Here is a 57,671-nt window from a genome sequence, read left to right as displayed (position 1 = left end):
CCACCATTGCCGCTGCCTGCTCTGACTTTTCTGGAAATTCTGACTCTCGCGTTTTCTATCGGCAAACGTGTTTTGCTCGAGTAAACATATCCTGTGATACCGCCGCTGGCGTACGTACATTTTTCAACGCGGACTCCATTTTCCTTATGCATTTTTATTCTCAAGTTGTTGTTTTCATCATTTTGAAGCGGTTTGAATTCCAGATCAAAATCGAAATATTTCTTCAATACATCTCCAAGCAGGGAATCTGTATCGAGTCCATTTGTTGAGTATGGATATACCTTGATATCCTCGCATGCGAGACTTCCATTTTCTAAATCATGGTATGCAAATTCTGCCTCAACGCCTAAGCCTAAATCTGCATAATAGCCTGCTAAATCAAAAACACTGTACAAAGTCAACAGACCTTTTATGCCAATACCGCCTTCCATATTTCCCTTTACCTCAAGGGTATCAACACCATGATGAAAATCGAAAATGCCTCTCCATGTTCCATCTTTATATTCAAATCCCTGTGTTGATTCAACGCTATATGAAATATGTAAGGATCCATCTGTTTTGTATGAACAGAAAAGTACAACATCAAAGGTAAAACCGGTAGCCCCTATTGTAATTGGAAAACGCATTAATTCTACCTGACCACTGTCAGCAAATTCTTTTTCCGCCGTAATATCTTCATTTGCATTTTCCGTGGCAGCAAGTTTAAGTTCATTTACCGAAACACCATTTACTCCAACGTCAACATTTACAACGCACAGAATTTCAGGAATTTCAAAATCAATTTTTCCTTTTCCTTCATCATTCGAACCAATATTAAATTCAAAATTCTTTTCGTAGCCAACATCAATAACACCACCTGCTCCTATATTAGCCTGTGTTGCAATTCCGTATTCATCCGTGTCAGCAGCTCCTCCGATAAGTGCTGTACCGCCTCCGACAAAATCAATTTTGCTGACCACTTCCCATAATTCTGGCTTTATGCATGTCAGAATCAGTTTCTCGCCGTCCTCTGTTACCGTAGTTGCTTTGAGCGCGATACCTGAAATATAACTTCATTCGCAGGAAGGATCATAACACTTCCTTCTCCGATTTTTTCTGTCTCGGTTGTTTTCGGAAGTGTAACTGTATAGGTTCCATCCGCATTCTCTACAACTGTATAATCTGTGATATTTTCCAGTTCTTTTTTCAATACACCATCTACGTACTGTGTATTATCATGCGGCTCTTCACCAATTGTTGTGTCTTCCTGTCTGATTTCATCAATTTCACAGAAAATCGATTTAACATCTTTCTTGGAAAGCAACGCATGCGGCTGGAACTGGTTTTCTGTATTTAATTCCAGAAATCCTTTCCCTACTGCAATTGCTGCTTCATTTTGATATGTAATACTATCCCAATCTGTCCAACTGTTCGTATCATACGAATGTATTCCATTGAATCCCATTGCATGTACTGCCGTATAAGCCGCAAATTCGCGTGTTGCCGGTTCATCTGGATAGAAAAACGGGATATCCTGCTCCAGATCTTCGATATCCGGTGGCGGCAGGATTCCATATTTCTCTGCGATTTCGATTGCTGCTTCATACGCATTTCCTGCCGTATCCGCATAATAATGGTTTAAGGAATCCGGATCTGTATCCAGGTTCATTTCAACCTTTTCAGCGAGCATCTGTACCCACTCACCGCGTGTATATGTTTTGGTGTCGTCCGATGGATCATCTGACTTCACGTAGGTATATTCAACTTTTGCTTTCAGCTCCACGGTAGTCTGATCCACAAGAATATTCTTGGAAAGCTCCATGACCTTTCCTATGTTTACACTTTGTGCTTCTGCTCTTGCCCGTTCCGGAAATACGCCTGCAACGGTGCTTCCCGTCATAATCAGGCACAGAAACCACGCCAACATTTTATTTCTTCTGTTTTTTTTCTTTAGTGCAACAACAACGGCTGCTCCTGCCAGCACCAGCAGTACAACCCAAACAATAATTTTGGTGTTGTCACCCATTTTCGGTGCAGATTTCAGTTTCTCAGCCTTTAAGGACTGGCCATTTTGCTTTGCGTTTCCAGTTCCCTGATCTTTTGTTAATGTCGTTCCGGAATCCTTGCTGCCCGTTGTCGTACCAGGATTCTTCGTGTCATTTGCTACGTTTCCATTTCCTGGCTTTTCATTATCTGTCGGATTCTTTTTGTCATCTCCAGAAGGATTTTCCTTATTTTCATCATCCTTCTTGTCATCTGATGCTTTTACCGTACAAACCGTTGTCAACGTAACGGTTTCTCCAGCCTGCAGAGATTCCATCTTTTTTGTTGTCTCCGCATTTTCGGCCAGCACAAAATTTTCCGGCAAAATATTTTCCAGTGACAGATTCGTTACTGCTGTATCATTTGTATTGGTTACAGTTAAAGTAACTTTGATTTCTTCACCCTGCTGGTAAGTTTCTTTGTCTGTTGTCAAGGCTGCTTCGATTCCATCCTGAAGCAGCGATGCTGCAAGAGCAGGCTGTGTCATCATTCCGGTGCATAAAAGCAGTGCCAGAAAGACAACTTGTAATTTCTTCCACACTTTCATACGTCTTCTCCCTCGTAAATGTAAAATTTCGATCCTTTTTCTCTGAATATCTGCCGCTTATGCTGTCTTCAGGATCCCTGGTGCCTTCCGTCAATGGAAAGGCGGCTTTTCTTGCTCTGCATCTCAATCATTAGCCGAGCAGAGCAACGAACATTTCATTTTCCTCCTTCTTCTGTTGTATTTCTTTTAGTGTAATACATCCTCCCTTTATTTGCAATATATTTTGTCATGCATTTTGCAATGCATATTTCATCATTATTATGCAATACAATAAAACAGACTGGGCTTCCAGTACTCTTTAAAATCAGAATACAGCCAGAAAAAAGCGCACTGAAATAAGCTGTCCCCAAAACAGCTTTTTCTTCATTTTTCGATTTCGCAGATTCGAAAAATTTATTTTTTGTCGAACTTTTTTTGAAACACCTTTGTTATGTTTTATGCTGCCCGTAGTTTCCACATAAGATCCGGAAGCATGCTCCGTTCTTATATTCTCCGGCAGCAGAATGGAGTTTGATATGGCATTTCAGTTAAAAGGCAACCGCAAGGAAACGGAAAACAAAACCATCCGTTTCCCCATTCACCTGATCGATCAGATCGAACAGGCAATTTCCGATTCTGACCAGGACATTACCTTTTCCAGTTTTGTGATTCAGGCGTGTGAGTATGCGCTGGATCACATGGACGCCCCGTCAGAAGAACACAATTAACTTTTATTTTTTTCAAAGCAGATTTTTATGGTTCGATGTGCATTTTCTGGCTGTTCTCTGCTTCTATTTTATCTTACCATGCTTCTTATTTTTTTCAGGACAAGATCCTGTCCTAACTCAACTCCACAACCTCATCATACAGACACACAAACACCTCTTCCACTTCCGCATCTTCATGAAAGTGTCCGAAATACCATTTCTGAAACTCTGTCTCATCCGCCACGCGCTGCAGGTACTGGCGGAGTTCCACCTCATCGTCAGACAGCTCTCCATACCCCATTGCCGCGGCCACATCTCTTGGGGCGGTGTGGGTCAGTATGTAGTCCACCTGGAAATCTTCTTTTTCCAGATTTTTCCATCCTTCTTCGTACTCTTCCCGTGACGGAATTTCTTCCGGGAACCACGAAATTCCCTCCGCGCGGGACATTTTGTCGATGCTGTAAGCACCTCCGAAGGTAAAGAATTTCAGCCCGTCAATCGTAAAGATCTGGCCGCGCATCAGATGGATCATATTGTCCGCAATGATATGCACCTTTCCGCCGTTCCACTGCTCCACAGCGTAGGAGTTCAGCTGTTCGAAGTTCTCATGATTTCCGTCGATAAACAGTGTCGTCACCGGCAGACTTCGGAAAACGGCTCTCGTATTCGCTTCGTATGCTGCAGAAAAGCCGCAGATGCCGACATCTCCGCAGATGATCAGATAGTCATCCCGGGTGTACTCGTCTTCATGCTCGTTAAAATAGCGTACAACTTTTCCAATATCAAAGGTGCCATGGGTATCGCCTGTAATGACAATGCTCATTCTCAGCGTCTCCTCTCGTGTTCTCTGTTTCTGTTCTCTAAAGTATCGCAAAACATCATCCGCAAATTCTGTCCGCTGCTATCGTTTCTTGCAGAGGCACAGACTACGCCGCACTATTCCCGAAAATAAAACACTTCTCCCCGTGCCCGGAACGGCAGCCGGTTTCCTCTCGGAAGCAGAAATGCATGCTCTCGTCTTACCTTCAGGTCATTCTCAATCTCCCCGTCCGTAATAATCAGAATCGGCCCGTCCTTTGGAAAATCGTTCGCCTGTTCCAGACAATCCACGCCCGGCTGCAGTATGGTTCCTCCTCGTCCCGTGACTTTTACCCGGCCGGCAATATCTTCCGGTGCCAGATATCCCGCATCCGTCGCTTTGGCATCGCAGAAAATGATTCTCACGAACGGAACATCTTTCGCTGCGGCATAGCTGGCGATGGAGCCGAGTGCCATACCGATCTGTTTTGCACTCATGGAACCGGACGTGTCCACGACCACACCGAAGGTCCGGCTCTCCAGATCCTGCTCGTAATACGCATATCCTGGCCTTGGAATATCCGGCGTGGCACCCTGCCGTCTGCTCGGCCGCGCATAGGTGCGGTGTTTTTCCAGCGGTGGAAACTGTACATCAAACCACTTCGCCAGCGCGGCATCCCAGGGAATGACCGGCATCGCAAGCGCCCTGATTTCCTGCACCAGCCCGGCCGGCAGGAAACCACGATTGTGCTCCTGATGGTAATCCAATCCCTCCCGCAGTGCGTTTTTCAACAGTTCATCCAGGCTGACCCCGTTTTCTCTTCCAGTAAAATGCGGTCTGTTTCCGTTAAACATATCACCTCTGCCAAAGCCCCGGAAGGTGTTTAGTTTTTTGTACTTCCGGATCTCTTTCACGATCAGATCATAGATACTTTCTGCCGATTTGTTGTGAAGTGTTTCATCATACAACAGCCCATCCGGCGGCATTCTGCCGATCTCCATTTCGTGCAGCCAGTCGTTGATGACGTAGTCGCAGGCGATGTTCCACAAAAAGAAGTCACGCCCATTGCACCGTTTCTGGTGCTGCAGTCCGGCATGGAGATATTCATGCGCGAGAACAAAAATCCACTCTTCCTCCGAAAATCCGCACGACGGATTGGCATAAATGATTCCCTGCTCTGCGTCAACCGCTGCAATATGGATTTCATACCGATGGCACATTTCAATGTCCTCCACAATTTTAAATGCAGCCGCAAGACCTCCAAGCAGCGGATAATGGGACAGGAACCATTCTGCTGCTCTGGAAATGACGGTATTCTTTTTCGTTTTAAGATCGTATCCTCCCGCATCGCAGAGTGCAGATTTGATGGAATGAGTGACTGCATAGGAAAATTTTTCAGCATATGCATTTCTTTCTCCCTTTTTATAAACGATCGGCCGCTCTACCCCGATCATATCCTTTAATTTTTCAGAGTTTGTCCCACAGATCTGCGCACCATTATCCTGGTGCTTCAACAGATATTCATAAATTTTCTGCTCGCTGTTCAGTTTGATCGGATATGCTTCCGCCGGATCTGCGCAGATCGGCTCGCCGAGGCGGATGTCATAAAGGAATCTGGTGATGTAGATATCACAGGCTTTGTTCCAGAGTGCCGGGACAAATTCGCAGTCGGAAGGGATGCTCGCTTTGTCAAAGTGGCCGAACGCCAGGTGCAGAAGGTTGTGTGCCATCACATAGCACCATTGTTCCGGCGACAGGTTCGCCCGCATGTTGACGTAGATATTTCCATCTTTCATAACACAGGCCAGACTTCCTTTTGCATTCAGATGGGAGGGCTTTGCAGTGATGTACCCATCCAGTTGATGGAACAGTGTATTTTTTTCCAGCAAACCAAAGCCGGCCTCCACTCTGCGGTACCCGGCCGGCTTTTCTTCTTCGCGGTAATACCGGCTTCGAACGTATGGCATCCTTTTCTCCTTCCTTTTTTCATCCGACGAGCCGCGGCAGATCACGGATGATTTCCATCATAAACCAGTCCGGCAGTGCCTCCGCTCCATCAGCTGCGACGGTCATCTGGGCGATTTCGAAATTGATGACTGCGAGTTCTTTGATCATGCCCTTGGCGCGGTACGCAAAGGAAAGCATGCCGCCGGAAATTCCCTGTTTGCTTTTCGGCAGTTCTGCAAGCAGTCTGGCGCGGAAGGACTGTGCGAGAAAGTACAGCACATCCCGGTTTTCCGGCTTGTCCGGCCATTTTGCTTTCTGCGCGATAATGTCATCCAGGAGATGTGTGTTGCGCAGTGTTTTTGTGTAAGCAAGAAACATCCCCGCATGCTGTTCCAAGAGGCAGGCGTACGCCATCATTTTTAATGTTTCCTGCGAAATATCCTGCTCCCCGGCCCGGTATTCCTTCAACGCATCGCTCAGCATGTGCCAGGAACGCGGGGTGGAAAACGGTTCTTCGGTTTTCGGCGGTTCGGAAAAGAGGTGATCCGGCCGCTGGATGATATAGTCAATGACCCACGGATGGAGTCCTTCTGCCTGCGCCCACTTGATCCACTGTCCCACATCCGCTTTCAGCTGCACATGGAACATACGGTTTAAAAGGGCGGACGACATCGTTTTTACGATCGCGCTGTCCTCAGCACGGTTTCCTGCTCCGATCACAATGCTTCCCTCCGGAAGATGGTATTCTCCGATCCGCCGCTCATGGATCAGGGAATAGAAGGCTTTCTGCACTTCCTGCGTACAGGCGTTGAGTTCGTCCAGAAACAGGACATACGGCTCTTTTCTGGCGATCATCTTCGGCGGAAGGAATTCCGATGTCTCGCCCCGGATCTGCGGAATGCCGATAATGTCCTCCGGCGCGAGCTGGCTTCCAAGGAGCGACACACACGGCAGGCCGACTTCGTCTGCGAATTTTTCCACTAACGCGGATTTTCCGATGCCGGGCGCACCCCAGATAAAAACCGGCCGCACCGGCGCAACCTGAAGCAATACTTCTAATAATTCATCCTGTGTTACACTGATTGGTAAATGCATCTGATGTACTCCCTTCTGTTTCGATCCTGTGTCTTTTCAAAGCGGATATTCGCAATCCACTTTACCACTTGCTTAATTTGACTAAATCACTTTTTCTGCCCTGCCGTGATCTTACTGTGCTGCATTACAACGTGTCTCACCATATTTCTCTGTATTTTCCAGTTTCACTGTCATATTCCAGCACCGGAATTTTTCCGCTCCGCCAGGTGGTTCCATCGAGATAATAGTGGCTCTGACCGTCGTGCCAGATACCGTCATATGTCCTGTTTCCGCTGATTTTTGCCGTGGAAATGTGGCCTGCAATCACATCCTTATAGAATGCTCCGCGGCTTACCGTTCTTTTCCCCACCATCAGCTCCCTGCTGGTCACGCACAGCCAGTCTTTACCGCCCCATTCGGCAATTCCGGCGTGCACCAGAATCTGGCGTTCTGTTTCATAAAAGTAAGGAAAATGACGCATCCAGGTGATCAGATCCCCCGCATCTTCGAGCATCAGCCGTACTGCTTCTGCATTTCTGGAATCCTCTGAGAGGTGTGCTTCTTTTTCCAGAAACTCTTGAAAATGTTCTTCTTTCAGAAAGCTGTGCAGCGTTTCATAGTCTCCATCTGCATCCGATGCCAGCCATTCCCGGCTGCGATATCGCTCCACACTGCCGATATGCCGGTTGACATCCGCATATTCTTCCAGCCAGTCCAGCAGTGCTTTTTCATGATTTCCCATCAGGGCAATGACTTTTTCCGAACCATATTTTTCCTGCAATGCCCTGACTTTTTCCAGCACCGCCCGGCCATCTGGCCCATAATCTATGTAATCGCCCAACAGAATCAGCTGGTTTTTCCCCGAAAGATCTGTTTTTTTCAGAGCTGCCTCGAATGCCTCCAGAAATCCGTGAATATCCGACATCATATATCGCTTCATTGCTTTTCCTCTGTTTGTTTATACGTAGAAAGTTTCCTTCGTTTCCAGGCAAAGGCATCCCAGTCTTCCATTCTCAAAGCCGCAGCCGCAGTCACACAGATAGACGTTTTCTTTTTTATTCTTCCAGATGGATCCATTTCCCATGTTCTGATGGCCGCAGACGGAAATATATCCATGCACTCCCTCATGAAGAAAAACCTTGTACCACAAATCCCCCATCAGATAATAGTTGTCCAGTTTCCATTTCCCCGGTTCTGCCGTACAGGCATGGGCAAGCAGATACGGCTGACCATCTACCTCGATTTCCACCTGTACCGGCCAGGAAAGGATGCGCTCTGCGAGCTGCTTTAAATCAACTTCCGTCAGGCGTTCCTGTAAAAGATGGAAGGAATTGTACGGATACGGCTGCAGGAGGGCGCGGTCTCTCTCATCCATCCCGTAATAGTGGAAAATGTAATTGGCAAGCCAATGATCGTGGTTGCCGCGGATCACAGTACATTTTTTCCCCAGCTTCAATACCTGAAAATACACGCCCGCCGGGTCTGGATGATCCATGCAGCGGTCAAACAAATCACCAAGCAGATACAGGTGGTCGTCCTCTTTGAGATCAATTTTTTCCAGCAATTTCATGAACCGCCAGCTGTCGTTATGTATATCGGTAATAATATAGTGCATCCAAAATCTCCTTTTCTTTCGCAGCTTTCGTGTCAGCTCCTGCAATCTTCAAAGCTTTTGTTATCCGCTCATTTTTCCCAAAACGGCTTTCCTGCTTGTGTTTTGGCATGTCCTGTTTCAAAAATCTTCCCGCTTGTTCTGCTGGTTCCGAATCCCGGTCTTCTGATACTGGCATCATGGAACGTCTAAAATCGTTCACCCATTGTTGTCCGAACTGTAAAACTCTTCCCCCGTTTCCAGACAGATTGCCGCCAGCCGCCCTCCCGGGAAGCATGCGCCGCAGTCGATCGCAATGTGGTGATATTTTTTATAAATATACCCGGGATTATCATTTTCCGGAATCGTCTGCGTCGGTGTATGTCCTGTTACCAGATTTGTATCCGCAAAGTATTCCTTCTGATAATCTGGTCTGGCCCATACAAGATCGTGCAGGGAATATTCCTCGATCCTCTTTTCCGGTGTGAATCCACCCAGCCCTCCATGCACCAGCAGATACTGTTTTTCTCCCACTGTAAGCTCCTCATACAGACTGAAATCCTCCAGAAAATTCAGTACTTCCTCCCGCATCTCCGAATCCAGCGCCCGAAATTCCCGGATCGTAGCATCACCGCCGTTATACTTCCAGAGAACCAGATTGTCCAGCAGTTCAGCATCCACTTCCTCGATGGCAAGATCTGTGATTTCCTGACAGAGAAACCGCAGACATTCCAGCGCCATCACCTCATGGTTCCCCACGATACAGAACGCATTCGGCATTTCCATCAGTTTCAATATCACCTTAATCGGATGCTCACCCCGGTCTAAAACATCACCAAGAACATAGAGTGTATCTGTATCTTTCAATTCAATTTCTTCCAGCAGCTCCATAAATCTCTCATACTCACCGTGAATATCAGAAATAACGTAAGTAGCCATAAACAGAATCCTCCCTTTTTCATCCATACGAATCTGCATACGTTCTCCATTACCAGCTTATCTTACCATACTTCCTGTTTTTTACCGGACAAACTCTTGTCCCTCCTTTTTTTGCATAATGTACACTCTAGAGCGTGTCTGAAAAAGGCTTTTCGCAAGCTGCGAGTCCCAGTTTGTGGAAATGATTTTTCAGACACGCTCTAATACATCTTCTATTGAACTTTCCTTCATGCGAAATCCCTTTTTCTTGATACTATACCACATCTATTTTTTTCTTCATTGAACTACAAGTTTAATCCTCTTTTTCTTGCTGTTTTCTCGCATTCTATCAGCATTACGCGCTGTTTATACAGCGCCTTTTATTTCTGTACAATTTATTCTCTATATGCAAAAAAGGAACGTTCTATCCAAATCGTTCCTTTTTGTTTGTAGATTATTTTATTTTTCAAATTTCTCAATCACGCACGTATGCGTCTTCGTTTTCTTATCATAAACGCGTATTTGCCGAGTGTACAGTAATGCCCGCGTCCCCCCTTCGTCATCCCACCGTCAGGCGCAAAAAATCTCCCGCCGCACAGAGCCTCTTGCCCTCCGAAACAGTGCCTGTCCGGGGACTTGTGCTCTGTGGGCGGGAGGCCTTTTACACCGTCCGTCCCCTATTTACTTAATACCCCGTCGACCGCCGCTTTCCATCCGGCATATTTTTTCTCCCGGATTTCATCGTCCATCTTCGGTTCATACACACTTCGTTTCATATTTCCCGCGAGCTTCTCCAGATCATACACACCTGCCGAAATACCCGCCATATAAGCCGCTCCAATCCCGGAAAGCTCCTCCGCGTCCGGAATATTTACGCGTTTATTCGTAATATCGCTCTGGAACTGCATCAGATATCCGTTTCGTGTCGGGCCGCCGTCTACACGGAGTTCCTCGATCCGCATGCCGGTATCCTGCTCCATCGCACGGGCAAGGTCGGTGATCTGGTAGGCGATACAGTCGAGAGCCGCTTTTACCACCTCGGCTTTTCCTGTGGTGCGGGTAATTCCGCTGATCGATGCCGTTGCTTTCTCATCCCAGTACGGCGCGCCAAGCCCGGTAAACGCCGGAACCAGATACGTGCGGTCTGCCGGATTTGCCTCCCTTGCCAGTCCTTCCGTCTCTTTTGCCGAAGAAATCAGCTTCAGGTCATCCTTCAGCCAGGTAATCACAGCTCCGGTGTAGTTCAGGTTGCCTTCCAGCACATAGTCCACCTTGCCGCCTCTTCCCCACGCAAGCGAAGTCACAACGCCGTGACTGCTTTTAATCGGCTTGTCTCCAATGTTCATCATCAGCGAAGAACCCGTTCCGTACGTCGCCTTGATCATGCCCGGTTTTAAACAGCCCTGTCCGAACAGAGCCGCATGAGAGTCGCCTAATACACCACAGATCGGAACCGGCTCGGAAAACAATCCTTCCATCGTCGTGGTTCCATACACCGCATCGGAATCGCACACCCTGGCCAGCGCACAAGCCGGAATCCCGAACATCTCGCAGATCTTCTCATCCCACGCCAGTGTTTTCAGATTAAACAACTGCGTTCTCGACGCATTTGAAAAATCCGTCTTAAATGCATGATCTCCCGTCAGCTTGTAAACCAGCCAGCTGTCGATGGTGCCAAGGCAGAGCTCCCCGTCTGCAGCACGTTTCTGTCTTTCTTCTCCGCCGTTTCGAAGCAGCCACGCCATCTTTGCAGCAGGAAAATAAGCCGAAAGCTGCAGACCCGTCGCCTCGCGGATCTCCTCTGCGTGCCCCTGCTCCGCAATCTCCTGCGTAATCCCGCTTGCGCGTCCGCACTGCCATACAATGGCCTCTTCCAGTGGTTCCCCGGTCGCCTTATCCCAGATCGCCGTCGTCTCACGCTGATTGCTGATGCCGATTCCGGCGATTGTTTCCGGTGCAACACCGGACTCTGTCACCAGCGTTTTTACCGTCTGTACTGTATTTCGGTAAATCTCATTCAGATCATGGGACACCCATCCCTTTTCATTGACGATCTGCCGATGCGGCAGGTCGGTACGGCGGAGTAAATGTCCCTCCCCATCAAAGAGCAGCGCTTTCGTTCCCTGCGTGCTCTGGTCAATTCCGATGATATACCTTTTCTCCATTTTTTCAGCTCCATTCCTAAAATTTTATAAATATCCAGATTCCCATCTCGAATAACGCTGAATGCACCCTGTTTTTCAACACACCATGCGTCATTTTCTATTGTCGCAGCATTCACCCTGCCCCTATAGGCAAGATCTTTGGCGATTACCACACATTCCAACATCTTCCGCAGAACGATTTATTCCTGATTATATAGAAAAAGTTCCTGCGTTCCCGGATTTTCTTCCGCCCGGGCACGCAGGAACATGGCATACGCAGACCTGCGGCAGTTTACAGTTCCCTGCGGGCTATCACATTCACCGCTGATTCCATTTCTGATTAAGCCAGTAATTCTTTCGCTTTTTTTGCAATGCCCTCGGCATTCAATCCATAATAGTCAAATACTTCTTTGGAAGTTCCCGTAATCACCGGCGCATCCGGCAGAGACATAGGAATGACTTTGCGCGGGCATTCCGCACCGACCACCTGACTCACCATCGATCCAAGACCGCCGAATGGAGCGTGCTCTTCGATCGAAATGACAACTTTTGCCTTCTTTGCAGCTTCTACCAGGCCCTCTTTGTCCAGCGGTTTCACACAGTACATATCGAGCAGTCCTGCGCTGATTCCCTCTTCTTTCAGCATAGCAGCCGCATCGAGCGCCGGGCGGACCATCTCACCGCAGGCTACCAGTAAAACATCGGTGCCTTCCGAGAGAGCCGTTGCCCTATCCATCTCAAACGGGGTATTTTCTTCGCTGTAAATATCCGCAACGGCATTTCTTCCCACTCGGATATAAGCCGGTTTTTCATCGGTAAGGAGCGCCTCAACCAGTTTTGCTGTCTGGAAGCGGTCGCTCGGCAGATAAACGCGCATGTTCGGAATAGCTGCCATTGCTGCGATGTCCTGTGCAGAATGATGGCTCATGCCGAGTGCACCGTAGCTCACACCGCCGCTGATGCCGATCAGCTTTACATTGGTGTTGGAGTATGCACAGTCAATTTTCGCCTGCTCATAGCTTCTTGTAGAAAGGAAGCACGCCGGAGATGCCGCAAATGCTTTCTTGCCGCATTTTGCAAGACCGGCAGAAACGCTGACCAGATCCTGCTCCGCGATACCCATCTCCACAAACTGCTCCGGATACGCATTTGCAAACGGTGTTAGGGAAGCACTTCCCCTGGAATCGCTGCAGAGCACCACGATATCTTTATCCGTCTTGGCATGTTTCATTAAAACCTCGCAAATGGCCTGTCTGTTTGGAATCTTATTCATGACAATGCCTCCTTTCTCTCATCCAGATCCTTCATGATCTGTTCTACTTCCTCCGGTGTCGGCACTTTATGATGCCACTCCGCCTTATTTTCCATCACAGAAGAACCACAGCCCTTCGTTGTATTTGCAATAATAACCGTCGGTTTTCCCTTGCAGTGTTTCGCCAGCTCAAACGCATGAACGAGCGCGTCCATATCGTTGCCCGGTACGGAAAGAACATTCCATCCGAACGCTGCCCATCTCTCCTCCTGGCTGTCCTGTTTCATGACATCCTCGGTATTTCCGGAGATCTGCAGACGGTTGCGGTCTACGATCGCACAGAGGTTGTCCAGCTTGTAGTTTCCTGCGGACATTGCGCCCTCCCAGATAGATCCTTCTGCCAGCTCGCCGTCACCCATAACGGTGTAAACACGGTAATCTTTTTTATCCATTTTTCCTGCCAGCGCCATTCCCACGCAGACCGGAAGTCCGTGGCCGAGAGAACCGGAGTTCATCTCGATGCCCGGCAGTTTATTATTCGGATGGCCGATGTACGGGCTGCCGAATTTGGAGAATTTTTCGATGACCTCTTCCATCGGGAAGAATCCCTTTGCCGCAAGTACTGCATAATATGCCTCAACGGAATGACCTTTACTCATTACAAAACGGTCGCGGTCCGGGTCGTCCATGTTCTTAGGGCTGATGTTCATCTCTTTAAAATACAGCGCTACAAGCACATCAATGACACTCATGTCACCGCCGATGTGGCCGCCCTTGCCGGAAACTACCATTTCCACTACTTTCTTCCGCAGATCATACGCCAGACAACTCAATTCCTTGTATTCACTCATGATTTTCATTCTCCTCTTAAATATGCTTTGACATCTTCCTCGATCGGATCATATAAATCCGGGGCAATGCCGATGTATTTGCATGCTTCATACAGAACCGGCACAACGTTCTCGTGGATACCGACACAGTGGTGGATGTACGGTCCTTCCACGATTTTTGCCTCGAGGCGTTTCAGGTTCTGTACCTCAACCCATACGTAGGTTCCCTTCGTGTAAGGTCCCTCGACACCTTTTGCATTTCCAAGCAGCAGGGAGTACTCTCCGTTGTCTCCGTCGAAACGCGCCAGTGTCATTTCGCCTAATTTTGCCTGTGCCTCTACAGCTCCCGGATGACTGAATGCCAGAGGATAACCGATCGTCGGTTTTTCCTGTGCAACAGAGATCGGCCACGGTCCGCAGTGCTGCAGCAGCTCGCCGTTCTCGTTGTCCGGGTGGCGTACGGTCCAGTCAGCAAAGAAGCTTCTCTTGTCGTTTCTGCCGGCAGCCTCTACCATCAGAGCGGTGATGGCGCCATGGATATCGGTCTCACAGACAACCGGAATTCCCTCTTCGTTCAGCAGGGAGTTTGCCGCACACGGCATGATGCCGATCTCACCCTGCAGCGCGTTCCAGCACTGGATCGCGATGGCATTGCAGGAATATTTTGCAGCCAGATTTTTCATCGCAACCTTCAGAGCTGCTACATTTTCCAGTTCTTCCGGTTTGATCTTTACACACATATTGGTATTGCAGTATGCAACAACTTTTTCTACCTCGCTGCCCTCTGCTTTTACTTTTTTCATCTCCGCAGTCAGTTCCGGGAGCGGAATCGGGGAAAGCTGAATGTTGAATTTTTCCAGCAGCTCGCCCTCATTGCACATGGTGGACCAGAAATCGAACGGACGCGGTCCGATCTGAAGGATTCTGGTGTGGCGGAAGGTATCTACCACATTACATACAGCAAGGAAATCCTTGATGCCGCGCTCAAATTCCGGATCGGTCAGACGGCAGTTCGTCATATAGGTGAACGGAACACCAAAACGGCGCAGCACTTTTCCGGTTGCGAACAGGCCGCACTGGCTGTCGCGGAGACGCACACCGTTCTCATCCGGTCTCTCATCGCGCGGTCCCCAGAGGAGTACCGGAAGCTCCATTTCCTTTGCCAGTCTTGCACAGACATATTCCGTTCCGAAGTTTCCGTGCGGGAAGAAAATTCCCTTTACGTTTTCACGGCGGAATTTCTCCTGGATTTTCTCACGGTCCGCCTCATCGTAAAACAGACCCTCCTCGTTGATATCTATGATGTCGACAAATTCAACACCGAGCTCTTTTAAATGCTCTCTCGTCAGGTTGGCGTATTTTACGGCATCCGGGGCACTGAAAATGCTTCTTCTCGTAGGTGCAAATCCGATCTTAATTGATTTCATATTCATTTCCTCCACTTAATTTTCTTTAAATTCCGCTAAATTATGTCTTGAATTCCCCTGCTCTTTATGGCTCTTATATTACTAAATTCTTTTGAACTTGTCAACATCTATTCAGCTTTATTAAATCTTTTTTAGTAATTTATACAAAAAAGAATGGATGTTTTTATGCATTTCTTCATATTTCATTTTTTTACAGTTCAGAAGTTGACTTCTTTTTTAATTCATATTAAAATCAATGCATAAGTTTAATATTTTTCAAATAAATACTGAAATAAATTTCAACACCCCGCATGCGCAAAACGCCTGAAAGCACCGTGCGGGCTGATTTTATCGAACAGGAGCTGAACTCTTATGAATATTTCTGCGAAAGAACTGGCAAAGCTGATCAACGTATCGCCTGCCACGGTTTCTATGGTTTTCAATAACAAACCCGGCATCAGTGATGCCACAAGAGAGCTGGTTTTAAAAACTGCAGCCGAGTATGGCTATGCGCCGAAAAAAAATGAAGCCTCCGGCGCTTCCTCCCGCATTATTCAGCTGGTCAATTATAAGAAGCACGGAAAGGTTGCTGCCGACACGCCGTTTTTCTCCCAGCTGACCGAAGGAATCTCCACCGAATGCACCCGCCAGGGCTGTGCGCTTCATATCTCCTATTTTTATGAGACCATGGATATTGACAGCCAGCTCGATGCACTCCGCGCTGTGGACTGTGAGGGCATTCTTCTTCTTGCAACCGAAATGGCTCCGTCCGATTTCCGCAAGTTCCGCGATTTTTCTGTTCCGATCGTTGTCGTGGACTGCTATTACGATGAGCTCGATTACGACTGCGTTCTGATCAACAACATCCAGGGGGCGTTCAACGCCACGAATTATCTGATTCAGTGCGGACACAAAAACGTGGGCTACTTTCACTCGAGCCTCGACATCAGCAACTTCTCCGAACGCGCCGACGGCTACTACAAAGCGCTCCGTGCAAACGGTATCAGCACCTCACATCCATATGTCCACCCGGTTTCCCCGACCTCGGACGAAGGCTACCGCGACATGCTGCGCCTTCTCGAGTCGAAAGCGCCGATCGCGGATGCTTACTTTGCCGATAATGACATCATCGCGGCGGCCGCCATGCGTGCACTGCGTGAAAACGGCTACCGCATCCCGGAGGATGTCTCCATCATCGGCTTTGATGACGTTCCGATGTGCGATATGATGGTTCCGCCGCTTTCCACCATGAAGGTCAGAAAACGCGAGCTTGGCGCCACTGCCGTCCAGCGCCTGCTTGACCGCGTGGCCGATCCGAAACGCGAATGTCTGAAAATGTGCATGGCAACCAAACTGGTGAAGCGCCAGAGTGTTTCCAGACGTTAAAGCTTTTTGGATGAGGCTGTCGTCCAGCGCGTGTCTGAAAAATCATTTCCGCAAGCTGCAAGCCCCACTTTGTGGGAGATTTTGCCCTCATTCGGTTGCCGTAGCGGGTTTAATCCGCCCTCATTCGGACAAAATCTCCCACCACCTGGAACTCGCAGCTTGCGAAAAGCCATTTTCAGACATGCTCTGTACGGCAGCCTCACCTTTTTTATTTTGAAAGGAGTTTTTTTCATGCAATCTGCAAATGACCTGAAACAGCTTTTATTCAGTATCAATCACAAAAGCTATCCCGCCTATAAATCTACCCGCGGTGCCTATCAGTTTCCGCGCTACACACTCTCCATCGACCACGTGCAGGGCGATCCGTTCGCCGCTCCATCGCGCGTCAGCGTTCATATCAGCGGCAAAACCGCTGCGTTTCCGGCTTTTCTCTACGACACATATGAAAAGCGCGTCGCCCTCCAGGATTACCTGCTGCGCCAGTTTGCGCGCGCCATCGCACCGTATTCGTTCCGCGCAAAGGGTTCCGGCAAAAGTGGTCTGCTGGGGATAAGCCGCTGCGGACAGGAAATTCTTGAGCGTACTGCCTATGTTCTGAATCCTTCCGACGGCAGTCTTATCGTCAACATGGAAATCGGCTTTCCGGCTAACGGCCGCACCATCGCCTCGCAGGAGCTGATCCGCATTCTTTTCGACTTTCTTCCCGGCTGCGTAGAAAAATCACTGTTCTACCGTGCTCTGGATCCAAAAGCATGTGCCAATGTCGCCTATCTCTGTGAGGATCAGCAGGCGATCCGTTCCGCATTAAAAGAAAAAGGGCTTACTGCCTTCATCGCCGACGGCTCCATTCTCCCGCGCGAGACCGGTGTTTCCGATCTGCCGATGAAGCACGCCGTTCCGTTTACCTCACCGGAATCCCTGCGCGTTACCCTCGATCTTCCAAACCGCGGACCTGTTTCCGGCATGGGAATTCCACTCGGTGTCACACTGATCGTAGGCGGAGGCTTCCACGGAAAATCTACCCTTCTGCAGGCTCTTGAGCGCGGCGTATACAACCACATCGCCGGGGACGGCCGTGAATATGTCATCACCGATGCAAGCGCCGGAAAGCTCCGCTCCGAGGACTCCAGAAGCATCAGCAACGTCGATATCTCCCTCTTCATCCACAATCTTCCCGGAAAGAGTGATACGACTTCATTCTCGACCGCCGATGCCAGCGGAAGCACCTCGCAGGCTGCCAACGTGATCGAGGGCATCGAATCCGGCACGAGCCTCTTTCTGATCGACGAGGACACGTCCGCCACCAACTTTATGGTGCGCGATGAGCTGATGCAGCGCGTCGTTGCCGACAGCGAGGAACCGATCACACCGTTTATCAGCCGCGTGCGGGATCTGTATGAGAAGCTCGGCATCTCGTCGATTCTCGTTGCCGGAAGCTCCGGTTCTTACTTCCACGTGGCAGACACTGTCATTCAGATGAAAGAATACGTTCCTTATGACATTACGGATCGCGCAAAAACCACAGCCGCGGAATTTCCGCCGTTTACTGCCTCCGTACGCCCTTTTTCCGTTCCAGCCTTCCATCGCTGCCCGCAGCCGGGCAAAGGCCTGACGGGAAGTGACCGCACGAAAGTCAAAGTGATGGGACGGGAATCCATCCTCATCAACAAATCTCTGACGGATCTGCGCGCCGTGGAACAGCTCACGGACAGTGAACAGCTGAACGGGCTGGCTGCGCTTCTTTTAGAAGCAGCGGAGCACAAGATGGACGGTAAGAAAACACTGGTGCAGGTAGTGGATCTGCTGGAAAAACAGATGGATGAAAAAGGCCTCTCTTCGCTTCTCGCCCCGGGAAGGCCAGGCGACCTGGCACGGCCAAGACGGCAGGAAATCTTTGCATTCCTGAACCGGTGCAGGGAACTGCGGTTCTGAGAAAATTTGTAACAATTCAGAGCCATAAAAAATCTTCAGGCAAACCTTGTTCTTTTCAGAATCTATCGGTTTGGCTGAAGATCTTTTTTATCTTTTATTTTTCAATTATTTATTCCCCGCAGATCCGCAGAATCGCCTCCGCGAAGATCACAACGCATTCTTTCAGGCATTCGATTTCCACGAACTCGTCTGCTCCGTGCATACGGTTGTCGACTTCAAGGTCTGCGCATCCAAATGCAACACCGTTTTTCAGATGATGCACATACGTTCCGCCGCCGATCGCAAATGGTTTGCCTGGTTTTCCAGTGACATCCGTGTAGCACTGCAGCAGGGTCTGGACAAACGGGCTGTCGGCCGGGACGTGGTGTGGTGGGAACATTCCGCTGCCTTCCATGGAGAAGCCGCCTTTTTTCATGTTCTGCCCGGCGGTATCGTACAGGTTTTCTTTTGTCGCGCAGATCGGGGCGCGGCAGTCGTAGGAACCGGTCAAGGTTTTACCGTCGTAGTTCATAAGGTCGAGGCTTAAGGTGAGCTCGCCGGACTCTTCATCTGACATGGCGACACCGAGGCCTGCGCCTTTGCCGTCGCCGTGCGGGTAAACTTTTGCAAGGAAACTGATGTCGTTTTTCAGTTCACTCTCTTCCATTCCAACGGATGCGAGAAGCTGCAGCAGTGCGGTCAGTGCGTTGTTACCCATTTCCGGGGTGGATGCGTGGGCGAAGGCACCGCAGGCGGTGATTTTTATATTGCCGTTTTCGGTGTCTTCCAGAACGAAGGAAACGCCGGTCTTCTGCTCAGTCTCGTCAGCGCAGGTTTTCAGGTCTTCTTTTGCCATGCCGGCAAGCTCTGCATATGCTTTGCCTGGTACAACGTTCAGTTTGGTGCCGGCCTGTAAGGATACGAGGCGCACGCCTGTCGTTCCGGCATCGGATGTTTTTTCGAAGTGGCCGCGCATGCCGCCTTTTTCAATGTTGATGACCGGGAATTCGGCATCCGGTGAGAAGGTGCATGGTGCTTCCACTTCTTTCTTATAATAATATTCGAGGTCAGAGCTTCCACACTCCTCGTCGGAACCGAGGACAAGACGGACATTTTTCTTTAATGGGTAACCGAGTTCTTTGACAGCGCGCATTGCGTAGATAGCTGCGATCGCCGGTCCTTTGTCGTCTGCGGTTCCGCGGCCGAACATTTTTCCTTCTTTGATGAGCGGGGTGAATGGATCGGTCTCCTGCCAGCCTTCGCCTGCCGGTACGACATCGAGATGGGCGAGAATATCAAGGCCCTTTTCTTCCTGATTAAAGTCAGCTGCAATCGCGTAGTTGTCGTAGTTGGTTACGGCAAAGCCGTATTTTTCCAGAATTTCGATTCCCTGCGCCAGTGCTTCTGCCGCCGGTGCGCCGAATGGTTTGCCTGGCTCTACCGCCTGTTTTTCGCTTGGAATCCGGATCAGGCTTTTCAGGTCTTCGATCATTTCGGATTCGTGGTTTTCAATATATGTTCTTAATTCTTCTTTCCGCATCGTAACTTCTCCTTTTCTCTTCTCTGGCACCGTCGCAGTGCCGTTCTTTTCCTATCATAGCGCAAAAAGAGCAGAAAATCCACATTTTCTGCTCTTTTTCCAAATAATCATTTGTTTTTGTCCAAATTGACTGTAATTTCATAATAATCACACGGATGCGCCGTAAGCCCCGTCACGCCCTCGCCGGATACCATCGACATTTTGAGGTGTGATGCGAAGAAAAACATGTGGTCATCCAGCAGCGTCTGCGTCATCTCGATGGCCAGTTCGGTTCGTTTTTCGGTATCAAACTCGCCGCTTAACTGCTGCTCCAGCATCTCGAGTGTCTCACTGTAATAACCGCCGCGGTTCTTGGAGGAATCCTGCAGGCAGTGCGTTGTAAAGAAATACTCGGGATCGCCCGTCGGTGCGCTGACAAATGCGCTGACATAAACATCCCAGTTTCCTTTTTTCAGCAGTTCCAGATGATTTGCCGTGCACTGGATCTGTACTTCGATTCCGATTTTCTTCAGCGATGCCTGTGCACTCTCCGCGAGAAGCGGCAGTTCCTGGCGGCTCGGATACGTGAGCCAGCAGATGGTCAGGTGTTTTCCGTCTTTTTCCACGTAGCCGTCGCCGTCCTCATCGGTCCAGCCTGCTTCAGCCAGCAGTTCTCTGGAATACTCAAGATCATAGGACTCCTCCTGCACTTTGCTGTCGCCGAATGCAAAGTAAGAGGGGAACGGGCCTTCCGCCACACTTCCGTTTCCTTCCATCAGCGTATTCACAAAGCCCTCCCGGTCGATCGCTCCGATGACTGCCTCGCGCACGCGGTCGTCCTGCAGCACCTCGGATGATCCGTTGAACTGTCCGAAGAAGGTACGCGACGTATCCGCCGAAGAAATCGTGTATGGTTCATCGCGGAACAGGATCAGATTGGAATACGGCAGGCCGTACGCCGCGTCGAGCTCGCCTGACTGTAACGCCATCGTCATCGTATCGCCGTCGCGGATCGTTTTTACTTCGATCCGGTCGAGCTTTGGCGTTCCGTTCCAGTAATTGTCATTTTTCATGAGTGTCAGTCCCTGATCCGTCTCCACCTGTACTGCGCGGTACGGGCCGGTTCCGGCGACATTGCCGTCATCCGTCACACCTGCCTGCATATCAATGATGCATCCATATGGGTCGGACAGATAATTCAGAAGCGCCGGGACAGGCTGTTCGGTGTGAATCGTTACGATCAGGCCGTCTGCCTCGATGCTCTCAATTTTCAGATCCCCGCGTGCACGGTCATGTACTGCGATCAGATCCTCGAGACATTCTTTGACCGCCTCCGCGTCGAGAGTGCGCCCACTTGTAAAGGAGATGCCTTCATGCAGTGTAATCCGCCATGTTGTATCGTCCACAATCTCATAGCTTTCTGCCAGCCATGGCTCGATCTCCATAGAATCGGAATAATGAAACAGCGTCTCACCGATCCCATAGCGGATACACGCCCAGCCGGAATAGCCGTTGTGCGGGTTGACATCGGACTCGTCGTTTTCGGCGTTGAATGTCGTGTCGCCGTATACGAAAACTTTTTCATCTGTACCATCTGCCGCTGTGCTCTGACAACCGGAAAACAGTACCACCGCCAGAATGCCGCACAAAACATATGCAATTTTTTTCCTTCTGCCGTTCTTTCTCTGCATTCTGTACTTCTCCTGTTTTCGCAAATGGCACCACCATTTCCGCTGTCTGATTTTCTGTTTCAACAGTTTTCTCACAGACTATACTCCATCAACAGTTTCGTATATTCCTCTTTCGGGTACTCCAATACCTCCCGCGTCTCCCCCTGCTCCACGATTTTTCCCTGCCGCATGACAATCACACGGCTGCAGAGTTCCCGCACCAGCGCAAGGTCGTGGCCGATCCACAGCATCGCAAGTTCTTCTTCCCGCTGCAGTTTTTTCAGCAGTTGAACGATCTGCGCCTGTACCGCCGCATCGAGCGCACTCGTTGCCTCGTCGCAGATCAGAAGAGACGGCTGCACAGCAAGAGCCCGCGCAATTGCGGCTCTCTGGCACTCTCCGCCGCTCGTCTCGCGGGGATAGCGTTTCGCCGTTTCCGGGGCAAGCTCCACTTTTTCCAGCAGTTCCGGCAGACGAAGACAGGCTTCTTTCCGGCTCATTCCCTGATTCCGAAAAGCTTCCAGAATCCCGGTTTCGAGCGTCTGCATTGGATCGAAGGAATCCTGCGGGGTCTGGAAGACCATCTGTATTTTCCGGTAAACTTCGCGCTGCCGCCTGCCTTTTCTTCCGAGGATTTCCTCGCCTTCCAACAGAACGCTGCCTGCATCCGCCTGAACCAATCCGGTGATCAGACGGGCCGTCGTGCTTTTTCCGCATCCGCTCTCCCCGATCAGGCCAAGACATTCCCCCGCATCCAGTGTGAAGCTGATGCCGTCCACGGCGGCAAATTCCGTTTCCCGGCCGGTTCCAGCAAAGTTTTTGCTTAAGTTGTTTACTTCCAGCATGTTATGATTATGCATCGTTCTTCCCTCTTCCCGGCACAGCCGCAAGGAGATTTTTTGTATATTCGTCCTTTGGGTGATCGAAAACCGTCCTTGTCTCCCCCTGCTCCACGATGTTTCCATCCTTCAAAACAGCAACCCGGTCTGCCATCTGCTCGAGAACCGCAAGATTGTGCGTCACCAGCACCATCCCCGTCTGCTCTTTCTGCTGCAACGCCTGAAGCTCCCGCAGCACCTGCGCCTGCGAAACCACATCGAGTGCACTCGTCGGCTCGTCCGCCAGAAGAAGCGACGGATGCAGCAGCATTGCGAGCGCAATCCCGACGCGCTGGTTCATGCCGCCGGAGAGCGACGATGGATAGCTGTTCCAGATCGTCTCGCCATCCGAAAGCCCCATATCCGCAAATCGCTGGAGCGTCATATCTTTGATTTCTCTGCGGCTTTTTCTGCCAGACATTCCCCCAGAAATCGGGGTGATGAATCCGCAGCGTTTCTCATGGGCGCGCACGCTTTCACAGATCTGTGCTCCGATTTTCCGGGTCGGACAGAGTGATGCCCCTGTATTCTGGAAAATCATACCAATTTCTGAACCGCACAGACTCCGCAGCTTCTTTTCGGACATGCCCGTCAGCTCCTCTCCGCGAAATGTGATCTGCCCGCCGGTGATGGAACCATTCTTTCCCATCAGCCGCAGGATCGCTCGCAGCAAGGTACTTTTTCCACTGCCCGACTCCCCGGCGATGCCGACGGTTTCTCCTTTTTCGACGGAAAAACAGATGTTATTTAAAATTTGCTCCCCCTCATAACAGACAGAAAGGCCGCTGATTTCCAGCAGTTTTTCGCTCATGTTTTTGCTCCCTTTGTTTCCATTTTCGTTTGCCCCTTATCCCTGATCCACCGTTTTCCGTACCGCCTCACCAAGCAGATTGCAGACAAGAACGGTCAGAAAAATCGCCAGTCCCGGCGCCAGAATGACCCAGGGCGCGGTCTGCAGCATACTCCTTCCGTTGCTCATCATCGCTCCCCACTCCGCCGACGGCGCTTCCGCACCAAGGCCGAGGAAGGACAGACCCGCGATTTCCAGCATCATCGTTCCGATATCAAGCACCGCTGTGACAATCGTCTGCCCCGCAAGATTCGGCAGAATATGGCGTCTGATCATCTTCCATGTTCCGTTTCCTGTAAGGCGCGCCGCCGCGATGAACGGCATGTGTTTCAGTGCCAGCACACGGTTCCGTGCAAGCCGTGCATATTTCGGCCAGGAAACAAGGATCAGCGACACAACGGCTCCCGTCATGCCGCTCTGCAGAACGCCGGAAAATGCGATTGCAAATACCATACCCGGAAAGGCCAGAAAAATATCGGAGATCTGCATCAGAACCGTATCCGTTTTACCTTCCAGCCAGCCGCTGAAAATTCCGGCGAGTGTTCCGATCAGAGCGCTTGCCGCAACGACAAGAAGTGCTGAAAAAATGCTGACCCGCGCGCCGGAGAGAATCCTTGAAAACAGATCTCTTCCATAGCGGTCCGTCCCCATCCAGTGCGCCGCGGACGGCGGAAGAAGGGACAGTTCCAGATTCTGCTCATACGGATCGTACGGTGCCAGATGGGCCGCACACGCGGCAAACAGCAGCAGCGCACCGGCGAGGATGCCATAAAAAAGGATCTTTCTTTTCTGTTCTTTTTTCATCGCATTCCCTCCAGCTTCGCCCGCGGGTCCAGTGCACCCATCATCAGATCAGCAATGAGATGCAGCAGCAGATAGATCGCCGCCATCCACACCAGATATGCCTGAATCACGGGAATATCGTGCATGGAAACGGCATCCACGGCCATTTTTCCGACACCATTCCACATGAAAATCGTCTCAACGATGGCGGTTCCTCCAAGCAGCGAACCGGCGGATAAGAATAGCAGCGTGACCATCCGAAGCAGCACGGATTTTAATACATTTCCAAACAGAATCCGGTTTTCACTTAACCCACGTGCCCGTGCACCCGCCACGTACTCCTGCTCCAGCTCTGCAAGCACGGCAGAACGCACCTGACGGGTGTATTTTGCCGTCATCGAAACCGCAAGCGTCGCCGCCGGAAGCACACAGCTTTTCCATCCCTTTCCCATACTGAGAACCGGAAAAAGATTCCATTTCAGCGAAAAGAAATACAAGAGAAGAAGTGCAGTGAAAAACCCCGGAAACGAATTACCTGCAAAGCAGAACAGGCTGATACTGCGGTCCGCCCATGTATTCTGATATTTTGCACTTAAGATACCGAGCGGAAACGAAAGACAGACCGTCATGGCAAGCGCCAGCGCCGCAAGTGCAATCGTTGCGGGCAGTTTTTCGCAGAAGCTTACAAGCACCGGTTTGCCGGAAACGTACGACTCCCCGAAGTCACCGCGCAGGGCGTTTTTCAGCCATTGCAGGTACTGGACAGCTTTCGGCTCATTCAGTCCCAGCTCCTCCCGCATCGCTTCTTTTTCCGCCTCCGACATCACGCCGCCGCTGCTACTCTCTTTTAAATCCACCGCATCGACCGAGGAAAGTCCCGTCAGCAGAAAAGCGAGAATCGTCACGCCGAGGAATACCGGAATCAGGCGAAGCAGTCGTTTTAACAGATATTTTTTCACAAATACTCCTTTACTGCTTCACGGCACAAATCGAAAACATCGGTGCCGGGTTATAGAACTCGTCTTTTTCCAGATAAATGCGTTTTCCAAGGCTCGTATCAATGCGGATTTCTCCCGCTGTGTTTTCGCACAGCACCGCCACATCGTACGCCGGCCGGTTTTTGCGGCTGATCGGGAGCTGTGATTTGATCCGTTCGCACTCTTCGAGCATCTCGTTTCCAACCTTGAAATGGGCATGCGCCTCCGGAAGTCCCTTCGTATCGGCAACATCTTCTTTTCCGTAATTGGCATCGAAGTTCAGCAGCACACCGCCCGTTTTCAGCACACGCATCCACTCGCCGTAAGCATGCTCCGCATTCGGCAGCGTCCACGTCAGGTTTCGGGAAATGACAACATCGAACGTTTCATCCGCAAACATCGGATTTTCCGCGTCCATGACCTGGAAGCAGCAGTCGGCATTCTCTTCTTCGGCAAGCTGGATTGCATTCTCAATCATCTCCGGTGTCAGGTCGATGCCGAATACCTCGTGGCCCTCTTTTGCCAGCAGGATCGAGAAAAATCCGGCTCCGCAGCCCACATCAAGGATCTTTAACCGTCTTCCCGCCGGGATCTGTTTTTCAATCTCTTTCATCCAGCGCTTCGCAATCGGGTTTGCAAGTTCGGAGCGTCTCTGCTCTAAAAAGCTCTCGCTCCGTTTCTCCCAGTAATGGACAATCTGCTCTTTGCGGTCGTCGTACTCCGGCTCGCGCACAATTCTTCCGTAAGCAACGACAGGGCCCCCTTCTGTTACCTGCAGACTGCCCGTCTGGTACAGCACCACACCGGTGTACTCGGCACGGCACGTCTCACGGAGTTTTCCATTATAATCACGGATCGTTCCGAGCAGTGCGCCCTCTGCAACCATATCGCCCGGTTTCGCCGCCGGATACCACAGGCCGCTTTCCGAAGCCGCCTGATAGCGGACATCCGTCACTTCCATCGGCACGTAGTTCCGCACATCGCGGCGGATCTGATACATCCCGAGACTGCTTAGGATATTGCGCACATCGCGCTTGTCCGAATTGACTTCCTCGGATGTCCATGCGCCCATGCCGCCGCGCTCCAGGAGAATACTTGCAATTCCTCTGGATGCCGCATAGTTGTAAGCTCCGCCCGATGATACCATGGAGCGCACCATGTACGGTACATCCACCTGCTCCGCCATTTTCCGCGAAGTCTCCATCACTTCCTGCGCCGCTTTTCCGGCGTAATAGACGTACGGCGTCAGATCCTCAAAATCGTCGCCGCTGTGGAGGTCGATATAGTAATCTACTTTCGGGAAAACTTCCTTTGTCATCGCCCACGCCAGCCGCTCCATCTCGGTTCCGTTTGGATTGCCCGGAAATACACGGTTCAGGTTTTTGCCATCGGAAAGTCCGAGACTGCCCGCACGGTTTTCAAAAGCAGGACGGTTTAAGACCTTTAAAATCACGATCGTTCCAACCGTTTTTTCCGGCTGAAGCTCCGCTCCCAGTTCCACACACGCCTGAATGCCGACGTATTCCCCGGAATGAACGCCGCCAGTGATCAGCATTGTTTTTCCCGGAAGTTTTCCACAGATAATCGTTCCCGGAAGCACGATATCCCCATTCGCAAAGGAGATATCCCCCTGATATTTTTCGCCGCGGCGGACGGTCACATCACCAAGCTGGAAGGACTGCTCTGCGCTTTTTTCCGCGCGCACCAGAAACATCGGGGTCGATGCATAGTTCAGTCTCTCCTCCTCGCTCCAGACGCGCTTCCAGATTTCGGAATCGGTCTGGATGGAACAGACGCCGAGGGATTCGAGCACCTTCGTATCCCACGCCGGCCGTTCCATCGCAGAGAGCGGCACCTGGCGCGCAATGTTTTCCATGCGGTCAATGTCCGTGCACAGATAATGGTCGTCGAGCTGCTGCTCTTCCACTTTCTTCCGGTCTGCCTCGTACGCTTCTTTTTTCTCCTCGTCATAGAGATAACCGTACCAGTTCGCATCAAAATTGAGCAACACGCCGCCCGGTTTCAGGACACGCATCCACTCTTGGTATGCCTGCTCCGGCTTTTCCAGATTCCAGGTCAGATTTCTGGAAATGACAACATCAAAGGTCTCATCCGCAAACTCCAGATTCTGTGCATCCATCCGCTGCAGCGTCACGCGCTCCAGACCGTATTTCGTATATTTTCCCAGATTCTCTTTCGCCTTTTCCAGCATCTCCTCCGTGTAGTCAACAGCCGCCACCGTATAACCTGCCTCCGACAAAATCATCGGGAAGAATCCCGGGCCGGTTCCGATATCGAGAATCTTCATCTCTTCTTTCTTTTTCTCTGGAAACTGCTCCTCTAATACATGCAGCCACGCTTCTCTCTGGCTTCCCGCCAGTTCTTTTTCATTGACCTCAGAATACCCCTCCGCACGGGTTCCCCAGTAGGAGGCAATTTCCTGTAATAATTCCTGTTCCATATCTTCCGCTTCTTTCTTCTTTTTCTTAATTTTCCCGGCGCGGTCGTTCTCCAACCGCTCAAATATCCCTTTACTCTACCAAAAATCGGCCTTTTTCACAAGCCCCCACGGGGGATATTCTTAACGCCGGCGCAGGGTATTCAGGTGATCGGCGGCGCGGATCTGATTATCTGCGGACGTCAGACAACCGACGGCGATACCGCGCAGGTCGGCCCTTTGATTGCGAAACATCTGACGATCCCGCATGCCGCCTGGGTCGCAGAGGTTACCGATGTCACGGATCATTCCATCACCGTCCGTCAGGATCTTGTGAGTGTTTCACAGGTTTCCGAACTCCCTTATCCGTGCCTGATTACCATCGAGTTTCTCGAGCGCGAGCTGATCGACATTCTGTTTCCGGATATTTTTAAAGGAGAACCGTCATTCACTCGGTTCTCCTTTATATTGCCAGAATACCATCAGCTTTCTTGTCGCCGTATCCTCGCTGTATGTATATTTTACGGACCCGAGTCCGTAATAGCTGCAAAGATAGCCGGAAGCCTTATCGAGAAGCTCCGGTCGGGCTTCCATGACCTGTGCCATCAGATCATCGGTGGCAAATTTAAATTCGGAATACTCTTTTGTCTCTTCAATATCCGTCTCCATTTCCCACAGAATCTGCGTCGCATCAAATGTATCCATGTACCGGCCGATCTGGCGGTAATACTCGAGGTCATCTGCATTGCACGCCGGGAGCGGCAGATTCGCATCCGCCTGATGCGTGTCCGAAAATTCCGCATCGGAAACGCAGAGAAAATCGTAGTAGATCAGGTCGTCCGGCAGATTGTACTCGCCGCTCTCGCCCTCTGCGAATACCGGATCGCCCCAGGTTACATCGACGTTGTAATAATTGTCTCCGCACTTTACGATATTCCAGCCGTGCGCCTCGCCGGTGTCTGTCGTTCCCGTCACATAAATGACCGGGATGTCCAGGCGGTTCATCAGATACTGGAACGTTCTGGCATAGCCTGCGCAGACCGTCTGTCCGTTCACAAGTCCGCTGTAGAGTGTCTGATTCTCCGGCGCATCTTTCACATAATCAATCTGCCGGATACATTTTTCAAAGACAGCCTTGATCTTCCCATAGTCATCCATCGAACGGTCGATATCACTTAAGAAATCATTTCCCGCCCCTTCGACCTGGGTCTGGCGGCCTGTGATCTCCTCCGCAGGAATCGTGTATTCCGGAACTACCTCGCAGTAGTTCTTCGGCTCGCCGTATCCCGTGACATGTGATGCTCCGTTGATCCAGCAGTACTCCGGGTAATCCATATAGACCCATCCGTAAACCTCCGCCGTCACATCGGGATCGCCGCCTTTTGTGATGATGGTTTCCTGGTGTTCCGCGATTCCCTGCACCAGTTCGCGGTAAATCATCTGTCTGTTTTCATCGAGCTGGCTGTAATAATACCGCTTCGCCAGCTCCTCCTCATCTGTATTTTCCGCCTGAAACTGTGTTGCGCCATTCTCTGACAGACCATTGTTTTCGTCTGCCGTCTGTGAAGCAGTGCTGCTGTCCGCTCCGCTTCCGTTCTGCGCGGGATCGCTCTCATCAAATTCTCCGAATACCAGATAAGCCGCCAGCAGGACAAGCATAAGCGGAAGCAGCGCCCGCAGCGGTCTCTTCCGTCTTCGTCTGTGTCTTCTCTTTGCCATTCTTCTTTTCTCCCAGATACGTTAAAACGCCGTCACACAGTGCATCCGCCACCTTTTTCTGGTACTCCTTTGTGTTCAGGAGCGCTTCTTCCTCCGGATTTGAGAGGAATCCGCACTCGCAGATCACCAGCACTGCGTCTGTCTTCTTCAGCATGTAATACGTTTTGTTTCCCTTGGCTTTCCTGTGATTCGCCGGATCGAGCCCCGCGACCAGTGCAGCCTGCATGCAGAGCGCCAGTTTTTCGCCTTCTTTTGAATCCGTATAATAAAACACCTGCGCCCCTTTGACCGCCGCATCCGGGTAGCTGTTCTGGTGAATGCTGATCACACAGTCCGGCTTTTTTTCATGAATCAGCTGCACGCGCCGCTGCAGATCCTGCACTTTCGCATTCACGGCTCCCGGATCGGAGAGATCATTCTCCCCTTCCCGCGTCATCACCACAAGGATTCCCTGCTTTTCCAGCTTCTTTTTCAGCAGACGGGCAATCGCAAGGTTGATGTCCTTTTCTTTGACACCGTTTGCCCCGATTTTGCCGGGATCGTCGCCGCCGTGGCCGCTGTCCAGCACCACTACTTTTGTGGCTGCCTTCTGTGCTGCCACCAGCCGTGCGCCCTCGCGGGACAGAACATACGCCGCCGAAAGCAGAATCACCGCCATCAGCCATTCCAGTTTTTTCCCTTTTTCCAAATGAAAAGCCCCCTGCTGCAAATTTCCTTTCTTGGTCATTTTATGCAGCAGCGGGTTAGGTTACAACTCTTATTGCTTCCGGTTACTCTTCCTCATCTTCTTCATCATGCGCGCGATTCGGGATTTCATCCTCTTCTTCGTCGTTGTCATCATCGAGATAATCCGGCTCATTTTCGAGATCGATGACTGCGGAATTTTCGACGATTTCGTCTTCTTCCTCTGCTTCTTCTGCGGTATCTTCACTGCCTGGCTCTGCGGCTGTTTCTTTTGCCTCTCCGGGAAAGATACTTTTTACCGGATCTTTCATGAAGGTTTCCACTTCCGACGCAGAACGTTTCATCTCCTCACGCATTTTTTCGATGCCGGCAAAAGTCTCCTCAAAAATTCTGCGGTTCTTCTCGAGTACACTTGTCATGGTTTCCATCTCGGCGTAAATCTTCTGGTATCTGGTGTTGGCTTTCTGCAGCTCCGCATCCATATGGCTCTGGATTTCTTCTGCTTCGGCCTGCAGTTTTTCTTCATAAACAGCAGCCAGTTCCTCGCCCTTCTGACGTGCGCTCTCTACCATGTATTCGCACTGTTCCTTCGTCTCGCGGCGCTGCTTTGCACAGGATTCCTTTGTCTCTTCCTGCTGTTTCCGGCAGGACTCGTTTGTCTCCTCTTTCTTTTTGCAGCACGCCTCATCCGTTTCCTCCGTTTTCTCGCGGCAGGACTCGTCCGTTTCTTCGGTTTTCCGGCGGCAGGCTTCCTCGGTCTCTTCTTTTAGCTTTCTGCAGCTCTCCTCTGTTTCCTGTGTCAGTTTTTTCGCTTTCACCTGTGCCTCAAACACAAGGCCGCTGATGCTGTCATAATTGTCGATATAGCTCTGGTATTTCTCATGAATATTTTTTTCGAGCTCCTCGATTTTATCCTCACGCTCGCGGATCTTGCGGTTCAGCTTCTCGATTTCCTGCTCTTTTTCCTCGATCTTTGCTTCCAGTTTCTTCTGAGCGGCATACGCCTGATCTTTCAGGTTCTGCACTTTCGTCATGACATCGTCCTTATCGAAACCGCCCATCAGCGTTGTTTTAAATAATTCTTCGTGATTGTTTTCTGACATGTATACTCCTCCTTCGTGCCCGGGCTTTTATCATTCCCCTTATCCTTCCCGGACTCCTCGTCAACTGTTTGTTTCAATATATTCTGAAATCAGACTCCAGACGTCTGCGCACTCGAATCCGAGCTTCCACTCTGCCACTCCGGCGAGATCGGCGCTTTGGATCACTTTCAGTTTTTCCTCCATGGACTGCTCATCCTCCATCCAGATCGTGTATCTGGCATCGGAAGTTTCTACCGTTGCCACATTCTGGCCAAGGGATGCATCCCAGGTTTCTGTCATCTGATTCTCTTTGGCATAGTTTTTGGCGCCATCCATGCCCAGCACCTCGCTGGTAATGGCGCTCTGTCCGAACTTTTCCGTCCAGACACGGGTATAAAACGGGATTCCGCAGATCACCTGATTGGCAGGCATCACCCGCGTCATCTCCTCCACGGCCTGCTGTACGAACGGGAGGGATGAAACAGAGCCTGCCTCCTCGCTTCCCGCGAAATGCTCGTCATAGGCCATGACAATCATATAGTCCACAAATCTTGCCTGCTCGCCGCGCTGATAATACATCGTGTAAGCCTGCGGTACCGGCGTATCGACCGACACCACAAGATTCTGTGCATGCGCCGCGCTCGTCAGTTCCCGCAGAAACTGCAGGTAATGCGGGATTCCGGCCTCTTTCAGATTCTCGAAATCCACGTTGATGCCGTCCATGCCGCACGATGCTGCCTCGGCGAGCAGCTGCTCAATGATTCTACTGCGCACGGATGCGTAGGCAAGATCGGTTGTTTCGTCAAATGCTTCATTAAAGTTATCAATCAATCCCCAGACTTCCCGTCCCGCTTCATGCGCCAGTTTCACGTAATCGGCGCTCGCAAGGCTGGAAATCGTACCGGTTTCGTCTGTCACGGAAAACCAGGTCGGTGAAATCACGTTCACGCCGGTCATTTCTGCTGTCATCTCTGCCATCGCGTCGTTCGACTCGGTCGATGTGCTCTGATGCCAGACCAGATTGATTTTGTGATCCCGTGTAATTCTTTCATAGGAATCTTTCTTTGCCGTCCGCGCTTCGATGGCCTCCGGCTCGGAGATATCCTCTGTCTGGATGTAGCCGGTATAGCCGTCCGCCGTCATGACTTTGCACCAGTTGTCCAGATTTTCCAGATACAGCAGGGTGTCACCCTTCTGTACATCCGCAAGAATCAGACTCTTGATGCCGCCTTTCTGGCGCACCTGCGCGGTGTCTGACTGTACCGTCGCCTGCTCCACTCCGTCCCATTCATTCCGGATTACAACACGGTTGGGATCGCTGTAATATGCATAGTCGAGATCTGTGTATTCTTTTACGACATCCAGCGAAATGTAAACCGTTCCGTCGCTCTCCTGCTGTACGGCAGGCTGTCCGCCCGGTGTTTTGGCAACGGCCGCATCGCCCGGAAGCAGTGTCTGCACGCCGCCGCTCGTTGTAAGCAGGATTCCTTTTGTTTCTTCATCCCAGTAGAAGCAGCTGTTCAGCTGGGATTCTACATATGTGTACGCCGCATACGGCTCTCCTCCGATAAGGACGGCCTGCTCTTCCAGAAGTTCTCCGTTCTGGATCAGCGCAACGCTGTTTTCGTCTGTCAGGTTAAAATATTCGTTCCCGGCCATGTATTCGGTTCCGGGTTTATATCGGTTTATCAAAAATGAAACAATGCCTGCTGCACCGACTAGCACGATCAGAATCAGTACGACCAGTACCGGCGCTGCTTTTTTCTTCTGTTGCTCCTTCATGTGTTCTTTTCCCCTTTTCTTCGCTCTGAAGATCTCCCCACTTGCGCCCATTATAACAAAAAAAATACCCAATAGCAACCGTTATGCGCAAGGGAACCGCATGCGAGTCAGAAAGTATCGTTGCTTTTTGCTATTGGGTATTTTTCAGAAAATCTGTTTAAAAAGTTTTGTCGATTGTTTGTTTCATGGCTTATTTGCAGTTGTGACGTACAAAAAAGAAAGCCCCATCGATCCGTATGAAATACTTTTGTTTTTAGTTTCAATGATCATGTTTCGCGGGGACGCCTTCTTATCCGATCCGTTTTTTCTGTGCCTGCTTCCGGCCGGAGTATGCACCTCCGGGCAGAAGCAAAGGTTTCCCCAACTCTCATTATACTTCAAACCGGGGGAATTACAAATAAAGTTTGTCCCTTCATTTCTGAAAAAATTATGCGAAATGTAAAAAAAATCTTAAGTTCTTTACTTCTTTCCGTGATGTGTTATACTATATCGTAAGCAGCCCTATTTATATAAGTAAAGAGTAATTAAGGACGTGAGAGTTATGAAAATAGAAAAAATCAATGATAACAAGATCCGCTGCACACTGACCAGCGCCGATCTTGCCGAAAGAAATTTAAAGCTCAGCGAACTGGCTTACGGCACGGAAAAGGCCCGCAGCCTGTTTCAGGATATGATGCTTGAAGCCAACCAGCAGTTCGGCTTCAATGTGGATAATGCCCCGCTCATGGTCGAGGCCGTTCCGGTGGCTCCGGACAGCATTGTCCTCATTATCACCAGAGTCGAGGATCCACAGGAGCTCGACACCCGCTTCGCCAAATTTGCTCCATCCGGCGACGATACGGACGGACCGGAACCGGTACAGTATTCCGGCGCGGACGACATCATCGACCTGTTCCACAAGCTCTGCGATGTGAAGAACAAGGCACAGGAAATCGCAAAGAAAGCGGCACAGAAGGAAAACGAAAAAGAGCCTGCAGCATCAGAGGAAAAGAATGTGGATCTGGTACGCACCTTCCACTTCTCAACCCTCGACGATGTCATCAGCTCCGCAAAAGCGCTGAACCAGTATTTTACCGGCAGCAATTCCCTCTATAAGAACACGGCAGATGCCAACTATCAGCTCGTTCTGCACCAGTCCGGCTGCAAACCGGAGGAATTCAACAAGGTCTGCAACATTCTTTCCGAGTACGGCAGACAGGAATCCTTCTCCCTGGCCGCTGAAGCATTTCTGCTGGAACATGGAAATGCAATGGTAAAAGAGAATGCTCTGCAGGAGCTGGCTTCTCTGTAAGTTTTGAAACGTATGTATAAAAAAAGGAAGTCCGCGAAGGACTTCCTTTTTTGTACGTTCCGTACAAATTACTCTTCTGTGATAGCCTCGGTTGGACATACGCTTGCGCATGTTCCGCACTCAACGCATACATCCGGGTTGATTTCGTAATGGGAATCTCCCTCAGCGATAGCCTCTACTGGACATTCTCCAGCGCAGGTTCCGCAGCTTACACATTCGTCTGTGATTACATATGCCATGATCTTATCCTCCTTGTAGATTTTTTGGCCCTTTCGGTACTATCCACATTGTAAACGATTGCCCCCTGAAATACAAGTACAAAATTATAAACATTCTATAATCTTATGAATTTGTTCTTGCATTCCCCCCGGGGGTACGCTATAATCAAAATAGCCGTCAAAATCGGAACGACGGGTATATACACATTTAAAGGAGGAACTTTAAGATGGCAAAGATCTCGAAAGACATGACAATCGGCGAGTTAATCGCAATGGATACAAATATCATCGGAATCCTGATGGGAGCCGGTATGCACTGCATCGGCTGCCCTTCTGCACAGGGTGAGTCCCTGGAAGAAGCAGCTATGGTTCACGGCCTGGACGCTCAGGTTCTGGAAGACCAGATCAACGATTATCTGGCTGCAAAATAAGTCGGATTTCCGCGTGGATCCAAAAAGAACGCCTCTCACAGGCGTTCTTTTTTTCTGTCCGATTTACCCATTGTTCCGATGGCCCCGTTTTGCTTTCGTCCGTTTTCCTTTCTGCTCCAGCGTCGCCGCTGCTTCTCTCCGGCTCTGCTGGTGGCGGCGGATCGCCTCGTCCACGCGGCGGCTCCGCTCTTCCTGGCGCCGCTTCTGTATCATCTGATCGAGCAGACGGCCGAGCACGCGGTAAAACTCCGTCTGACGCTCCTCCTCTTCCTGCCGCATCACAGTGTCCGCCAGCTGTTCTGCTTCCCGCTCGGGCAGAAGATCGACAACCACCTCCGGCACTTCGTCCGCTTTTCCCGGTATTGCCGGATCCGGCTTCTCCTTTGCCGTCTCTGCCGCTTCCGCCGGAAACGCTTTGATCTCCGCCGTTGCCTGCACCAGCTTCGGCATCAGCTCGCGGATCGCTTTCAGGTGAAGCCCCTTTTTCTTCAGTTCCCGGATTCCCAGAAAAATCTGAATGTCCTGCGCAGTATAGCAGCGGTGTCCCAGCGAATTGCGGTGGATTTCCATGCCGAGCTCGTCCTCCCAGTACCGGAGCACATGCGCTTTCTCCCCGGTCAGCTTCTCCGCCTCCGTGACCAGATACGTTCTATTTTCCATACGGCAGCCACTCCCTTCTTCCCTTTATTATAAGAGCGTCCCCACCCCGCCGCAAGAAAATCTCATCGTAATATTCCGACAATTTTATACAATTATACACAAAAAAACGTGCCGCAGGACTATCCCACGACACGTTCTGACACCATACTATTCAGAGCCCCATCTCGATTCCGCTACGCTACATCTCGATGTGGCTTCTCGCCATATGAAATTGAGGGGAAAAGTGCTCATTCATGCAAGCATGAGTCGCACTTTTCCCCTCAATTTCGCATGGCTCTGAATAGTTACAAATATTTTCTTTTATCTCTCTGCATTCGCAAATTTCGTATAATCCGGCAGCCAGACCAGATTGACGGTTCCGATCGGGCCGTTTCGCTGTTTGGCGATGATGATTTCCGCGATTCCCTTATTCTCGGAATCCTTATTATAGTAATCATCTCGATAGATAAACATAACAACGTCGGCATCCTGCTCGATCGCTCCCGACTCACGCAGGTCGGAAAGCATCGGACGGTGGTCGGTACGCTGCTCAACAGCCCGGGAAAGCTGGGACAGTGCAACAACCGGCACATTCAGCTCTCTCGCGAGTGCTTTTAAGGAACGGCTGATATCCGAAATCTCCTGCTGGCGCGATTCCGAGGAGCTCTTTCCGCTTCCCGACATCAGCTGCAGGTAGTCAATGATGATGATATCAAGACCGTGCTCCAGCTTGTATTTGCGGCATTTCGACCGCATCTCTCCGATCGAGATACCAGGTGTATCGTCGATCATCAGTCGGGATTCACCGATCATGCCGGCGCTCTCGATCAGCTTGCTCCATTCGTCGTCTTTCAGGTTTCCGGTTCTCAGATGCTGGGAATCTACTTTCGACTCCATCGAGAGCAGACGGTTCATCAGCTGCTCCCGCGACATCTCGAGACTGAAAATCGCAACGGCTTTGTCTTTCTTAAACGCCATATACTGCGCAATATTGAGGACAAACGCCGTTTTACCCATAGACGGACGTGCCGCAATCAGGATAAAGTCAGAGTTCTGCAGACCCGATGTCTTGTAGTCCAGATCCGTGAATCCGGTCGGAATACCCGTGACATTTCCCTTCGTCTTCGATGCACGCTCGATGTTCTCCAGCGTATTGATGACAACCTGGCGGATCGGCATGAAGTCTCCGGAATTCCGCTGGCCCAATAACTGGAACATCTTCTTTTCCGTCTCCTCCATGATGACTTCCACCGGCTCTTTGTTCAGATAGCAGTCATTCTCAATCTCTTCTGTCAGCTTAATGAGACGGCGCAGCACCGCTTTCTCGCTGACGATGTTCGCATAATGGCGCACATTCGCCGAAGTCGGCACCGCATTTAAAAGATCGCGGACAAACTCCATCGAACTGATCTCCGGCGGAACATCCTTTTCACGCAGGCGGTTCTGCAGGGTGACCAGATCGACCGGTTTTCCCTCATTGAACAGCTCCACCATGGCATCAAAAATGACGCCGTACTGGTGCTGGTAAAAATCGTCGCTCGTCAGGATTTCCGATGCCGCCATGATGGCTTCGCGCCCCATCAGCATGGAACCGATGACCGACTGCTCCGCCTCGATGCTGTGCGGAAGGATTCGTTTAATCAGTGCTTCTTCCATAGAATTATGCTTCTTTTACGATAACTTTCAGCTTTGCAGTTACTTTGGTATGCAGGCGGATCGGCACTTCTGTCGTTCCAAGAACCTTGATCGGGTTCGGAAGCTGCATTTTCTTTTTGTCGATGTCGTATCCGAGCTGCTCTTTTGCTGCCTCAGCGATCTCTTTTGCCGATACGCTTCCGAATACTTTTCCGCCCTCGCCGACTTTGATTGCTACGGTAACCTGTTTGTCCTCAATCTCTTTCGCGAAGCCTGTGCCTCAGCGAGCTGCTCTGCTGCCACTTTGTCCTCGTGTGCTTTCTGGAGTTTCAGCTCATTCAGGTTTTTTGCGGTTGCCTCGATGCCGAGTTTTTTCGGCAGAAGCATGTTTCTTGCATATCCGTCACTTACGTTTACAGTCTGTCCTTTTTTACCAAGTGCTTTTACGTCTTCCAGTAAGATAACTTTCATATCAGATTTCTCCTCCATCCTGCATTTCTGTTAAGGTTGATTTTAGGAGGCTGCGCGCCCCCTCCAGATCGACGGTCTCAAGCTGGCATCCTGCCATATTCAGATGACCGCCGCCGCCCATCCGCTCCATGATGATCTGTACATTGACCTCATCAATCGCGCGGGCGCTGATATAGATCACGCCTTTATACTCGGTCAGTACAAAGGACGCCTTGACACCGACAATGTTCAGCAGCTCGTTCGCCGCTTGTGCTCCGACCACCGTCGGGCTGTCCACATAGTCGCTCGGGCATTCGGAAATCGCGAACTGGCCGCGGAACAGCTCCGCATTGCGGATCGTCTCTCCTCTTGCCTTGTAATCGTTCATATCCTCACGGAACAGCTTGCGCACACGCGTCACATCCGCACCGCAGCGGCGCAGGAAAGCTGCCGCCTCGAACGTGCGGACACCTGTTTTCTGCATAAAGTTGTCGGTATCGATCATGATGCCGGCATAGATGCTGTCCGCCTCCACGTTCCGGATGCGGATTCCCTCGGTAAAATACTGGAGAATCTCGGCAACCATCTCGCTCGCGGATGATGCATACGGCTCAATATAGGAAAGCACCGAGTTGCGGATCGTATCGCTTCCCTGCCGGTGATGATCCAGCACGACGATCATTTTCGCCATGTACAGCAGATCCTCACACTGTGTGATGCTCGGCTTGTTCGTATCGACCACAACGAGCAGCGTGTTGTCGTCCATGATCTCTTTCGCCTCATGGTTGTTGACAAACATGTCCGCCTCATAATCCTGGTTGTCGCGGAACGTATTCATCAGCGGAATGATCGAGCTGGTCGGGTTGTCGATGACGATGTACGCTTTTTTATTCAGCGTTTTCGCCGCACGGTAGATACCGATGGCCGCACCGAACGAATCGGCATCCGGCAGGCGGTGTCCCATGACAACGACCTTCTCTTTCGTGTTCATAAACTCTTTCAGCGCGTGCGCCTTGACGCGGGCTTTGACTCTCGTATTCTTTTCCACAGCCTGCGTTTTTCCGCCGAAATACTGAATCTTCGAACCGTCCTTTAAAACGACCTGATCGCCGCCCCGGCCAAGAGCCAGGTCGATCGCGATTTTCGCATACTCGGAGTTTTTCGCAAACGATCCAGCATCTGCTCCGATACCCATACTGATTGTGACCGCCATCTCGTTTCCGATGTTGATGGTCTTGACGTCCTCGAGGATATCGAACTTTTTCTCTTTCAGTTCATTTAACGAACTCCGGCGCATGACCACGATGTATTTGTCGTTCTCATACCGCTTCACCAGTCCATCGAGATCGTTGAAATATTTGTTGATCTTTCGCTCGACCAGTGCGGTCAGAAGGGAACGGCGGACCTCCTCGACGCTCTCCAGCGCCTCGTCGTAGTTGTCCAGATACAGAAGACCGGTGACCATCGTTTCGTCCTCGAATTTCCGCATATACTCGCGGAGCTCCGTCTCATCGAACAGATACAGTGCCTGAATAAAATAGCCTTTGATATCTGTGTTGATCATCTCCGAATTCTGGATCAGCTCGTCGATGCAGACGCTTTTTACATGGGCACGGAAATTCTTTTCGCCGTAAGCCACGTTGATGTCGGTCTCCTCCTCATTTTTCGGCAGCCGCTCGACCGTCAGCTCCGGAAAAATGGTGGCGATACATTTATGATACTGTGTATCCTTCCCTGTGATTTTTGTAAACTCTTTGTTGACCCAGAGAAGTTTTCCCTGCGAATCCATAACGGCATAGGGCAGCGCCAGTTCCTGGATCAGATGCTTCTGAACCTGGCCGTATTCGGTCGCAAAGGTAATCAGCTCGTTGATCACCTGCGGACGCTGTCTGTAATAGAGAACTGCGGCTGCGATCACATAGACTGCAAAAAACAGCGTGAACCACATTCCTGCCATCACATCCACAAAATACATGCCGATATTCATCACAAGCATCAGGATGGACAAAATCAGCGGCCATCGAAGATAGCTCCGCAATTGGCCGCTCAACTTCATTTTGCTTTTCATTTCCTAACACCTTTCCAACGTTGCGTGTTGTATTTCGCTCCTGTCTTTCCGATTATACCACTTTGACCTGTACTTTGGCAACAAGATACTTCTGGATACAAAAAAGGTACCCGCCCTTTTCGGGCAGATACCTCCATTTATTTACCGATTCAAAATGAACGTTCGGACAGTGCTTAGCGCAAGTCAGAATCAATCATCTACGTACGGCATAATAGCCATATGTCTTGCTCTCTTAACGGCTACTGTTACTGCTCTCTGATGTTTTGCGCAGGTTCCAGTTACACGTCTCGGCAGGATTTTACCACGCTCGGATACATATTTTTTCAGTTTAGCTGCATCCTTGTAGCTGATCTCTTCTCCACCACAGAAAACACAAACTTTTCTTCTTCTGCGGGCCGGTCTTCTGGAAGCTGGTCTTTCACTATTATTATAAGCCATGATCAATCTCTCCTTTTCTATCAATTAAATGGCAATTCTTCGTCAATGCCATCGGGAATATTCATAAAACCATCGGCGCTGCCCAGGTCAGATGTATTCGCGGACGGAGCCGGATTGTTATGCTGCGGTGCGGAGTATCCTCCGTTGTTTCCACCTGCATTTTTGCTCTCTGCAAACTCCTGCTCTTCTACAACTACGTCTGTCGTGTAGACCTTCTGGCCTTCACGGTTGGTGTAGCTTCCGGTCTGAATGCGGCCGGTGATGGCGATCTTCGTTCCCTGACGCAGGTATTTCTCTGCAAATTCTGCCTGGCGGCCGAAAGCAACGCATCCGATAAAGTCTGCGGTTGCGGAATCGCCGTCTCTGCGGAATCTGCGGTCAACAGCCAGTGTATAACGGGCTACCGCTGTGGAGTTCTCTCCAGCAGAGTATCTGACATCGGGATCTCTGGTCAATCTTCCCATCAATATAACTTTATTCATTCGCTTACCTCTTAAGCTTCCTTTTTAACGACTAAGTATCTCAGTACGTTATCCATAATACGCATATGGCTCTCGATCTCTGCCGGAGCTGTTGCGTCTGCTTCAAACTGAATAAAGTAGTAATATGCTTCACGCATATGCTGAATTTCGTATGCAAGGCGTTTTTTGCCCCACTCTTCTACTTCGCCAACTGTTCCGCCGTAACGGGTTACATAACCTTTGGCTTTCTCAACTACAGCTGCGCGTTCCTCTTCTTCAAGTTTTGCATTCACAACCAGTGCTAATTCGTACTTGTTCATGCTTTACCTCCTTTTGGACTTTTTGGCACCCCATTTTCATTATGGGGAGCAAGGAATTATTTTTATACGTCACAATTTGTTATTTTAACATAAAAAAGGGCTTATAGCAAGCCCTTTTTCGCGTGTTTTCTTGTTTTTTTCACGATATTACGCATCTTTTTTTTCGTAATCCGCGGGTGTTTTTCTCGACCAGCTTGCGTGCTACCATGATCTGGTGGCCGCAGCCGGTGCATTTGAGACGGAAATCTGCGCCGACACGCAGGATTTCCCACTCGCTGCTGCCGCACGGATGCGGCTTTTTCAGTTTTACAATATCGCCTACTTCGTAATGTTCTGCCATGTTTTTCCGCCTTATTTTTATATTTCCTGACACTTTCCGAGATTTTTTCTCAAGGTTCTCTCTGTATCATCAGAGCCGCACCTCCATTTTTCACAGCTCTGAAGTTTCACACCCGGATACTGCCGAGCACCTGTCCGATCGGCTGCTGGATCAGAAGATCTGCGTTGTTGTCCATCGGTGTTGCACCTTTATTAATCAGGACCAGTACATCGCCCCGAAAATACTGGAGAAGACCTGCTGCCGGATACACAGCAAGCGACGTTCCGCCGACGATCAGAAGATCGGCGGCCGCAATCGCGCGGATCGCACCGTCGAGCACTTTCTCATTCAGACTCTCCTCGTAGAGTACGACATCCGGTTTGATCATGCCTCCGCATTTTTCACATCTTGGAACTCCGCTGCTCCTTCTCACCAGCTCTGCATCGCAGGATGCCCGCATTTCATACAATAATTGCGATGTGTGCTTCCATGCAGTTCATACACTACTTTACTTCCCGCCGCCTGATGCAGTCCGTCAATGTTCTGCGTCACAATCGCTTTTAATTTTCCCGCCGCTTCCAGCTCTGCAAGCTTTTTGTGCGCCGCGTTCGGTTTCGCGCCGACCGGAAGCATTTTGTCGCGGTAAAAAGCATAAAACTTTTCCGGATAGCGAAGGAAATAGCTGTGGCTTAAAATCGTCTCCGGCGGAACATCGTATTTCTGATGGTAAAGACCATCCACGCTCCGGAAATCCGGGATTCCGCTCTCCGTAGATACACCCGCGCCGCCAAAAAATACGATGTTTTCATGCGTGTCAATCATTCTCTGCAATGTTTCGATTTTTCTTTCCTCTTCCATCTGCCTTCCTCCTTCTATAGTAAGATCAGAAAATCGTTGCCGAATTCTTTCCGCAGATTAAAACCTGCGGCCTGTATGCAGCCTTCAAAAAAGCTTTTTCACAACTTTACCGGTTCCGTCGTACTCCCAGTACAACAAATCGGCCGGTCGTATCACTCGCCGCACAGGTAGACAGCACAATGATATGGCTGTTTTCATCCATCGGCAGCTGCTCCACCGGGATCTCCGAACGCGCCGCCATCGTATTCAAATACTGTACAAACGCTTCGCCTCCGCCGGAATACAATGTGTAGACATCACTGTCTGCCTCGGTATAGAAAGCAGAAAAAATCTGGTACACATCGTTTGATTCCGGCGTCAGCATCCAGAAATAGACGCTGTCCTTGTATTTTTCCTGCTCCTTCATCTGTTTCAATTTTCCGAACATGGAGAGATTCTTCATATTATGACCGTAAACGATTGTGTTTCCATCACTGAAATCACCCTGATTCTGGTAATCGAGGAAAATGGAACCCGCAAAGTTGCTCGTTCCCTCGTACGTCGTATGAAGATACGCATCGTTGTCCGGCCCCTGTACGACCGGGTAACTGATGTCGAGAGCTTCGATATAAAGCCATCCCTTCACATCCGGGTTAATCGCTTTTAAGGATTCAAAATCGACGGCAAGCGGCGGTTCTGTCGGATACGACAGTGGTTCCGGCTCCGGTTCGGAAGGCTCCGCCGGTTCGGATTCCGCCTGCGGCTCCTCTGTTTTCGTCGGTGCCGGTGTCTCCGGTGTTTTTGTAATTTCCGTCGTATACTGCTGCAGATCCCGGTATTCATCCGTGCCGGTCTTGTAATCCAGGTAAATGCCGATCAGCTTGTACCCGGAAAAGCAGAAAACAGCAAGTGCCGCTAAAAATACCAGAGTCCAAAGCGGATTGCCGCGTTTTTTCTGTTTCTTTTTCTGTTTTCCCATGCGTCTCCTTTATCACTTTTTTACTGTCTGCGCTGTTTTCTCGAAGCGCTCTGAATTTGTCTCAATTATAAGCGTGCCCCTTTCTTTTGTCAACTTATGCCCCCGGAAAAGGATTGCACCCGCCCCCATCTTATGATAGACTAAAAGTCGACTGACAAGTCACTTGTGAATACAGTAACACACCACATACATGAGGAGGAATTCCATATGCGAACAATCAAAAAAGTCGCCTCGCACATCTTCATTGATGGCTTCGGCGGCATGACGCAGGGTCTTTTTGCAACCCTGATTATCGGTACGATGATTCAGCAGATCGGTCTTCTGATCGGCGGTTCGACCGGAAATGTGATCTATCTGCTTGGAAAAGCTGCCGCAGCCCTGACAAGTGCCGGTATCGGTGTCGGCGTGGCAGTGAAATATGGGGAAAGCCCGCTTGTCACGGTTTCTGCAGCCGTCGCCGCCATGGTCGGCGGTTATGCCGGCAAGATCACCGGCGGCACATTCTTTGTGGACGGAAATGCCGTTCTGGCAGGACCTGGCGAACCGCTCGGCGCTTTCATCGCAGCTTTCGCAGGCATCACCTGCGGCCATCTGGTTTCCGGCAAGACCAAGGTTGATATCATCGTGACACCGGTCATCACCATCGGAGCCGGTTCCGTTGTCGGACTGCTCGTTGGACCGCCGATCTCCCAGATGATGACAGGCCTTGGAAGCATCATCAACTGGGCAACGGAACAGCGGCCGTTCATCATGGGCATCGTTGTTTCGGTCGTCATGGGTATGGTTCTGACACTGCCGATCAGCTCCGCTGCACTCGGCATCATTCTGAATCTTTCCGGTCTTGCCGCCGGTGCCGCAACGATCGGCTGCTGCTGCAACATGGTCGGATTCGCGGTTGCAAGTTATCGGGAAAACAAATTCGGCGGCCTTGTCGCACAGGGTCTTGGAACCTCGATGCTTCAGGTGCCGAACATCATGCGTCATCCGCTGATCTGGCTGCCCGTCATCTTCTCGAGTGCGATTTTAGGACCCGTCTCCACAATCCTCGCCAATATGCAGAATAATGCAACGGGAAGCGGCATGGGTTCCGCAGGTCTTGTCGGACAGATCACAACGTATCAGACGATGATCGCTTACGATGATCCGAAGCTCGTCATCATCAAAATTATTCTGCTCCACTTCGTGCTTCCGGCTGTGATCACCTTGTTCTTCTCAGAGGTATTCCGCAAGGCAAACCTGATCAAATCCGGCGATATGGCTTTGAATCTGTAATCTGTATTTTTAAAAGGGAATGGAACTGCGCATCCGGCAGCTCCATTCCCTTTTTTATCCACATTTCTCTTTTGATTTTTTCTGTTTTTACACCGTTTCTTCTGCGTTTTCCGCATTTTCCACTGCCGCGGCCGATTCAGCTTCCGCTGCCGTTTCTTCCCCCGGCCACACGCGGTGTGCCTCTACCATTGGCTCAATGGTCTGTGCCATCAGCAGATGGATCATGTCAAGGCTCCGCTCGCGGAACCGCGACGGCAGAAGCGGCGCGATCGCCACATCTGTCACGAGGGATTCAAGGCCCTCGATAATCAGATCCTTGCCCGGCGTCTCATTCCACTCCAGTCTGATCCGCTCGAAATCACGCTGGAAAATGATTTTGACCTTCCGTCTTGCGGCCTCTTCCAGAAATGCAAACTCAAGCTTCAGCACCAGTTCGCCGTCTTCATTCTCCGCAAACTGTCCCGTCGTTCCGAGCAGATACGATTCCTCGTTTTCCACCCATTCTACAACTTTGGACCCCGTAAGACCGATCGCAATGCGCTGTGTTTTTTCTCCCTCGGTCAGCTCGACAAAGAAACGGCCTTTTTCATAGAAGAAACCGATGCGGCGGATGCCGTCGGAAAAGTTGTTGTGGAAGACCTGCAGCGTCAGCGGAAACATGCCGACATGCGTGTCCTCCATTTTATATTCTTTTCCGTGCAGAAGCTGCGCCATGTCGATCTGACGCGGTGTTCCGCTGTTCCGCGGCCCAGGTGTTCTCCGCTTCCAGCCGCCGCGCAGGATTCTTCCCGGTGTCTCTTTCGCGCCCTCCAGATCACGGCAGGTCTGCACCAGCTTCTGATATGCCATCGGGCTTTCCGCCTCGCCGGATTTCAGCTCTGCACCAAATTCCGCGCCGAAATACTTCCGCACAATGTCGAGCATCTCACACGTCTGGAACAGCTCGTTGCTGCCCGCATTTATCACAATCACCACGCCGGTATCCGGATAACCGAGCACGTTCTGCCCCAGCATGCCATTGAACGCAAAGCTGCCCGGCCGCTCCTCCATCCAGACCTGGTAACCATAGCCATATTTTCCCATCTTTTCCGGCGGTGTCGCATGAACGGAGGTGGACGCTGCGACCCATTCCGCCGGGACGATCTGTTTTCCTTCGAATTTTCCGCCGTTCACGTACATCACCCCGAGCTTGGCCGCGTCCTCCGGGCACAGGAAGAGGCCCCAGCCGCCTTTCGTAATCCCTGCCGGGCAGCTCTCCCAGAAGACTTTCCGGATGCCAAGAGGCTCAAACAGACGCGGCCGCAGGTAATCTACCATTTTCATGCCGGTGCGCTCCTGTATGATTGCAGACAGCAGATACGTGTTCATACTGTTGTACTCAAACGCTTCGCCCGGCGTTCCCTTGACCGGCGCATTTAAGAAGCTGTCCACCCAGTCGTTGCCGGAAACAACGCCCATCTCGTTGAACTGTACGCCGCTCTTCATCGTCAGAAGATGCTTCACGGTCAGATTCGGGCGCAGGATCTTCTGCAGCAGACCGTTTCGTTTTTCAAAAATATCATAGACGTTCTCGTCCAGGGAAAGTTTTCCTTCACTGATCAGAAAACCAGCCGCCATGCCAGTGATGCTCTTACACATAGAATACGTCGCATGCCAGATGCCGCTGCGGTATGGGGCGAAATTGCATTCGCAGATGACATGTCCATTCCGCAGGACCAGCAGATGATGCATGTCCGTATGGCGCGCAGCGGCGAGCTCACGAAGCATCTGCGTCAGCTTTTCCGATGAGATGCCTTCGCTCTCCGGCACCACGCGCGGAAAATACGTTTCCGGAGATGCAAAATCCCCGAACGCTTCCTTCTGCGGCGCAAAGTCCGTCTTTCCCATATGTCCTGTCGTCCCACTCATAAATCCCCAGATCATTTCCATTGCGGTTAACTGTTCTTTCGCTGCCATGTACGATGCCTCCTGTCTCATGCGGTTGGATTTCCCTGTTTTTCCAGTTTTCCTCATTATATCCAGATTCCTTGAAAATCGCAATGCTTCTTCTGATAAAAAAGAACCGACATAGAAATCTGTATTTCAATTTCTGCCGGTTCTTTTCCGTGTGTGATTTTTTTATTTTACTTTAGCTTACTCATTCCAGAGTTTCATACGCTCCTGATAATTCTGTGTGATAACTTTTTCTACATCTTCCAGTCCTGCGTCATTCATTTCGGAAATCATCTTGTCGTACTCTTCCATTGCCGCATCGTGGCTGTCTGCATTCACAATCTTCGGATATTCCTGATCGTAGATATCCTGGATTTTCTGCCATTTCAAGCCATCCGGAGTGCTTCCTGCCGGGGTAAGGCCTGTAAACTCTGCGGTATCCCATCTGTCGTTCTCACCAAAGTGATTCATAGCCACCTGCCGGGTCTCTTTTACTTTATACTGTGTTACATCGTATGGAGTTCCGTCTGTACCATTTCCGTTCTTTACAAACCAGGTCCATTTGCGGACGCCGGTATCCAGTTTTGTTTTGTCAAAATCCGTCTGGAATCCTTCAATCAGATCATCGTTCGGAACGTGTTTTCCATCTTCCATATTCCAGTTGGTTCCCTCAATACCCCACATCAGAAGATACTGTCCTTCTTCGCTTGCAAGGTAGTTGATCATCTTCATGGCTGCTTCCGGATTTTTACAATTCTTGGTGATCGCGATTGCATCCCAGCCAAGTGTACTTCTTCCGCAGTAAGTAGTTTCATCTGCACTGATTCCGTTTCCAAGGATTTTATAGGAATAGAATTTTGCATCTTCTCCTACAGAAGAAGCAAGTGCTGTATTTGCTGCATCGGTATCCCAATAGGAAGCAAAGGTACTGAATACGTTGCCTGCAGACAGTTTCTGCGTCCACTGATTTTTCTTGTTGACAACCCACTCTTTGTCCAGAAGGCCTCGGTATACAGTTCATTGGCAAAGGACATCATCTCTTTGAAGTTTGGTGCTTTGGCAACATGTTCCAGATTGTCCCCATCCTGATAATATGTTTTCAGACCATACATTCCTTTTAATGTTCCATCGTAGTTTTTGGATTCTGCATCAAAGGTAATGGCAATACTCTCTTTTCCGTCAATGGTCGGATGAAGTTCTTTGAATTTCTTACAAATGTCAATATACTCTTCCTGTGTAAATGGCTCATCGCTGTCTGCGCGGTCTTTTCCAACGATTTCGCACAGATAATCATAGCGCATCAGAACACCGGCTACCGGATCCGGATCTTCTCCGTACCAGTTATTCAGATAGTAATTTTTTCCATCGGTATAACGACTCTTGTTTAAGGTTTCCCCGTACATCTCTTTTACATCCGGGCCGTACTCATCGATCAGATCATTCAACGGAAGCAGTGCGCCTGCCTCAATGTAACGGTTTACAATATCATTTCCACGATCCATCAGGACGATATCCGGGTAATTCTGACCGGTCAGCATCAGGTTCAATTTTTCCAGCGGATCTCCGGTTGGATTTTCTACCTGAATTTTGACACCTGTTTTTTCCTCAATTGCTTTTGCAACTGGATCATCAAAGGTATTGCTTCCGGAGTTTTTGTCAAAGATAGAAATCGTAACTCCGTCTGTTGATACCTCGCCCGATGCAGATGATGCACTGCCGGATGCAGTACTTGATGATGTACTGCCATTTGATCCGCATCCTGCAAGCATTCCCGCTGCCATCAGGACACTCATCGCCATTGCGATACACAACGCCAAAGTAAGAAACATTTTCATATCCAACCGCCAGACTCACTTCCCGTACTTTATTTTTCTTATTCTTTAACAGTTCCGCCGCCCTCTGCAGACGCATTTCCGTATTGTATTCCAAAATCGTTTTTCCTGTTGCCTCTTTAAACAGGCTCCTCAGATAATTCGGAGACAAACCGACCTCCGCGGCCAGCTTCTCGATATCTGCGCTTTCCGAGCAGTGCTCCTGAAGATATGTTTTTACCTGATAAACGGCATAGTAATTTGGATTTTGATTCTGTTCTTCAAAAAATGCCAACATCCGTTCCAGATACTGCTTCATCTTTTCCCGCATCTGATAACTGTTGTTTGCTTCAAAAATTTCATTTTCTCTCAAAATTTTTTCTGCTTCCATCCAGTTTTCCAGCAGTTCATCGCTCAAAACAAGACGGTTCCATAGATACATATAGAGATTGTAAACTTCTCCCGCAAATGTTTTCGGCGCAAGCCCTTTAGCTTTTGAAAATAATCTTTCATGGTCTGCAGCGTTTCCTGCTTTTTCCCGTTGCTGACCAGACGACAGATTTCTTCTCTCCGCTCCTTCTGTTCCCGGAAATGATATGCTTTTTCCTCTTCCGTTTCTTTTTCATCTGCACAGAAAAGTTCCGGTGGATCCATATGAAATGCCAGAACACAACAGTTCCGAAGTTTTTCCGCCTTTTCGTACAGGCAGTCAGCTGTCCATGCTCCACTGCACCATCCAACGGCTCTCGGTGCGTCTTCTTTCAAATCATTCCAGATCTGAAATGCCGTATCTTTCACCGACAGATACCCCGCCAGCAGCAGAATGCTGATCCGTTCCGTTTTGCTGATGTAACGGATGCCCTTGTATTTTTCCTGAATTTGGCTACAGATGTTTTCTTCCGTTTTTCCATAAACCGCTATGATTCCAAACCTGCACTCTTCCAGTTCTTCTCCAAATACACCACGGAAATTTTTCCGTAAAAGCTCTGTTTCCTGTTTTTCCCGCAAAGCCATTTCCAGCAACTGCTTCGCCGCCGTTTTCCGCGACCAGTCTGCTATCTCACTTTTCTCCAGTTCACTTCTCACTTTTTTCAGACATGCTTCTACTTCTTCAATCGTAAATGGCTTTAAAAGGTAATCCACGGCATTCACCTGAAAAGCGGAATGGATATAGGAAAAATCATCATATCCTGTCAGAAAAACAATTTTGCATGGATATCCCCGGCGTACGATCGTCTCTGCCAGTTCAATTCCACTCATTCCTGGCATCTGAATATCCGTAATCACAATATCTGCCATATTTTCTTCCAGGCACTCCAGTGCCCTTCTGCCATTGCGCGCGGTAAATACCCTGGAAATCCCGTTCTTTTTCCAGTCAATATAATCCCGCAATGTCTCCAGTTCAATTTCTTCATCTTCTACAAGAAGAACGCGATACATTTTTTCCCTCCTGTTTCCAGTTGCTCCTGCAGTTTTCTTCTTCTGCTGCTTTTCATTTCTGTCTTTTTACTGCAGAAGTTCAATCATATACGCCTCATACGGCTGTAACTTCCACACTTCTTTTGTGAGGCTTTCTGTATCATTATGAATCAGAACCGTTCCTTTTGTCAAATCATATCGGGCTTTCATCTCTGCCGCGGTATCCCGGAAATTGCAGAGCACAATCAGCTTTTTCTCTCCCAGATTTCTCTCATAAGCAAAAATATCCGGATTTTCTTCCTCAATCAGACGGAAATCCCCATAAACAAGAGTGTCATTTTTCCTACGCAGCGCAATTAGTTTTTGATAGAAATAGAAGAGGGAATCCGGATTTTTTCTGCTGTTTTCCACATTGATCTCCGCGTAATTCTGATTTTCCGCCATCCACGGTGTTCCCGCTGTAAATCCGGCGTGTTTTTCCGCATTCCACTGCATTGGCGTCCGCGCATGGTCCCGGCTGTTCCGTGCAAGATAGGTACGAATTTTTTCTTCCTCCCAGCCTTCTTTTTTACGGTCTTCGGCAAAATTTACAGACTCGATATCCTGATAGTCCTCGATCCGAAGCCCTGACACATTTGTCATACCGATTTCTTCCCCCTGGTAAATATAAGGAGTTCCTTTCATCCCATGGAGAAGGACAGCCAACATTTTTGCTGATTTTTCCCGATACGGTTCCCTGTCATTTCCAAAGCGCGATACGACACGCGGAAAATCATGGTTTCCCCAGAACAGGCTGTTCCATCCTTTTTCTTCCAGTCCCGTCTGCCATTTTTCAAAGAGCTGCTTCAGTTGCGGCAGCGTATACGGTTTCGGATCCCAGTTTCCACTTCGGATGCCGTCGATTCCCATCAGTTCAAACTGAAAAATCATACTGAGCTCCTGGCTTTCCGGATCAGAATACTGCTGTGCCATTTCTACCGTAGCACCTCCGGTTTCCCCCACTGTCAGGATCTGTTCTGATTTTCCATACGTATTCTGATTCATTTCCATTAAGTATGTATGAATCTGCTCTGAATGAGTATCATTTCCTCCATGTCCATCTTTTACAATATTGTCAATTGCATCCAGCCGGAAACCACGGATCCCTTTATCCATCCAGAACTGGATCATCCGGTACAGCTCTTTCCGAAGCGACGGATTTTTCCAGTTCAGATCCGGCTGCATTACACTGAAACTGTGATAATAATATTCCTGAACCTCCGGCACCCATTCCCAGGTGCTTCCTCCAAAGAATGCTCCGCCGCCTTCTGGCGGCTGCTCCTTCGTTCCTTCCTTCCAGATGTAAAAATCATGGTATTTACTGTTTCGATCCTTTCTGGCTTCCAGGAACCATGGGTGCAGATGGGAACTATGATTTAAAACAAGATCCATCATGACCACAATTTCCCGCTTTTCACAGGCTGCGATCAGTTCTTCCAGCTCTTCCATTGTGCCCGCTTCTTCCATTACTTTATAATAGTCACTGACATCATATCCATTGTCGTAATTAGGAGAATCGTTAAAAGGCGAAAGCCAGATGGCTCCAACACCAAGCTCCTGCAGATAGTCCAGCTTCTGCAGAATCCCTCCAAAATCGCCGATGCCGTCTCCGTTGCTGTCACAGAAGCTTCTGGTGTAAATCTGATATACGGTTAAGCTATGCCACCACTCTCTTTTCATTTTCTGTCCTCTCTTTCTTTTTTCCTATAAGAGCAGTATAATGATATTATCTTATATTTTCTAACCTGATTTTCGTATTTAATGAAAGGATTTTGACTTTTATGAAAAAAGAACGTTCAAAAGAGCTCTTTTCTCCTGAATCTTGTTCCCCTGTTCTTTCTGGCGGAATCCGGGATTTTACCGTGCATGGAACCGAACCTGTTCCGCTCCATATCTATCATCAGGATTATGCGCATGGCGGGCTCTCTGTTCCTTTTCACTGGCATAAAGAATTAGAATGGATCTGGGTTGAAAAAGGTACTCTCACTCTGACACTGAAAACTGAAACCCGGACAATTTCCGAAGGTACTTTTCTTTTCATCAACAGTCACGAACTGCATCAGCTCTGCAGCATTGGAACTACCCCTTCGGTTCACCATGCCCTTGTATTTCTTCCAGAAATTCTCTCATGTGCCTATCTGGATTCCTGTGAAGCAGACTGGATTCGTCCGCTGCTCTCTCATCAACTGCTTCTTCCGGCTTTTCCATTGGAAGAGCTTTCTGCTGCTGAAGCCTCCTCTCAGACACAGAAAACATTTGTACTGACATTATCTGAGCTTTTCCAGGAAATCCTGTATGCATACGATACCAAACCCATCGGCTGGTTTCTTCTGATCAAAAGTGACATGTATCGGATTCTTGCACTTCTGGCGCAATACCAGCTTTTTCTTCATCCGGAACCCCTCTGCACTCGTAAAAAAGAAAGATCTGATCAGTGTAAAAAACTCTTACGTTATATTCAGGATAACTATGATTCTAAAATCCGTCTTTCAGATCTTGCTGCTATACTCAATATGAATCCACAATATTTTTGTCGTTTCTTCAAAACGCACTTTCACACAACGCCTATTTCCTATATCAACCAGTACCGCGTAACCCAAGCCGCAGATCTTCTTACCGGCAGCTCGCTTTCTATCTTGGAAATTGCTCTGGATACCGGATTTGAAAGCCCCAGCTATTTTGCCAGCATTTTCCGCCGGACTTTTGGTATGTCACCGGAAGAATATCGAAAAGTCATGCCCTGACCCGGCAAATTTTTCTGTTCCCTTTTTATATCTACGCAAAGATAAATCACTTTCTTACACAGCGAAACTCAAATTTTTTCCTTCTGAATGCACGGCAACACAAATCTCAAAAATTTTTGATTTTTTTTCAAAAAAACACTTGCCAAACTCGTTTTCTTATGATAATATACTACTTGTCGCTGAGCAAAAATCACGGCAGACAAAACAAAAACTTCGGCTCCGTGGTCAAGCGGTTAAGACATCGCCCTTTCACGGCGGTAACACGGGTTCGATTCCCGTCGGAGTCATATGGCGTCGTAGCCAAGTGGTAAGGCAATGGTCTGCAACACCAGTATCCACCGGTTCAAATCCGGTCGACGCCTCTATTTTCCCGGAAACAGATGGTTTCCGGGATTTTTCTTTTTCAAAATTATTTCAAAAAAGCTGCCGGTTCTGTTTGCTTCGGCAGCTTTTTTGAAAATATCATTTTTTTAATTTTCTTTTTCTTTCACATAGTCTTCATACACATACGCCGTTTTTCCCTCATACGAAATCTTGTACCATCCATTCTCTTTTCCGAGCATTTCCACTTCTTCCCCTGTCGTCAGAGCTCCGATAACCTGGCTTGTGCTGACGTTGGGTTCTGTACGTACATTGACCGGTGAGATACAGGTGACGGTTTTCTTACCCTTCTGCTTTTTCACGCCATCCGAATTATTTTCTGCTTCCAGCGCTCTTTTCTGCTCCTGGCAGGCCGTCTGAAATGTTTCTGTCAGCAGCTCATTGTCCGGAAACTGCAGAGACTCCAGTATTTCCGGCACGATTTGCTGTGTATCGTTGCTGCCGCTTCCTTTTTTCCATATGATCTGATACCCTTCATTCTCCGTTTTCACCCCGCAGAAAAATGCAATCGGAATCTGCAGGGAATTTTTTACCTGGAAACGATAAAAGGAACTCTCGTTATCTTTTCCTTCGTTAGCTGTTTTCACCATAAAATCGCTGATGCTGTTTTCCCCTGTTATTTCATTCGGGTAGAGCAAATTTTCAGCGCTCTCTTCGTCCTCCGGAAAATCCATAAGCGCTACTTTTGCCATTCCTTCCCGATACGATATCTCAAGACTTTCCCCATCTTCCGATATGAAACTGCATTGGATTTTCTCATCTCTCATTACATTCCAGCCTTCTGGAAGTGTGATTATAATATTCTGGTATGTAGAAAGAAACTCTTTTTCACCATCTTCTGACTCATCCTGGACATTGGATGCTCTTTCGGAGACAGCCGATGGATTCTCCTTTTCCACCTGCTGGTTGCCACATCCCATTACCACAATAGTTGTCATCAAAAGAACAGCTAAACAGTTTTTTCTGTTTCTCATGTACAATTTCCTTTCTTGACAGTTCCGTCTTTATTTTCTGTCAGAAAATTTCTTTTGCTTATTGTATCACAACTATTTTTGCACTGTAAAGAGTACATTCCTTCCCTCCTGCTTTGATTTTCTTTATGCAAAAAAATCTCCAACCAGATTGAGGTTCCCTCCTCCAAAAATCCAGTTGAAGATTTTTCTTATCTTTTTTATTTTACTTCTGTAAATTCGACCCGGATACTCTCATACTCTCCCAGCACCTGATGCAGGGTCAGCCCCGCACGGTTCCAGGTACGGCCAAGGCGGACTTCCTGGTCCAGACTGCAGCGGTACAGCTTATCCTCTGCAAGACCGCACACTTTCGTGTGAACCGGAAGCATATTTCCTTCTGCGTCAGTCTTTACGATCGTAAGCAGTGCGCGGCTCTGATCCTTTGCCACGAACTCCCATGCCATGAAATCCTGTTTTTTCAGTCCGGTCAGACGGTAATACAGGCCTTCGTGTGTGAGCTCGTAATATTCATGCATCGCAGCAACCTGCTCTTTTACCATCTCTTTCTCTTCATCCGAAATCTTATTCAGATCCATCTCATAGCCGAAGCTTCCTGCCAGCGCTACATCGCCTCTTGTCCGGAACGGTGTCACGCGGCCGGTCTGATGGTTCGGGCATACAGAAACGTGGGAACCAACGGTACTGATCGGATAGAAGAACGAGCTTCCGTACTGAATAGACAGGCGGTTGATCGCATCGGTATTATCGCTGCACCAGATCTGCGGGGAATAATACATCATACCGGCATCATATCTTCCGCCTCCTCCGCTGCAGCCCTCGAGCAGCAGATTCGGGCATGCGGCAAGGAATCTTTCCATCAAATCGTAAACACCGAGCACATAGCGGTGATACAGCTCTCCGTTCCGGCTCTGTGCTGCCACATGGCTGTAAACATCGCAGACGCTGCGGTTCATATCCCATTTGACATAATCAATCTTTGCATCATGAACGATGGTTGTCAGACGCTCCAGCAGATACTCACGCACATCCTCACGCGTCATATCAAGTACAAGCTGATTTCTGCTGTGGTTCGGCACACGGCCAGGAATTGCAAATGCCCAATCCGGATGTGCACGGTAAAGATCACTGTCCTCGGAAATCATCTCCGGCTCAAACCAGAGACCGAATTTCATGCCCATCTTGTGAATTTTTTCTGCAAGCTGCGCCATGGAGCCGTTCATCTTTTTCTCGTTGACAAACCAGTCACCGAGACCACTGTTATCATCCTCTCGTTTTCCAAACCAGCCATCGTCAAGCACCAGCATCTCAATGCCAAGCTTTTGCGCCTGTTCTGCAATTTTCAGGATTTTTTCTTCGTTGAAATTAAAATAGGTTGCTTCCCAGTTGTTGATCAGAATCGGTCGTTTGGCATGCTTGTATGCGCCGCGGCAGATATGCTCGCGGATGATCTCATGATACTGCTGTGACAGTTTGGTAAGGCCTGTTCCGGAATAGCTTAAGATTGCCTGCGGGGTATCGAACGCCTCTCCTCTTTCCAGATGGAAGCAGAAATTGGTCGGATGAATACCCATCTGAAAACGGGTCTGATTTTTCTGATCCTTCTGTGCTGCCGCAACAAAGTTTCCGCTGTAAACGAGGCATGCGCCGATACAGGAACCGTGTGTCTCACCCGCACCCTCCTCGCAGAGGATCACAGCCGGATTGTAATGATGGCTCGATGTACCACGGGTGCTTCCGATCTCGACTTTTGCATGCTGCACCGGAATCCGCTCCGCCGTACGCTCCATCGCATGACGACCCGAGAAATAGATCATCTCATAATTTTCATACATCAGATCCATGCTAAATGACAGCATTTTTTCCAGCTCAATCGCCGTTTCTCCGTGATTTTCGAGTCTTGCCGCTCTCGTAATCACATTTTCCTTTTCAAATACACCGTAAAACAACTTCAGAACAATATCGGAAGCCTTCTCCGTCATTGTAATAACAAGAGTCTCACCTTTTTCTTCCTCTGTATCGTACAGCGCCGGCATTCCGGGAATAGCATAGGAATGATCCAGAATTTCGAACGAATCGAAACGAAAATCTGCTGCAAAGCTGCCGTCTGCGTGGCGGATCTCAATCATATCATCGCGGAAATCACCGACACCACTTCCCGGAATTTCCTGCGGAAGTGCATCAAGAGAATATTTCCGGTTAGGGCCTGCTTCCTCCGGATTTCCTGCAAATCCCATATCCGTACAGAAAATCAGACCGGAAAGATTTTCCTCACCGATTTTTTCTCCATAGTAGAGATGCAGAAGCACATTTTTGTCATCTGCGAACATCTGGTAACTGCTGTCTTTTGTCTGGAGGGTAAATAACCGTCCATTTTCACTTACTTTGATTGCCATGGTTTTTTCTCCTTTATCTTATCGCATTTTTTCGGGCTGCTCACACCAAAATCACTTTCTTACATACCCGAACAGCAAGTGTTCCGGTGCTGTGTGAACCGCAACGGCTGCTACTCCGGGCCTTTGATTTCCTACAGCGGCTTGCAGTATCCTGCAAAACACGATATAATTTTACTGACATTTCGGAATCTTATCCTTTTGTGACATTCCGGCTTTTCTGATGATTCATTTTGTGAGGTATACTTATGGAAACTTCCTGGACACTTCCCGTCCCAAAGCATAAATTTTCGGATCTTTATCTCTGCTTCTGCGGCTACGAAGCCTGCCAGCCACTCCACAGCTACGGCCCTGCTGTACGCCCCAATTATGTGATCCACTACATTATTTCCGGGAAAGGCACTTTTACCATCGGAAACCGCACTTACCGCTTAACCGCTGGGCAGGGCTTTTTCCTGATGCCAAATGTCCGCACCTACTACGAAGCCGATGCGGATGATCCCTGGACATATCTCTGGATCGGTTTTGACGGCGAAAAAGCTGCCTCTTATGTACAGGAACTTGGTCTTTCCGAGGAGCACCCTGTCTACCAGTGCAACTTTTCCGGTGAACTGCAGTCCCTCTTGTTTCAGATGCAGAAGCACAATACATATGACACCTCTGACCAGTATCTTCTAGAAGGCTGTCTGTACCAGTTTTTCTCAATTCTTTCCCGCGAAATCACGCTTGCCGATCCTTCTGCACGGGAGAGCGGCAATCTTTACGTAGAAAAAGCCGTTGAGTTTATCCGAAATAATTATTCCAATGAAATCCTTGTCTCGGATATTGCCAGATATGTCTGCATCAACCGAAGTTACCTTTATACCCTGTTTCAAAAATATCTCCATACCTCACCGCAGGACTATCTTTCTTCCTGCCGGATCACGCGTGCGCTCGAGCTTTTATCGTATACGGATCTCTCCATCGAAACGGTCGCTTTTTCCTGTGGTTACCGGAATGCCGAAGTTTTTACCAAAGCCTTCCGCCAGAAGCAGGACATGACGCCAAGCGCCTATCGGAAAAAGTTCCGCCTGGACACGACTCCGGACTCTGCACATGTTCCGTGATCTGTCTGATTTTATTATAACGAAATCTTTCTTCCATGAACAGGAAGAAATGTTATGGAAAACCGTCAAAATGTTAGATGGCGTTTCTTAATGGCTACAGACAGCAAAAAAGCGATACAGTCATGATTTCTCATTTCTGTATCGCTTCTTCATCTTAGCTCCCCGAGTTGGGCTCGAACCAACAACCCTTCGGTTAACAGCCGAATGCTCTACCATTGAGCTATCGAGGAATATCTCAGGAATCTTTTCCTGACAATCGTTACTATAACACAATCTTTTTCGAAAAACAAGTATTTTGCGGAAAATAATTACAAAAAGCCACCGGATCTCTCCGATGGCCTTTCCGATATACCTTCAAAACCGCACATACTTTACATCTATCATTCCATTTTTTGTGAACACAACCAATTAGGTCAAGCCCTCGACCGATTAGTAACAGTCAGCTCCATGCCTTACGGCACTTCCACCCCTGCCCTATCTACCTCGTCGTCTTCAAGGGGTCTTACTTCTTTAAGAATGGGATATCTCATCTTGAGGGGGGCTTCACGCTTAGATGCCTTCAGCGTTTATCCCTTCCCGACTTGGCTACCCGGCCGTGAACCTGGCGGTTCAACCGGTACACC

At 49.4% G+C, this 57,671-nt stretch carries 50 protein-coding genes, 3 tRNA genes, 1 rRNA gene and 4 pseudogenes (1 of these 58 running past the window's edge); 13 read left to right on the top strand and 45 right to left on the bottom strand.

What is annotated here, in order from left to right:
* On the bottom strand, positions 1-959 hold the beginning of the coding sequence (locus tag DXA93_RS16290) for a PEGA domain-containing protein (protein ID WP_119208780.1). It extends 1,279 nt beyond the left edge of the window; only the first 959 of its 2,238 coding nucleotides appear in the window; it begins with the start codon at positions 957-959; its stop codon lies off the left edge, out of view.
* Between the two features lie 53 nt (positions 960-1,012).
* The gene (locus DXA93_RS16285; RefSeq protein ID WP_119208778.1) at positions 1,013-2,569 is read right to left on the bottom strand and encodes an NEW3 domain-containing protein; all 1,557 of its coding nucleotides are present in this window, start codon (positions 2,567-2,569) and stop codon (positions 1,013-1,015) included.
* A 515-nt stretch (positions 2,570-3,084) separates the two neighbouring features.
* Between DXA93_RS16285 and DXA93_RS16280 the strand changes: the two genes are divergently transcribed.
* Positions 3,085-3,276, top strand: a complete 192-nt coding sequence (locus DXA93_RS16280; protein WP_055220177.1) for a YlcI/YnfO family protein — start codon at positions 3,085-3,087, stop codon at positions 3,274-3,276.
* Positions 3,277-3,388: 112 nt separating this feature from the next.
* Here the strand turns inward: DXA93_RS16280 and DXA93_RS16275 are convergent, their stop codons facing one another.
* The 11 genes from DXA93_RS16275 to DXA93_RS16225 form a co-directional block, all read right to left on the bottom strand.
* A complete protein-coding gene (locus tag DXA93_RS16275) occupies positions 3,389-4,078 on the bottom strand; it encodes a metallophosphoesterase family protein (RefSeq protein ID WP_119208776.1) in 690 nt (229 codons plus the stop codon).
* A 113-nt stretch (positions 4,079-4,191) separates the two neighbouring features.
* Positions 4,192-6,021 (bottom strand): DUF2201 family putative metallopeptidase, encoded by a 1,830-nt coding sequence (locus DXA93_RS16270; protein ID WP_119208774.1) that lies wholly within the window; start codon positions 6,019-6,021, stop codon positions 4,192-4,194.
* Between the two features lie 19 nt (positions 6,022-6,040).
* Positions 6,041-7,096, bottom strand: coding sequence for an AAA family ATPase (locus DXA93_RS16265; protein WP_055220096.1), 1,056 nt, complete (start codon positions 7,094-7,096; stop codon positions 6,041-6,043).
* Positions 7,097-7,232: 136 nt separating this feature from the next.
* The gene (locus DXA93_RS16260) at positions 7,233-8,015 is read right to left on the bottom strand and encodes a metallophosphoesterase (RefSeq protein ID WP_119208772.1); all 783 of its coding nucleotides are present in this window, start codon (positions 8,013-8,015) and stop codon (positions 7,233-7,235) included.
* A gap of 18 nt (positions 8,016-8,033) precedes the next feature.
* The gene (locus DXA93_RS16255; protein ID WP_117509785.1) at positions 8,034-8,690 is read right to left on the bottom strand and encodes a metallophosphoesterase; all 657 of its coding nucleotides are present in this window, start codon (positions 8,688-8,690) and stop codon (positions 8,034-8,036) included.
* Between the two features lie 195 nt (positions 8,691-8,885).
* Positions 8,886-9,605: a metallophosphoesterase gene (locus DXA93_RS16245; RefSeq protein WP_118594884.1), complete on the bottom strand. Its 720-nt coding sequence runs from the start codon at positions 9,603-9,605 to the stop codon at positions 8,886-8,888.
* Between the two features lie 81 nt (positions 9,606-9,686).
* Positions 9,687-9,788: a DUF6783 domain-containing protein gene (locus DXA93_RS21065; protein WP_368249762.1), complete on the bottom strand. Its 102-nt coding sequence runs from the start codon at positions 9,786-9,788 to the stop codon at positions 9,687-9,689.
* Between the two features lie 473 nt (positions 9,789-10,261).
* Positions 10,262-11,749 (bottom strand): FGGY-family carbohydrate kinase, encoded by a 1,488-nt coding sequence (locus DXA93_RS16240; protein ID WP_119208771.1) that lies wholly within the window; start codon positions 11,747-11,749, stop codon positions 10,262-10,264.
* 319 nt (positions 11,750-12,068) lie between these two features.
* On the bottom strand, positions 12,069-13,001 hold the full coding sequence (locus tag DXA93_RS16235) for a transketolase family protein (RefSeq protein ID WP_119208769.1): 933 nt from the start codon (positions 12,999-13,001) through the stop codon (positions 12,069-12,071).
* Positions 12,998-13,831 (bottom strand): transketolase, encoded by an 834-nt coding sequence (locus DXA93_RS16230; protein WP_117814522.1) that lies wholly within the window; start codon positions 13,829-13,831, stop codon positions 12,998-13,000. The genes DXA93_RS16235 and DXA93_RS16230 overlap by 4 nt, the downstream gene beginning before the upstream one ends.
* A 5-nt stretch (positions 13,832-13,836) precedes the next feature.
* Positions 13,837-15,237, bottom strand: a complete 1,401-nt coding sequence (locus tag DXA93_RS16225) for an L-fucose/L-arabinose isomerase family protein (protein WP_119208767.1) — start codon at positions 15,235-15,237, stop codon at positions 13,837-13,839.
* Positions 15,238-15,588: 351 nt separating this feature from the next.
* Between DXA93_RS16225 and DXA93_RS16220 the strand changes: the two genes are divergently transcribed.
* From DXA93_RS16220 to DXA93_RS16215, 4 genes and pseudogenes are all read left to right on the top strand, one after another.
* A complete protein-coding gene (locus DXA93_RS16220; RefSeq protein ID WP_022462682.1) occupies positions 15,589-16,602 on the top strand; it encodes a LacI family DNA-binding transcriptional regulator in 1,014 nt (337 codons plus the stop codon).
* 10 nt (positions 16,603-16,612) lie between these two features.
* Positions 16,613-16,702 (top strand): annotated as a pseudogene (locus DXA93_RS21060) (DUF6783 domain-containing protein); the annotation flags it as partial.
* Positions 16,703-16,724: 22 nt separating this feature from the next.
* Positions 16,725-16,850 (top strand): DUF6783 domain-containing protein, encoded by a 126-nt coding sequence (locus DXA93_RS21055; RefSeq protein WP_416822207.1) that lies wholly within the window; start codon positions 16,725-16,727, stop codon positions 16,848-16,850.
* A complete protein-coding gene (locus DXA93_RS16215) occupies positions 16,834-18,534 on the top strand; it encodes an ABC-ATPase domain-containing protein (RefSeq protein ID WP_117804876.1) in 1,701 nt (566 codons plus the stop codon). The genes DXA93_RS21055 and DXA93_RS16215 overlap by 17 nt, the downstream gene beginning before the upstream one ends.
* Positions 18,535-18,643: 109 nt before the next feature.
* Here DXA93_RS16215 and DXA93_RS16210 read toward each other — a convergent pair whose 3' ends face one another.
* The 7 genes from DXA93_RS16210 to DXA93_RS16180 all read right to left on the bottom strand — a co-directional run bounded on the left by DXA93_RS16210 (position 18,644) and on the right by DXA93_RS16180 (position 27,651).
* Positions 18,644-20,053 carry a Sapep family Mn(2+)-dependent dipeptidase gene (locus tag DXA93_RS16210; protein ID WP_022461629.1) on the bottom strand — a complete coding sequence of 470 codons (1,410 nt, stop codon included), beginning with the start codon at positions 20,051-20,053 and terminating at the stop codon, positions 18,644-18,646.
* A gap of 107 nt (positions 20,054-20,160) precedes the next feature.
* Entirely contained in the window at positions 20,161-21,723 is a 1,563-nt protein-coding gene (locus DXA93_RS16205) for an ABC transporter substrate-binding protein (RefSeq protein WP_117804875.1), read from the bottom strand.
* 71 nt (positions 21,724-21,794) lie between these two features.
* Positions 21,795-22,562, bottom strand: coding sequence for an ABC transporter ATP-binding protein (locus DXA93_RS16200; protein ID WP_243002065.1), 768 nt, complete (start codon positions 22,560-22,562; stop codon positions 21,795-21,797).
* Positions 22,555-23,391 carry an ABC transporter ATP-binding protein gene (locus DXA93_RS16195; RefSeq protein ID WP_118640453.1) on the bottom strand — a complete coding sequence of 279 codons (837 nt, stop codon included), beginning with the start codon at positions 23,389-23,391 and terminating at the stop codon, positions 22,555-22,557. Before DXA93_RS16195 ends, DXA93_RS16200 begins: the two co-directional genes overlap by 8 nt.
* Positions 23,392-23,427: 36 nt before the next feature.
* Positions 23,428-24,234 carry a nickel transporter permease gene (gene nikC, locus DXA93_RS16190; protein WP_117761943.1) on the bottom strand — a complete coding sequence of 269 codons (807 nt, stop codon included), beginning with the start codon at positions 24,232-24,234 and terminating at the stop codon, positions 23,428-23,430.
* Positions 24,231-25,172, bottom strand: a complete 942-nt coding sequence (locus DXA93_RS16185) for an ABC transporter permease (RefSeq protein ID WP_118697545.1) — start codon at positions 25,170-25,172, stop codon at positions 24,231-24,233. The genes nikC and DXA93_RS16185 overlap by 4 nt, the downstream gene beginning before the upstream one ends.
* 10 nt (positions 25,173-25,182) lie before the next feature.
* Positions 25,183-27,651: a methyltransferase domain-containing protein gene (locus DXA93_RS16180; protein ID WP_119208793.1), complete on the bottom strand. Its 2,469-nt coding sequence runs from the start codon at positions 27,649-27,651 to the stop codon at positions 25,183-25,185.
* A gap of 144 nt (positions 27,652-27,795) precedes the next feature.
* Between DXA93_RS16180 and DXA93_RS16175 the strand changes: the two are divergent.
* Positions 27,796-27,951: pseudogene (locus DXA93_RS16175) on the top strand (electron transfer flavoprotein subunit beta); the annotation flags it as partial.
* 120 nt (positions 27,952-28,071) lie between these two features.
* Here the strand turns inward: DXA93_RS16175 and DXA93_RS16170 are convergent.
* From DXA93_RS16170 to DXA93_RS16155, 4 genes are all read right to left on the bottom strand, one after another.
* Complete coding sequence (locus tag DXA93_RS16170) at positions 28,072-29,346, bottom strand: transglutaminase domain-containing protein (RefSeq protein WP_119208765.1); 1,275 nt, start codon at positions 29,344-29,346, stop codon at positions 28,072-28,074.
* A complete protein-coding gene (locus tag DXA93_RS16165) occupies positions 29,243-30,034 on the bottom strand; it encodes an N-acetylmuramoyl-L-alanine amidase (RefSeq protein WP_330427412.1) in 792 nt (263 codons plus the stop codon). Before DXA93_RS16165 ends, DXA93_RS16170 begins: the two co-directional genes overlap by 104 nt.
* Positions 30,035-30,116: 82 nt before the next feature.
* Positions 30,117-31,133, bottom strand: a complete 1,017-nt coding sequence (locus DXA93_RS16160; protein WP_119208762.1) for a hypothetical protein — start codon at positions 31,131-31,133, stop codon at positions 30,117-30,119.
* Positions 31,134-31,193: 60 nt separating this feature from the next.
* Positions 31,194-32,894 carry a glycosyl hydrolase family 18 protein gene (locus tag DXA93_RS16155; RefSeq protein ID WP_158583308.1) on the bottom strand — a complete coding sequence of 567 codons (1,701 nt, stop codon included), beginning with the start codon at positions 32,892-32,894 and terminating at the stop codon, positions 31,194-31,196.
* A 541-nt stretch (positions 32,895-33,435) separates the two neighbouring features.
* Between DXA93_RS16155 and DXA93_RS16145 the strand changes: the two genes are divergently transcribed.
* Positions 33,436-34,185 carry an adaptor protein MecA gene (locus DXA93_RS16145; RefSeq protein WP_022461617.1) on the top strand — a complete coding sequence of 250 codons (750 nt, stop codon included), beginning with the start codon at positions 33,436-33,438 and terminating at the stop codon, positions 34,183-34,185.
* A 68-nt stretch (positions 34,186-34,253) separates the two neighbouring features.
* On the opposite strand, the gene DXA93_RS16140 is transcribed toward DXA93_RS16145, so the two are convergent.
* The gene (locus tag DXA93_RS16140; protein WP_022461616.1) at positions 34,254-34,424 is read right to left on the bottom strand and encodes a DUF362 domain-containing protein; all 171 of its coding nucleotides are present in this window, start codon (positions 34,422-34,424) and stop codon (positions 34,254-34,256) included.
* Between the two features lie 206 nt (positions 34,425-34,630).
* On the opposite strand from DXA93_RS16140, the gene DXA93_RS16135 reads away from it, so the two are divergent.
* Positions 34,631-34,834 (top strand): DUF1858 domain-containing protein, encoded by a 204-nt coding sequence (locus tag DXA93_RS16135; RefSeq protein ID WP_022461615.1) that lies wholly within the window; start codon positions 34,631-34,633, stop codon positions 34,832-34,834.
* 63 nt (positions 34,835-34,897) lie between these two features.
* Here DXA93_RS16135 and DXA93_RS16130 read toward each other — a convergent pair whose 3' ends face one another.
* From DXA93_RS16130 to srtB, 10 genes and pseudogenes are all read right to left on the bottom strand, one after another.
* The gene (locus tag DXA93_RS16130; protein ID WP_055220134.1) at positions 34,898-35,494 is read right to left on the bottom strand and encodes a MerR family transcriptional regulator; all 597 of its coding nucleotides are present in this window, start codon (positions 35,492-35,494) and stop codon (positions 34,898-34,900) included.
* A gap of 300 nt (positions 35,495-35,794) precedes the next feature.
* The gene (gene dnaB, locus DXA93_RS16125; protein WP_022461614.1) at positions 35,795-37,129 is read right to left on the bottom strand and encodes a replicative DNA helicase; all 1,335 of its coding nucleotides are present in this window, start codon (positions 37,127-37,129) and stop codon (positions 35,795-35,797) included.
* A 4-nt stretch (positions 37,130-37,133) separates the two neighbouring features.
* A pseudogene (gene rplI / locus DXA93_RS16120) lies at positions 37,134-37,579 on the bottom strand (50S ribosomal protein L9).
* 1 nt (position 37,580) lies between these two features.
* Positions 37,581-39,626: a DHH family phosphoesterase gene (locus DXA93_RS16115; protein ID WP_117802327.1), complete on the bottom strand. Its 2,046-nt coding sequence runs from the start codon at positions 39,624-39,626 to the stop codon at positions 37,581-37,583.
* A gap of 189 nt (positions 39,627-39,815) precedes the next feature.
* Complete coding sequence (rpsR, locus tag DXA93_RS16110; protein WP_022461611.1) at positions 39,816-40,064, bottom strand: 30S ribosomal protein S18; 249 nt, start codon at positions 40,062-40,064, stop codon at positions 39,816-39,818.
* Between the two features lie 20 nt (positions 40,065-40,084).
* Positions 40,085-40,546, bottom strand: coding sequence for a single-stranded DNA-binding protein (locus DXA93_RS16105; RefSeq protein ID WP_055220137.1), 462 nt, complete (start codon positions 40,544-40,546; stop codon positions 40,085-40,087).
* 11 nt (positions 40,547-40,557) lie between these two features.
* The gene (gene rpsF, locus DXA93_RS16100) at positions 40,558-40,845 is read right to left on the bottom strand and encodes a 30S ribosomal protein S6 (protein WP_022461610.1); all 288 of its coding nucleotides are present in this window, start codon (positions 40,843-40,845) and stop codon (positions 40,558-40,560) included.
* Between the two features lie 139 nt (positions 40,846-40,984).
* Positions 40,985-41,185, bottom strand: a complete 201-nt coding sequence (locus tag DXA93_RS16095; RefSeq protein ID WP_119208757.1) for a DUF951 domain-containing protein — start codon at positions 41,183-41,185, stop codon at positions 40,985-40,987.
* A 106-nt stretch (positions 41,186-41,291) separates the two neighbouring features.
* Positions 41,292-42,022, bottom strand: a pseudogene (locus tag DXA93_RS20765) (NAD-dependent protein deacylase).
* Between the two features lie 106 nt (positions 42,023-42,128).
* Entirely contained in the window at positions 42,129-42,980 is an 852-nt protein-coding gene (gene srtB / locus DXA93_RS16085; protein WP_119208755.1) for a class B sortase, read from the bottom strand.
* A gap of 207 nt (positions 42,981-43,187) precedes the next feature.
* On the opposite strand from srtB, the gene DXA93_RS16080 reads away from it, so the two are divergent.
* Complete coding sequence (locus DXA93_RS16080) at positions 43,188-44,252, top strand: PTS transporter subunit IIC (RefSeq protein WP_117509767.1); 1,065 nt, start codon at positions 43,188-43,190, stop codon at positions 44,250-44,252.
* An 87-nt stretch (positions 44,253-44,339) separates the two neighbouring features.
* Here DXA93_RS16080 and DXA93_RS16075 read toward each other — a convergent pair whose 3' ends face one another.
* The 6 genes from DXA93_RS16075 to DXA93_RS16050 form a co-directional block, all read right to left on the bottom strand.
* The gene (locus DXA93_RS16075) at positions 44,340-46,208 is read right to left on the bottom strand and encodes a serine hydrolase domain-containing protein (protein WP_158583307.1); all 1,869 of its coding nucleotides are present in this window, start codon (positions 46,206-46,208) and stop codon (positions 44,340-44,342) included.
* A gap of 177 nt (positions 46,209-46,385) precedes the next feature.
* Positions 46,386-46,916 (bottom strand): hypothetical protein, encoded by a 531-nt coding sequence (locus tag DXA93_RS16070; RefSeq protein WP_243106551.1) that lies wholly within the window; start codon positions 46,914-46,916, stop codon positions 46,386-46,388.
* Positions 46,917-47,053: 137 nt separating this feature from the next.
* A complete protein-coding gene (locus DXA93_RS18740; protein WP_243106554.1) occupies positions 47,054-47,953 on the bottom strand; it encodes an extracellular solute-binding protein in 900 nt (299 codons plus the stop codon).
* The gene (locus tag DXA93_RS16060; RefSeq protein ID WP_158583306.1) at positions 47,841-48,413 is read right to left on the bottom strand and encodes a helix-turn-helix domain-containing protein; all 573 of its coding nucleotides are present in this window, start codon (positions 48,411-48,413) and stop codon (positions 47,841-47,843) included. Before DXA93_RS16060 ends, DXA93_RS18740 begins: the two co-directional genes overlap by 113 nt.
* Complete coding sequence (locus DXA93_RS16055) at positions 48,410-49,435, bottom strand: response regulator (protein ID WP_119208748.1); 1,026 nt, start codon at positions 49,433-49,435, stop codon at positions 48,410-48,412. Before DXA93_RS16055 ends, DXA93_RS16060 begins: the two co-directional genes overlap by 4 nt.
* A gap of 66 nt (positions 49,436-49,501) precedes the next feature.
* The gene (locus DXA93_RS16050) at positions 49,502-51,133 is read right to left on the bottom strand and encodes a glycoside hydrolase family 13 protein (RefSeq protein WP_118600996.1); all 1,632 of its coding nucleotides are present in this window, start codon (positions 51,131-51,133) and stop codon (positions 49,502-49,504) included.
* 101 nt (positions 51,134-51,234) lie between these two features.
* Here DXA93_RS16050 and DXA93_RS16045 point away from each other — a divergent pair, with 101 nt between their 5' ends.
* From DXA93_RS16045 to DXA93_RS16035, 3 genes are all read left to right on the top strand, one after another.
* Positions 51,235-52,197: an AraC family transcriptional regulator gene (locus DXA93_RS16045; protein WP_119208746.1), complete on the top strand. Its 963-nt coding sequence runs from the start codon at positions 51,235-51,237 to the stop codon at positions 52,195-52,197.
* A 215-nt stretch (positions 52,198-52,412) separates the two neighbouring features.
* A tRNA-Glu gene (locus tag DXA93_RS16040) sits at positions 52,413-52,484 on the top strand.
* Between the two features lie 3 nt (positions 52,485-52,487).
* Positions 52,488-52,559 (top strand) — tRNA-Cys (locus DXA93_RS16035).
* A 108-nt stretch (positions 52,560-52,667) separates the two neighbouring features.
* On the opposite strand, the gene DXA93_RS16030 is transcribed toward DXA93_RS16035, so the two are convergent.
* Both DXA93_RS16030 and DXA93_RS16025 read right to left on the bottom strand, forming a co-directional pair.
* Positions 52,668-53,552, bottom strand: a complete 885-nt coding sequence (locus DXA93_RS16030; protein WP_119208744.1) for an SH3 domain-containing protein — start codon at positions 53,550-53,552, stop codon at positions 52,668-52,670.
* A gap of 197 nt (positions 53,553-53,749) precedes the next feature.
* Complete coding sequence (locus DXA93_RS16025) at positions 53,750-55,945, bottom strand: alpha-galactosidase (RefSeq protein ID WP_119208743.1); 2,196 nt, start codon at positions 55,943-55,945, stop codon at positions 53,750-53,752.
* A gap of 245 nt (positions 55,946-56,190) precedes the next feature.
* On the opposite strand from DXA93_RS16025, the gene DXA93_RS16020 reads away from it, so the two are divergent.
* Positions 56,191-57,048 carry an AraC family transcriptional regulator gene (locus DXA93_RS16020; RefSeq protein WP_118741937.1) on the top strand — a complete coding sequence of 286 codons (858 nt, stop codon included), beginning with the start codon at positions 56,191-56,193 and terminating at the stop codon, positions 57,046-57,048.
* Positions 57,049-57,206: 158 nt separating this feature from the next.
* On the opposite strand, the gene DXA93_RS16015 is transcribed toward DXA93_RS16020, so the two are convergent.
* Together DXA93_RS16015 and DXA93_RS16010 are read right to left on the bottom strand one after the other, a co-directional pair.
* A tRNA-Asn gene (locus tag DXA93_RS16015) sits at positions 57,207-57,278 on the bottom strand.
* A 179-nt stretch (positions 57,279-57,457) separates the two neighbouring features.
* Positions 57,458-57,671, bottom strand: a 23S ribosomal RNA gene (locus DXA93_RS16010); the annotation flags it as partial.

Source organism: Blautia sp. OF09-25XD (assembly GCF_003482095.1).
Taxonomy (GTDB): Bacteria; Bacillota; Clostridia; order Lachnospirales; family Lachnospiraceae; genus Fusicatenibacter; species Fusicatenibacter saccharivorans.
The sequence above is the reverse complement of the archived record's forward strand: the minus strand, read 5'-3'. Positions and strand labels throughout refer to the sequence as shown.

Excerpts from the sequence above, each read along its gene's own strand:
- DXA93_RS16285 (WP_119208778.1), bottom strand. The coding sequence starts at position 2,569 with ATGAAAGTGTGGAAGAAATTACAAGTTGTCTTTCTGGCACTGCTTTTA.
- DXA93_RS16280 (WP_055220177.1), top strand. The coding sequence starts at position 3,085 with ATGGCATTTCAGTTAAAAGGCAACCGCAAGGAAACGGAAAACAAAACC.
- DXA93_RS16275 (WP_119208776.1), bottom strand. The coding sequence starts at position 4,078 with ATGAGCATTGTCATTACAGGCGATACCCATGGCACCTTTGATATTGGA.
- DXA93_RS16270 (WP_119208774.1), bottom strand. The coding sequence starts at position 6,021 with ATGCCATACGTTCGAAGCCGGTATTACCGCGAAGAAGAAAAGCCGGCC.
- DXA93_RS16265 (WP_055220096.1), bottom strand. The coding sequence starts at position 7,096 with ATGCATTTACCAATCAGTGTAACACAGGATGAATTATTAGAAGTATTG.
- DXA93_RS16260 (WP_119208772.1), bottom strand. The coding sequence starts at position 8,015 with ATGAAGCGATATATGATGTCGGATATTCACGGATTTCTGGAGGCATTC.
- DXA93_RS16255 (WP_117509785.1), bottom strand. The coding sequence starts at position 8,690 with ATGCACTATATTATTACCGATATACATAACGACAGCTGGCGGTTCATG.
- DXA93_RS16245 (WP_118594884.1), bottom strand. The coding sequence starts at position 9,605 with ATGGCTACTTACGTTATTTCTGATATTCACGGTGAGTATGAGAGATTT.
- DXA93_RS16240 (WP_119208771.1), bottom strand. The coding sequence starts at position 11,749 with ATGGAGAAAAGGTATATCATCGGAATTGACCAGAGCACGCAGGGAACG.
- DXA93_RS16235 (WP_119208769.1), bottom strand. The coding sequence starts at position 13,001 with ATGAATAAGATTCCAAACAGACAGGCCATTTGCGAGGTTTTAATGAAA.
- DXA93_RS16230 (WP_117814522.1), bottom strand. The coding sequence starts at position 13,831 with ATGAGTGAATACAAGGAATTGAGTTGTCTGGCGTATGATCTGCGGAAG.
- DXA93_RS16225 (WP_119208767.1), bottom strand. The coding sequence starts at position 15,237 with ATGAAATCAATTAAGATCGGATTTGCACCTACGAGAAGAAGCATTTTC.
- DXA93_RS16220 (WP_022462682.1), top strand. The coding sequence starts at position 15,589 with ATGAATATTTCTGCGAAAGAACTGGCAAAGCTGATCAACGTATCGCCT.
- DXA93_RS16215 (WP_117804876.1), top strand. The coding sequence starts at position 16,834 with ATGCAATCTGCAAATGACCTGAAACAGCTTTTATTCAGTATCAATCAC.
- DXA93_RS16210 (WP_022461629.1), bottom strand. The coding sequence starts at position 20,053 with ATGCGGAAAGAAGAATTAAGAACATATATTGAAAACCACGAATCCGAA.
- DXA93_RS16205 (WP_117804875.1), bottom strand. The coding sequence starts at position 21,723 with ATGCAGAGAAAGAACGGCAGAAGGAAAAAAATTGCATATGTTTTGTGC.
- DXA93_RS16200 (WP_243002065.1), bottom strand. The coding sequence starts at position 22,562 with ATGCATAATCATAACATGCTGGAAGTAAACAACTTAAGCAAAAACTTT.
- DXA93_RS16195 (WP_118640453.1), bottom strand. The coding sequence starts at position 23,391 with ATGAGCGAAAAACTGCTGGAAATCAGCGGCCTTTCTGTCTGTTATGAG.
- nikC (WP_117761943.1), bottom strand. The coding sequence starts at position 24,234 with ATGAAAAAAGAACAGAAAAGAAAGATCCTTTTTTATGGCATCCTCGCC.
- DXA93_RS16180 (WP_119208793.1), bottom strand. The coding sequence starts at position 27,651 with ATGGAACAGGAATTATTACAGGAAATTGCCTCCTACTGGGGAACCCGT.
- DXA93_RS16170 (WP_119208765.1), bottom strand. The coding sequence starts at position 29,346 with ATGGCAAAGAGAAGACACAGACGAAGACGGAAGAGACCGCTGCGGGCG.
- DXA93_RS16160 (WP_119208762.1), bottom strand. The coding sequence starts at position 31,133 with ATGTCAGAAAACAATCACGAAGAATTATTTAAAACAACGCTGATGGGC.
- DXA93_RS16155 (WP_158583308.1), bottom strand. The coding sequence starts at position 32,894 with ATGAAGGAGCAACAGAAGAAAAAAGCAGCGCCGGTACTGGTCGTACTG.
- DXA93_RS16145 (WP_022461617.1), top strand. The coding sequence starts at position 33,436 with ATGAAAATAGAAAAAATCAATGATAACAAGATCCGCTGCACACTGACC.
- DXA93_RS16140 (WP_022461616.1), bottom strand. The coding sequence starts at position 34,424 with ATGGCATATGTAATCACAGACGAATGTGTAAGCTGCGGAACCTGCGCT.
- DXA93_RS16135 (WP_022461615.1), top strand. The coding sequence starts at position 34,631 with ATGGCAAAGATCTCGAAAGACATGACAATCGGCGAGTTAATCGCAATG.
- DXA93_RS16130 (WP_055220134.1), bottom strand. The coding sequence starts at position 35,494 with ATGGAAAATAGAACGTATCTGGTCACGGAGGCGGAGAAGCTGACCGGG.
- dnaB (WP_022461614.1), bottom strand. The coding sequence starts at position 37,129 with ATGGAAGAAGCACTGATTAAACGAATCCTTCCGCACAGCATCGAGGCG.
- DXA93_RS16115 (WP_117802327.1), bottom strand. The coding sequence starts at position 39,626 with ATGAAAAGCAAAATGAAGTTGAGCGGCCAATTGCGGAGCTATCTTCGA.
- rpsR (WP_022461611.1), bottom strand. The coding sequence starts at position 40,064 with ATGGCTTATAATAATAGTGAAAGACCAGCTTCCAGAAGACCGGCCCGC.
- DXA93_RS16105 (WP_055220137.1), bottom strand. The coding sequence starts at position 40,546 with ATGAATAAAGTTATATTGATGGGAAGATTGACCAGAGATCCCGATGTC.
- rpsF (WP_022461610.1), bottom strand. The coding sequence starts at position 40,845 with ATGAACAAGTACGAATTAGCACTGGTTGTGAATGCAAAACTTGAAGAA.
- DXA93_RS16095 (WP_119208757.1), bottom strand. The coding sequence starts at position 41,185 with ATGGCAGAACATTACGAAGTAGGCGATATTGTAAAACTGAAAAAGCCG.
- srtB (WP_119208755.1), bottom strand. The coding sequence starts at position 42,980 with ATGGGAAAACAGAAAAAGAAACAGAAAAAACGCGGCAATCCGCTTTGG.
- DXA93_RS16080 (WP_117509767.1), top strand. The coding sequence starts at position 43,188 with ATGCGAACAATCAAAAAAGTCGCCTCGCACATCTTCATTGATGGCTTC.
- DXA93_RS16075 (WP_158583307.1), bottom strand. The coding sequence starts at position 46,208 with ATGGCAGCGAAAGAACAGTTAACCGCAATGGAAATGATCTGGGGATTT.
- DXA93_RS16070 (WP_243106551.1), bottom strand. The coding sequence starts at position 46,916 with ATGAAGATGATCAACTACCTTGCAAGCGAAGAAGGACAGTATCTTCTG.
- DXA93_RS18740 (WP_243106554.1), bottom strand. The coding sequence starts at position 47,953 with ATGCTTGCAGGATGCGGATCAAATGGCAGTACATCATCAAGTACTGCA.
- DXA93_RS16055 (WP_119208748.1), bottom strand. The coding sequence starts at position 49,435 with ATGTATCGCGTTCTTCTTGTAGAAGATGAAGAAATTGAACTGGAGACA.
- DXA93_RS16050 (WP_118600996.1), bottom strand. The coding sequence starts at position 51,133 with ATGAAAAGAGAGTGGTGGCATAGCTTAACCGTATATCAGATTTACACC.
- DXA93_RS16045 (WP_119208746.1), top strand. The coding sequence starts at position 51,235 with ATGAAAAAAGAACGTTCAAAAGAGCTCTTTTCTCCTGAATCTTGTTCC.
- DXA93_RS16030 (WP_119208744.1), bottom strand. The coding sequence starts at position 53,552 with ATGAGAAACAGAAAAAACTGTTTAGCTGTTCTTTTGATGACAACTATT.
- DXA93_RS16025 (WP_119208743.1), bottom strand. The coding sequence starts at position 55,945 with ATGGCAATCAAAGTAAGTGAAAATGGACGGTTATTTACCCTCCAGACA.
- DXA93_RS16020 (WP_118741937.1), top strand. The coding sequence starts at position 56,191 with ATGGAAACTTCCTGGACACTTCCCGTCCCAAAGCATAAATTTTCGGAT.